We start from the raw sequence: 57,671 nt of genomic DNA, 5'->3' as shown, positions 1-57,671 counted from the left end.
GCTCGCTGGCAGCCGGCAGGCTGGCCAGTTGCGCGCTGATCTGCTGTTCGCGCTGCTGCAGGGCTTCGGCGCGCTGGTTCAGCGCCTCGATGTGCTGGCCCTGATTGAACTCGCTGCCTTGCAGTTGACGCACCTGCCAGACACCCCAGCCACCTACCGCCACCCCGGCCGCACCCAGCAGCAAGGCCAGCGCTGCCAGGCCACTGCCGGAGCGCTTGGCAGGTGGGGCGGTGACGGGTTCCGCCGGCGCCTGTGCCGACGGCTGATCGTTATTGGACAAGACAGTCTCGCTCACGTATCCATCCTTTGCATGGGGGCGCATCGCGTTCAGCTTAGCGCCTTAAGAAGCAGGTGCAGCGCTGCGCTGCACGGCTGCCAGCAAGGCCGTGGCACTGGCGCCACGGCAATCCACAACCTGTTGGGCCCCGGCGGCCCTGGCCTGTTCGGCTACCCGCGGGCTGGGCACGAACAACGGCAGGCGTGCCAGCTGCGGCCAATCGGCGCCGGCCAGCTGCTGCAAATGTTCAAAACCCTGCCCACTGCTGACCACCAGGCCATTGAGGCGTTCCGCTTCGATGCGGCGCTTCAGGGTGCCTGCGGGGTAAACCGGCAGGCAGCGACGATACAGTTCCAGATATTCGACACTAGCACCTTGCTCGGCAAGACGCTCTGCCAGCAGTTCGCGACCTCCGACGCCACGAACGACCAAGACACGCGCTGTGGGCACGGCAACTGCCTGAAGCAGGGCCGGTAGTGCCAGCAAGGCTTCGCTATCATCGCCACGCGACGGAGTGCTCACCGCCAGCCCGGCCCCTTGCAGCACCGCAGCGGTTGCCTCACCCACGGTGAACCAGCCTTGCCGAGGCGGCTGCGTGCCGGCTTTGGCCAGATGCTCAAGCAGCAACCGGGCAGCCGGCTTGCTGACCACGATGATCGCCTGAAAGCCATGCAGGCCCTCCAGAAGCAGTCGTTGCCGGGGCTCTGCGGTGACGGGCTCTATCGCCAGCAGCGGCAGGCAGCTGCTGCCCACCCCCGCTGCCGCCAGGCTTTGCGCCAGTGCCGCACAATCCTCGGCAGGCCGGGTCAGCAACAGGCGCCATTGGCTCACGGGTGGCCGGCCTCGCCGTAGACTTCCTTGAGGATGGCCTCGGCACCTTGGTCCAGCAGGTCTTCGGCCACCTGTACACCCAGGGTCTCGGCAGCAGCACGGGGGGCACGGGCATCGGCCACCAGCAGGGTACCGCCGCTAGGCTGGCCGACCAGGCCTCGCAGCCACAGCTGGTTACCTTCGAGTAACGCGTAGCAGGCGATCGGCACTTGGCAGCCGCCATTCAGGCGTTTGTTCAGGGCGCGTTCGGCCACCACCCGGTCGGCGGTGTCGGCATGGTGCAGCGGCGCCAGCAGTGCATGGATCTCGACGTCCGCGCTGCGGCACTCGATGCCTACCGCGCCCTGGCCCCCAGCTGGCAGGCTGTCGTCAACGCTGATGGTGGCGGTGATGCGGTCTTCGAAGCCCAGGCGGATCAGGCCGGCGGCGGCGAGGATGATGGCGTCGTACTCGCCGGCGTCCAGCTTGGCCAGGCGAGTGTTGACGTTGCCACGCAGAAAGCGGATTTGCAGGTCCGGGCGGCGCGCCAGCAACTGGGCCTGGCGGCGCAGGCTGGAGGTACCGACGATGCTGCCGGCAGGCAGCGCTTCAAGGCTGTCAAAGGTATTGGAAACGAACGCATCACGCGGGTCTTCGCGCTCGCAGATGCAGTACAGGCCCAGGCCTTCGGGAAAGTCCATGGGCACGTCTTTCATCGAATGCACGGCGATGTCGGCTTCGTTGTCCAGCAGGGCGGTTTCCAGTTCCTTGACGAACAGGCCCTTGCCGCCAATTTTTGCCAGCGGCGCGTCGAGCAGCTTGTCACCACGACTGACCATGGGCACCAGGGTCACCAGCAGACCGGGGTGGGCCTGCTCGAGGCGGGCTTTGACGTATTCGGCCTGCCATAGGGCCAAGGCACTTTTACGGGTGGCAATGCGGATTTCGCGAGTGGACATGGAACGCCCCGATCCAGAGAAATGCCGCCGATGATAACAGCATCTCCTTTATCGCTTGCAGATGTGGATCAGTTGAGGGCCTCTTCGCGGCTAAAGCCGCTCCCACAGGGTGAAGTGCCGCTCTCCAGGCCTACTCAACCTGTGGGAGCGGCTTTACCCGCGAACAAGGGCGCAGCCCTTGCCATACGGGCACCGTATCAGAGGGTCTGCATCATCTTGCGCACGCCGGCTACATGCCGGCGGCTGACGGTCAGGGCATCGCCGTCCAGGCCTTTCAGGTACAGTTGAAAGTGCCCCAGCGGGGTGCGCTGCAGGCGTTCGATACGCTCGCGGGCGACCAGCGCATTACGGTGGATGCGCACGAAGCGCTCGCCAAATTCGTCTTCCAGGGCTTTGAGCGGCTCGTCGAGCAGCACTTCCCCGGTTTCATGACGCAAGGTCACGTACTTGTGATCGGCAATGAAGTAGATCACTTGCGGCAAAGGGATCAACTCGATGCCTTTGCGGGTGCGGGCACTGATGTGGCTACGTGGGCCGCCGCCTTCATTGGCCGGCCGGGTAAGCGCCGCCAGCTGGGCGCGGTTGGGTTTTTCGGCCTTGCGCAAGGCATCGCGCAACGCCTGGGCCTGGAACGGCTTGTTCACATGGCTGAGGGTACTGTCCTTGAATGCCTCGGCACCGTATTCATCATCCCCGGTGCAAAACACCACCGCCGGCGGCGCCTCGCGTTCGCACAGGCGAGCAGCTACCTGCAGGCCATCCAGGCCTGGCAGACCGATGTCCAGCAGGACCACATCGGGCTTGAGGCTTTCGATCAGCGCTAGGGCCTCCTCGCCGTTGGTGGCGCTAGGCTCCAGCACGGTGTAACCCTCCAGTTCGCCGAGCAGCCGGCTGAGGCGTTCACGGCCTTGGGGTTCGTCATCAACGATCAGGACATTCATAATTGCGCTGGATTCCTGAATGAGTCTCGCACAGGTATAGCGTAGACAGGTGTGGTTCGAGCGACACTGCGGTCACGCTCTAGACCGGTGCGATGGCCAAAGATTCACTCGGACGGCAGATTCACCGCCAGTCCTTTGTCCAACTGTAGACGGTCCGTGGAACACTGCCGTTCATTCCTTAAAATCCTTCTCTGCCATTTTCCGGGCATTTCTGTCGACCGGCGCCCTGCGGCAGCCAGCCCAACCCTGCTATTATCGGCGCCACTTTTTCGTTCACGCCTGCAATGAGTGAATCCATGAGCACCGACAAGACCAATCAGTCCTGGGGCGGCCGCTTCAGTGAGCCCGTCGACGCCTTCGTCGCCCGTTTCACCGCCTCGGTCGATTTCGACAAGCGCCTGTACCGCCACGACATCATGGGTTCGATCGCCCATGCCACCATGCTGGCGCAGGTCGGCGTGCTCAGCGATGCCGAGCGCGACACCATCATTGATGGCCTGAAGACCATCCAGGGCGAAATCGAAGCCGGCAAGTTCGACTGGCGCGTAGACCTCGAAGACGTGCACATGAACATCGAAGCACGCCTGACCGACCGCATCGGCATCACCGGCAAGAAGCTGCACACCGGCCGCAGCCGCAACGACCAGGTGGCCACCGATATCCGCCTGTGGCTGCGCGACGAAATCGACCTGATCCTGGCCGAAATCACCCGCCTGCAGCAGGGCCTGCTGGAGCAGGCCGAGCGTGAAGCCGAAACCATCATGCCCGGTTTCACCCACCTGCAGACGGCCCAGCCGGTCACCTTCGGCCACCACCTGCTGGCCTGGTTCGAAATGCTCAGCCGCGACTACGAGCGCCTGGTCGACTGCCGCAAGCGCACCAACCGCATGCCCCTGGGCAGCGCCGCGCTGGCGGGCACCACCTACCCGATCGACCGCGAGCTCACCTGCAAGCTGCTGGGCTTCGAAGCCGTGGCCGGCAACTCGCTGGACGGCGTGTCGGACCGTGATTTCGCCATCGAATTCTGCGCCGCTGCCAGCGTGGCAATGATGCACCTGTCGCGCTTCTCGGAAGAGCTGGTGCTGTGGACCAGCGCGCAGTTCCAGTTCATCGACCTGCCGGACCGCTTCTGCACCGGCAGCTCGATCATGCCGCAGAAAAAGAACCCGGACGTACCAGAGCTGGTACGTGGCAAGAGCGGCCGCGTGTTCGGCGCGCTGACCGGCCTGCTAACCCTGATGAAAGGCCAGCCGCTGGCCTACAACAAGGACAACCAGGAAGACAAGGAGCCGCTGTTCGACGCTGCCGACACCCTGCGCGACTCGCTGCGTGCGTTTGCCGACATGATCCCGGCGATCAAGCCCAAGCATGCCATCATGCGTGAAGCGGCCCTGCGCGGGTTCTCCACCGCCACCGACCTGGCCGACTACCTGGTACGCCGTGGCCTGCCGTTCCGTGACTGCCACGAAATCGTTGGCCATGCGGTGAAGTACGGTGTGGACACCGGCAAGGACCTGGCCGAGATGAGCCTGGATGAACTGCGCCAGTTCAGCGACCAGATCGAGCAGGACGTGTTTGCCGTGCTGACCCTGGAAGGCTCGGTGAATGCCCGTGACCACATTGGTGGTACGGCACCGGCGCAGGTACGTGCTGCCGTTGTTCGTGGCAAGGCGCTGCTGGCTTCCCGTTAAGCCAGCCTCGCTGCCCTGCTTTTTGCAGGAGCAGCCTTGTGCTGCGAAGAGGCCGGTGCAAACACCCTGGATAGAGGGTGTCTGCACCGGCCTCTTCGCAGCACAAGGCTGCACCTACAAGTTCAGCGCTAGCTCCGGTTAGCGTTTACCGCTTCGAATCATCTCCATGAAGGCCGGCATCGACGCTTCCTTGTCCGCCACGATCCGCGCCATGTGCGGGTTCTCGCCCATCAGCTGCAGCAACGCCTTGGCCTGCGGGAAGTCCGCCAAAAAGTCGATGTTCAGCACTTTCTTGCCCACCGCATAAGCCAGGTCGACCGAGAAGCAGAACATCAGGTCTGCCAGCGTCAGCTGCTCACCCGCCACATAGGGTGCAAAGCGCCCGTTGCGTTTGAGGGTGGCAAAGCCGGCCAGCAAATCGGCACGCGCCTTCTCTTTGACCAATGGCTCAACCGACATGCCAAAGAACGACTCGGCATAGCAAGTACGCGCCGGCAGCTCGATGTACAGCTCGATTTCCTTGAGCAGTTCGCGCACCTTGGCCTGCCCGAACGGGTCGGCCGGCAGCAGTGCCTTGCCGCCCTGAGTCTGTTCGATGTAGTCGAGGATTACACTGGTTTCGCTGAGGAAGCCGTGCTCGGTCTGCAGCACCGGCACCTTGCCCCGTGGGCTCACTTCCAGCGCCTGTGGCGCCTGGCCGCCATAGAAGGTGACTTCTTCGAAGGGCAGGCCTTTTTCCAGCAGGGCCAGCTTGACCATGTTGTAGTAGTTGCTGACCGAGAATCCATGAAGCTTGAGCATGAGGTAACAGCCTCCAGGCCGTAAGGGGTTGGCTGGGCTTTTATAGACCGTACGCCTGTTCCTGACCAGCGTCATGCGCCTCGTCAATGCCCGGGCATTGCCGGTACAGGCGTGGCACACTGTGCATCCCACCACAGGAGTACCGCCAATGAGCGAGCCCACCGACATCGACAATGACGACGACGAAGCCTTCGCCGAGGCAACGCTGACCCAGGCCATCGAGAACCAGATCGAAAGCGGCGAGCCGCCGGCAGCCAAGGCCACTTTCAACAAGCTGACCCTGGTTGGCTGGGAACGTGAAGACATTCTCAACCTGATGGCCCATGTGCTGGCCTTCGAAATTGACAACATGCTGGTGGAAGACCGCGCGTTCAACGGCGAGTGGTACGAGAACGCCCTGCGGTCGCTGCCGGAGCTACCCCCTGAGATGGATCAAGGCGAGGACGAATAACCCGACTACACTCGAAGGTCAGGCACCGCAAGCGGTGCCGCCATCCTTGTCTGGAAGTCAGGAGTCGCCATGTCCTTTACCCCCGATCTGATCGCTGAACTGGAAGTACTCGCGCTGTTCAAACACGACAGCAGCCAGGAAGGCATCAAGATAAACAGCAACGCCGCCCCTGCCCTGGTCGCCGCTGCGCAACGCCTGCATGAAAAGGGGCTGACCGATCAACCCGATGGCGGCTACCTGACCAGCCTGGGTCACGACGCCGTTGACAGTGTCCAGCTGCTGCAGAACATCCTCAAGGCGCCACAACCGGCCTGAACCGAGATCACAAGGGGCTGCCATGCAGCCCATCGCCGGCAAGCCAGCTCCCACAGGTATTGCACATGGCTTGAAACGGATGCGGTCGGGGTGCGGGCCGCAGCGCGCCCCCCGGTCAGTTGGCAGTAGCCCTGCGCTTTTCCACCAGCCACGAGCGCCCATACAGGAACACGATGGCCAGCAAGGCCACCGCCTGTGCCGACAGCGAGTAGGCATCAGCGTGAATGCCCAGCCAATCGAACTCGAAGAACGCCACCGGCCGTGTGCCCAGCACCCCGGCTTCTTGCAGCGCCTTCACGCCATGCCCGGCAAACACCACTGACAGCGCGCACAGCAGCGCGGCGTTGATGCTGAAGAACAGCGTCAGCGGCAGCTTGGCAGAACCGCGCAAGATCACCCAGGCCAGGCCCACCAGCAGCACCAGCGCCGTGGCGCCACCCGCCAGCACCGCCTGGTGCCCGGCAGGGCCGGCCTGTAACCACAGGGTTTCGTAGAACAGGATCACTTCGAACAGTTCGCGGTACACCGAGAAAAACGCCAGCATGGCAAAGCCAAAGCGCCCGCCGCCGCTGACCAGGCTGCTTTTGATGTAGTCCTTCCAGGCGGCAGCGTGGCGGCGGTCATGCATCCATACACCGAGCCATAGCACCATCACCGCAGCGAACAGCGCCGTGCAGCCCTCCAGCAGCTCGCGCTGGGCGCCGCCCACATCGATCACATAGGCCGCCAGCGCCCAGGTTGCGAAACCGGCAACCAGCGCCAGCCCCCACCCGATGTTGACGCTGCGGACCGCCGACTGCTGCCCGGTGTTACGCAGGAAGGCGAGGATCGCCGCCAGCACCAGAATCGCCTCCAGGCCTTCGCGCAGCAGGATCAGCAAACCGGAGATATAACTCAGCGACCAGCTCAGGCCATCGCTGCCCAACAGCTTCGCGGCCTGGCCGAGCTTGCTCTTGGCTTCGGCCAGACGCTGCTCGGCCTGGGCAACGGGTAGCCCGTCCTGCAGCGATTGGCGGTAAGCCATCAGGGATTTTTCGGTGTCCTTACGCGCTTGGGTGTCGATGTTGTCCAGCGAGCTTTCCACCAGCTCGAAACCTTCCAGGTAGGCCGCTACCGACAGGTCATAGGCTTGGTCGTGGTCACCTGCGCGGTAGGCCGCCAGGCTTTTGTCCAGCGTGCTGGCGGTGTATTCAAGCAGTTGCGCCGGGCCACGCTTGACTTGCGGCGGCTGGGCACGCTGGGCACGGAACGCCTCCACGACCGCGCTGCCTTCGTTAGCGGCGACTTCGGCCGGAGTCTGCCGGGCCAGGTCGGCAAGGTTCCAGGTCTTGTCGCCCTTGCCCGCTTCCGGCTTGGCGGTGAAGCTGGCGATGTACGCGGCCACGTCCCAGCGCTGGCGGTCGTCCAGCTGGTCGGCAAACGACGGCATTTCGGTGCCGTCGATGCCCAGGGCCAGCGTATTGTAGAGGTCGAACAGGCTCAACTGGTCCAGACGCGCGACATCGCGCAGGTTGGCGGGAGCTGGCTCCAGGCCCACGCCAGCGGGGCCGTCGCCTGCGCCTGCGTCGCCGTGGCAGATCGAGCAGTTTTGCGCATACAGCGCAGCGCCGCGGGCCGGATCCGGGGTAATCACCGGGGCTTGGCTGACCTCGTAGGCCACTGCCAGCCGCGCGCCCAGCTGGCGGGCCTGCCTGGCGACAGCGGTGCCCTCCTGACGCTGATCAATGGCCTGGCGTAACGTCTGGACGCCCTGCTCCAGGGCGGCTTGCTCGGTATTTGCGGGCAGGGCTTTGACCAGGTCGGCCAATACCGCGCTGAATTCCTGTTGCTCGCGGTATTCGCCCTCGTCGATCACCTTGCCGCCTTGTACGGTCGGCGGGTAGTCGGCGCCGATGTAGTCCAGCAGGTGCAGGGCTTTGCCGGCCTCGGCGGGGGACTCGGCCAGCGCCAGGGTGCTGCACAGCGCCAGCACCGGGCCGAGCAATAAAGCCGGTAACCAGGCAAGCAGACGTGAAGGGGTTTTCATGGCCAGTCTCGAAGGGAATGCGAAAGAGAACATTGTTCACTCCGACTTGCCTTCGCTCAAGGGTCCTGGGCGGATTTCATGAAAAATCTTGCTACAAATCAGATCACAAGTATTCCGCCGCCCTCAGAACCTGCGCTGATCCGTGGGGCAGGCTTGCCGGCGATGGAGGCCTCAAGGCTTGGCGGTGTCCTTCCAGCCACCACCCAGCGCCAGGAACACCCCAATCTGCCCCATGGCTACCTGACTATTGGCCGCTGCCAACTGCGCACGCATGTCGGTATAGGTGCGCGTGGCCTGCAAATCCGCCAGGAACGACTCACGCCCTGCCTGGTAGTACCGGTGGGTCTGGTCTGCGGCTTCCTTGGCCGATTTTTCTGCCTCGGCCAAGGCATCACGCCGGTCCAGCAGGGCGCTGTACTGGGCCAGCCGGGTCTGGGTTTCGCGAATGGCATTCAGCACCACGCCATCGAAGTTCGCCAACGCCGCCTGGGTAGAGGCTTCGGCCATGCGAATACGCGCACGGGTGCCGTTGGTGGGGATGGTCCAACTGATCTGCGGGCCGAAGCCCCAGCGGTTGGTAGACGGCTCGCCGAGGTTCTCCAGAATGCCGATAGTGCCAACCTGGGCACCAATGCTGATGTCCGGGTACAGCGCCCCGGTGGCCACGCCGATGTAGGCAGTGGCAGCAGCCAACTGCCGTTCGGCCTGACGCACGTCCGGGCGGCGCTTGAGCAGGGCCGCGCCATCGCCCACCGGCACCAGCTGATTCAGGTGCGGCAGCTCGGCACAGTCGACGGTGCCGGCAGGCAGCTGGTCTACTGGCTTGGCCAACAACGCAGCCAGGGTGTACATACCCGTCTCGCGCTCGGCCTTGAAGCGTGGCAGTTCGGCGCGCAAGGATTTGAACTGGGTCTGCGAGCGGGTGACCTGGGTTTCATCACCGCGGCCGGCATCGCGCAGGCGCTGGTTGAGCGTCACGCTCTGTTCCTGCAGGTCCAGCGACTCGCGCGCGATGTGGAGTTCCTCGTTGGCCGAGCACACCTGGGTGTAGGCCTTGACCACATCCGCCACCAAGGTGATACGGGCAGTATCGGCAGCGGCCTGGACCGCGTCGGCATTGGCCTTTGCGGCCTCGGTGCCGCGCTTGAAGGTGCCCCACAGGTCGAACTGGTACGAGGCACTGATGATGGCCTCGCCAATGTTGGCCACCGGTACCTTCTCGGGCTGCAGGAAGGCTTCGCCCGACTCCTGCAACCGCTGGGCGCCAAGCTTGACGCCACCGTTGAAGCCCCCTTGCGACTCGGCCACCTCAACCTGGGCGCGGGCCTTGGCGATGTTGGCAGCCGCCACGCGCAGTTCGGTGTTGGCACTCAGGGCCTGACGTACCAGCTCGTTCAGGCGCTGGTCCTGATAAAGCTGCCACCAGTCCTCGGGCACCGGTGCCGATACAACGCTGTCGGCATCCTGGCGTAGCGGGCCGCTCAGGTCGCTGCGTTGCACCGCCGCGTCCTTGGGCAACTCATAGTCGGGCCCTACCATCATGCAGGCCCCCAGCGACAGGCACAGGCCGGCCAGGATCAGCGGCTTCATGGGCGCTCGCCCTCGATGATCGACACCGTGGCGGTGCGCCCGGCAATCATGCGGAAGTCTTGCGGCACTTCATCGAAGGCGATGCGCACCGGAATACGCTGGGCCAGACGCACCCAGCTGAACGCCGGGTTGACATTGGGCAGCAGGTTGGCGCCGCTGCTGCGGTCACGGTCTTCGATGCCGGCGGCAAAGCTCTGCACATGGCCGCGCAGGCGGGTGTTGTCGCCCATCACGCGAATGTCCACCGCATCGCCAATGTGAATGCCACCAAGCTTGGTTTCCTCGAAATAACCATCGACATGGTACGAGGCGCTGTCGACCACCGACAGCACCGGGCGGCCGGCGGTAACGAATTCGTGGTTACGCGGGGCGCGGTCGTTGAGGTAGCCGTCCACAGGGCTGCGCACCACCGAACGGTCGAGGTTGAGCTGGGCAGTATCGACCGCCACCTGCGCCTCGCTGACGGCTGAACGCGCGCGAGCCTCGCGCGACTGGCTTTCTTCCAGTTGCTCGGCGGCCACCAGGTTACCCAGCTTGCGGTTGCGCTGCGCTTCACGCGAAGCCTGGGCCAGGGTTTCCTGGCGCTCGCCCAGCGTCGCTTTAGCCTGGCGCAAGGCCAGGGTGAAGCGGTCCTGGTCGATGGTGAATAGCACGTCGCCGCGTTTGACGGTCTGGTTGTCGCGCACCTCGACTTTCTGGATCAACCCCGACACATCAGGGGCGATCTGGATCACGTCGGCGCGGATGTGGCCATCGCGAGTCCAGGGGGCAAACATGTAGTACACCACCATCTGCCACACGAGCACGGCGGCGAAGGTCACTACCAGCAAGGTCAGGACCACACGGCCCAAGGTCAGCAAAGGTTTTTTCATGGCAGCATCAGGTTTCGGCAAAAGTGGTCCACCGCGCCAAGCAGCACGGCATACAGAGCAACGTTGAACAACGCCCGGTGCCAGACCAGGCGGTAGAAATGCAGGCGCACCAGCACCGCATGCACCCCCAGGAACAACAGGTAGGTGCCAAACATCATCACCAGCAGCGTGGGCAGAAATACCCCGCTGATATCCAGTTCACCAATCACAGGGGCGCTCCGTCGAGCCCAGGGGGCAGTTGCGGTTGTTCGGCGGGTTCGAGCATCACCTCCACACCCGGCAACAGCGCCAGCCGCAGGCCGCTCAGGGCATGCAGCAGGTGGGTGCGGGCATCGCCGCGCTCGTACAGCTCGTCCAGGTTCAGCGCCAGGCGTGCACGCTCCATGTTGCGCAGCAGCGCGGCCGGAGCATGCAGGCGTTCACCGGCACGCAGGCAAGCGGCGTAGTGCGCGCCAACTTCCTCGACCACCGTGTTCAGGCGCTCGCGCGCCTGCTGGCCGGCGCGCGGCATATAGGCCAGCAGGTCGAGCAGGTTCAGCCCCACACGCAGGTCACGCAGTGCCACGCCGCTGTCCTGGCCGGTTTGCGACAGCCGCGGCAGGTGCTGCATCAGGCGGTCGAGCATCTGCACGCCAACCTGACGGTGTTCGGCCAGGGTCGCCGGCTCGGTCATTTCAACGATGTCGCGCCAGGCGAAGCGGGTCATGCGTTTGGCCGCCAGCTCCACGCCGAAGGGGCGCATCACCAAGGTCCAGATAAAGGCGAACAGAAGGCCTGCAGGGCCGGCAAGGTTGGAGTTGAGGAAGGTGAAGAAGTCAGCGTCGTAGGCGCCCTGGATGCTGATGAAGGTCGAGGTGTTGACGATGGTCAGCAAGGTGCCCAGGTAGAAGCGCGGCTGTACGGTCAGGGTGCCTATGCAGATGAACGGCACGGCAAAGGCCAGCACCAGCATCGGGAAATCGTGCAGGTTGGGCAGCACCAGGAACAGGTACAGGCTGGAGAAGATGACCGACATCAGCGTCCAGAAGAAGAACCGGTAAATCTGTGGCGCAGGGTCGTCCATGGCGGCGAAGAAGCTGCACGATACTGCAGCGAGGATCACAGCGCTGGCGCCGTCGTTCCAGCCCAGGCCGATCCACAGGCCGCAGGCAACCACGATCGCCAGTACGGTGGAGGCCACCGAGTACAGCATCAGGCCGCGGTCGAAGAACGCCGTCAGCCGGCCCAGCCGCCAGTGGCGGTACACCGCGCGCCAAGGCTTGGCATCGTCTGTACGCAAGGCGTGCTGCAGGGTGCAGCAGTCCTGCCATAAGTCGGCCCATTCGGTCAGGCGGTACAGGGCGTTGGACAACAGCAGCTCGGCGCGCTGATCGAGGGCGGCGGCACCGGGCTGCAGGCGGTCGATCTGCTCATGCAGCGCGGTCCAGCGCGTTACCGAAGCGCTGTCAGCAGTGCCTTTTAGCCATTCGCGCGCGGCTTCAAGCACGGGTTGAAGTTGGGCGAACTGGGCCGGGGCACGGCCCTTCAAGGCCACGAGTGCGTCGTCGAGCGCATCAATGACCGGCAGCAGGTGAATCATCCGCCCACGCAGTTCGCGGGCATTCTTCAGGGTATGTGGGCCGGCGCCTTCGTGGCCTAGCTGGCCGATCATCAGCTCCAGCGAATTGAAGGTGGCGACCATCGACCCGCGCATGCCACCCACCTTGTCGGCACTCGCTTCGCGGGCCAGGTAGATGTCGCTGTAGCGGATTGCCTCGTTGAACCAGTTCCCGGTGGCACCCACCACCACAGGGGCCAGCCGGCGCGGCCAGAAAATGGCGCCAACCACGGCCGCACAGACGATTCCCAGGCAAATTTCCTGAGCGCGGGAAGAGGCTACGTCGAATACAGCCAGCGGGTTGTCGACTACTGCCAGGGCGATCATCGGCAACGTGTAGCCGGCCAGCATCAGCACGTAGTTGTTGGCCGTGCGCAGGTTCAGCGACAGGAACAGCAAGGTGCCGGTCCACAGGGCGATGGCGATGCTCAACAGCAACGGCGATTGCACCAGCGGCGGCACCAGGAAAATCGCCCCGCCGGCACCCAGTAACGTGCCCACTGCGCGGTACAGCGCTTTAGAGCTGGTCGGGCCGACGAACGGGCTGGAGACAATGTACACCGTGGCCATGGCCCAGTAGGGGCGCGGCAGTTGCATGAGCAAGGCGATGTACAAGGCAATCATGGAAGCGGCGAAGGTGCGCGCGCCGTAGAACCAGTCGCGGGCCGGGGGTACCGAACTGAAGAAGCCGTTCATGCCACCCCGCCCGTACTGCCCAGGCCGGCAGCTTCGAAGGCGCGCAGCACGCGCAAGGTGGCGTCCAGGTCGGCCTGGTCGATACCGTTGAGCACATCGCGGCGCAGGCGCACCAGTTCAGCTTCGATGGCTTCGGCCAGGGCACGGCCTTCGGCGGTCAGGCTCAGGGCCTTGGCGCGGCGGTCGAGTGGGTCCTCGCTGCGGCACACCAGGCCGGCCTTGCACAGTTGGTCGAGCAGGCGCACCAGCGATGGGCTTTCCAGGCCGGCGGCCTGGGCCACCGCCACCTGGTGCACACCGTCGCCCAGGCGCACGATCATCAGCAGCGGCGCAGCGCAGGCCTCGGAAATACCGTAACCGGTCAGGGCGGTATGGCAGATACGCCGCCAATGACGGGCGGCTACCACCAAGCCACTGCTGACTTGCAGGCGCAGGAGATCAAGGGACATGAAGGGAACCAAGGATATTCATAGTTTGCTAACTATCAATATACGCCTTGCCCTCCCCCTGTCGTCAACAGCGGGCGATGAGGGGTAAGGATGAATTGTTGTTCATGATGGGCTTTGTGTCTGCCTGTGCTGGCCCTATCGCCGGCACAAGCAGCAGAAATTTCAGGGCTGGATCTGGTCTTCCAGCTTCATGGTCAGTGCCAATGTGCTGCCCATCTGCACCGCCCGGTCCCGCCATTCCTGGTACCGCGCCGCATCACGGCTGCTGAAGTGCACCGCCAGCTCCTCTGCTGCCTGCACCACCCCCGCCGCAGCCGCCAGCTCCAGCCAATAGAGAGCGGCCTTGAGGTCGGCCTCTACGTACAGCCCGTGCATCAACCTGTAACCCACCTCGAAGCGGCAACGCGCCTCGCCCCGCTCGGCCCCGCGCATGAACCACTGGTAGGCCTGTACCAGGTCGACCTGCCAATCAAGGTCGCCATCGCACACCTCCTCCTCATACAGGTCACCCAGTGCTGCGGCGGCATGCAGCATGCCCCGTTCGAAGGCCTGTCGGTAACACTCCGCCGCCTGCACGTAGGAAGGGTCGATACCTTTGCCAAAGTAATGCTGCTGCCCAAGGTTGAACCAGGCCGCAGCATTGCCCTGCAGGGCTGCCATGCGCAGAAGGTGGCCGGCCAGCACGGTATCAGCACGCCAGTACTTGCCGTTGAGCCAGATCCAGCCGAGGTCGTTCAGCGCCGCCACGCTGCCTAGCAACGCCTGGCGACGCAAGTCGGCATATACGGCCTGCAGGTCGCTGGCCTCATCCAGGCGGTTGACCAGCATCGAGCGCTGGCTGGGCAACCCCACACCGGCAAACAGCCGCTGTCGCCTCCCGACCGGGGCCGGTGGCGCAATGACCCGCTCGGGCAGAAGGCGGGCAAGCAGCGAATGGATATTGCTGGCAGCAGACATGTTCATCCTCATTGAACGACGCACAACCCAACCTTCGGCTGTGATGAGGCGTGATTCTGCGTGACGTCACGTCAAAACCTGTCGCGAACGATTCGGTACATGGCAACCAAATGCGAGTTCCTTGATCTGAGCAGGCTGTGGCCAATTGCCATACAACACGCGTGCCGCCATCCTATTGCGGCAAGCCTAGACAAGGACGTTACATTTTGCCGTTCGCCACCACTCGCGCCACTCTCAGCCGTCAGTGGGCACTGCTGCGCCAGCTGCCCAGCCGCTCCCCAGGTATTACCAGCGCCGAGCTTGTCTGGGGGCTGCGCGATGTGGGCTTCACGGTCAGCAAACGCACTGTAGAGCGCGACCTCAATGAGCTGTCGCTGATCTTTCCGCTGGAACGCAATGACAAGAGCATCCCGTTTGGCTGGCACTGGTCAGCGAGTGCGGTGGGTGAGTTGCGCGGTAACTTCGACTTGCTGACGCACCTGCGGGGGGATGCGTTGCAACCGGCGAAGGGTGAGGGCGTGGAGCTGGTGGCGCGAATCAGCGATGCACTGGCGCGGCAGTTGCGCGATGCGCCGTTGAGCAGCGACATGCAGCTGACGGCGCTGGAGCATGGGCATCGGTTGCGGGCCACGGTGAGTGACGGTTGGCCATTGCGCTGGTGGCTGCTGAGCCATGGGGATGGGTTGGTGGTGGAGCAGCCTTCAGTATTGAGGGAAGAAATTGGCAAGATCCTGAGCAATGCGGCAGCTCAGTACCTGACTTGATAGCTGTACTGGCCCTATCGCCGGCAAGCCAGCTCCCACAGGTACTCCACAAGCCTCACGACCCGTGGAGTACCTGGCTTGCCGGCGACAGGGCCAGTGCAGGTCAGCGCTGCATGCCCCAACGCCGCACGGTCAGCCGCTCCAGGGTGTTGAACACCAACCCTTCCACCAGCAAACCGATCAGGATCACCACCGCCAACCCGGCAAATACCTTGTCGGTATACAGCTCGTTACGGTTCTGGAAGATGTACCAGCCCAGCCCGCCTTTACCGCTGCTGGCCCCAAACACCAGCTCGGCGGCAATCAGGGTGCGCCAGGCAAAAGCCCAGCCGATCTTCAGCCCCGACAGGATTGATGGCAATGCCGCCGGCACGAGGATGTGTAGCACCAGTCGCAGCCCTTTCAGGCCATAGTTGCGACCAGCCATGCGCAGTGTTTCCGAGACACCAAGAAAGCCCGCGTAGGTATTCAGCGCCAAGGCCCACAGCACCGAATGCACCAGCACGAAGATCAGGCTGTTGTCGCCCAGCCCGAACCACAGCAAAGCCAGCGGCAGCAGGGCAATGGCTGGTAGCGGGTTGAACATCGAGGTCAACGTGCCCAGCAGGTCCCGGCCCAGCTGGGTCGAAACTGCCAGGCTGGTCAGGCCGAAGGCCAGGACGATGCCCAGCACGTAGCCCTTGAGCAGGATCACCAGCGACACGCCAACCTTGGCCGGCAGTTCACCACTGATCATGCCGTCCCACAGCGCTGCGGCAGTTTGTACAAAGCCAGGCAATAGCAGGTCGTTGTCCTGATAGCGGGCGACGGCCTCCCACAGCACAGCGATCACCAGCAGGATAACTGCCTTGCGCAGCCAGCCTTGCTGCCACAGGCGCTGGGCCAACGGCAGTTGTCGTTCCAGAGGCACACTGAGCAGGGGCTGCAGCTGCACCTCGTATTCCTGGCGTACAGGTGTAGTGGTCATGGCTGAAGCTCCTGTTAGTAGGCAATGCGAATAGCGTTGAAGCCAATGTCGTTGGGCTTTTCCGGGGTATCTGCCTCATCAAACAGCAAGCGGTGGATACGCCGGGCACTGGCCTGGAAGTCGCTGCCACCCAGGCTCGTCAGGTCGTACTGATGGCTGTGCACTTCAGCCCGCACCCGCCCCGGGTGTGGCGAAAGCAGCAGGATACGGTTGCCGACCACCAGCGCCTCCTCGATGGAGTGGGTCACGAACAGCAGGGTAAACCGCACTTCCTCCCACAGCAGCAACAGCTCTTCCTGCATCTTGCGCCGGGTCAGCGCATCAAGGGCGGCGAACGGCTCATCCATCAACAGGATCTTTGGCTGCGTGGCCAAGGCCCGGGCAATCGCCACGCGTGCCTTCATGCCGCCCGACAAGGTATGCGGATAGGCATCGGCGAAGGCGGCCAGGCCAACCTTCTCCAGGTAATGCAGCGCCCGCTCCTCGGCATCGGCGCGCTTGAGCTGGCCCGACACCAGCAGTGGGAACATCACGTTCTGCTTCACCGTTTTCCACGGCGGCAGTTGGTCAAACTCCTGGAACACCACGATGCGGTCGGGCCCGGGGCCACGGACCGCTTCGCCCTGCAGCAGAATCTGCCCTTCCTGCGGCTGGATGAAACCGGCTACGGCTTTGAGCAAGGTGGACTTGCCGCAACCGGAGGGGCCCAGCAGCACAAAGCGGTCGGCACGGTCGACTTCGAAGCTGACCTGGTGGGTGGCCCGCACCACGCGTTGTGCGGTGCGGTATTCGAGGCTGAGGTTATCCACCTTGAGCAAAGGCGGCGTTGCGACACGGCTCAGGTTGCTGGCCGTGTGGCCTGGCAATGGGGCGGTCATGGTCGATCAGCTCCCCTGCAGCGGGCGTTCATCCTGGAAGAAGTAATCCTTCCACGATTCCGGCTTGTGCTTGATGGCGCCGACCCGATAGAGAAAATCGGCCAGCTTGTAGGTGTTCTTTGGCGTGACGGTGAATTCGTACTGCGGGTTGTCGATCAGTTTGATCAGCGCGTCGCGGTCGATCTTGGCCTTGGTCACACGGATGTAGGTGTCGGCGGCAGCGGCCTTGTCTTTCTGGGCGAAGTCTGCGGCTTCGGCCAGGGCGTCGACGAAGGCCTTGTAGGTTTTGGGGTTGTCCTTGCGGAATTTCTCGGTGGCAAACAGCAAGGTCGGCGAGTTGGGGCCGAGCAGGTCATAGCTGTTGAGCACCACGTGCACGTCTTTGTTGGCCAGCACCTGGTCCTGGAACGGTGGGTTGGAGAAATGCCCGTTCAGCTCGGTGCCGCCCGCCAGCAACGCGGCGGTAGCATCCGGGTGCGGTACGGCGAGGGTGTATTTGTCGAGGCGGTTGTATTCCTTGTCGCCCCACTGCTGGGCCGCGGCGTACTGCAGGAAGCGCGACTGCACCGAAACACCCACCGCTGGCACAGCGATGCGGTCTTTGTCGGAAATGTCAGCGATAGTCTTCACGTTGGGATTGCTGCTGACCAGGTAGTACGGGAAGTTGCCCAGCGAGGCCACCGCCTTCACGTTCTGCCGACCCTTGGTGCGGTCCCACACAGTAAGCAGGGGGCCGACACCCGCACCGGCGATGTCCACCGAGCCGGACAACAGTGCGTCGTTGATGGCCGAGCCCCCCGACAGCTGAGCCCAGTCGACCTCGATATCGATGCCCTGCTCCTTGCCGTGCTTTTCGATCAGGTGCTGGTCACGCACCACGTTCAGCAGCAGGTAGACGATGCCGAACTGTTCGGCAATACGGATCTTGCCTTCGGCCTGGGCCGCTGCGGGGGCGGCCAGGGTGCCGACGACCAGGCTCGCGCCCAGGCCGATGCTTGCCGCCAGGCGGCTGATGGATTTGCGCATTAAGATGTCCTCAGTCGTCAGAACGGGGCGTCGCCCTGGATGGTGGTGCGGTACAGCTTGCGTCGCAGGTGTGCGGGGCAGCCGGTGGCCAGGTGGATCAGCGAGCGGTTGTCCCAGAACACCAGGTCGTGGGGCTGCCATTGGTGGCGGTAGGTGTTCTGCTCCAGCACGCTCAGGGCGTATAGCTGTTGCAGCACGTCGCGGCTTTCGTCGTCTGGCAGGCCAATGATGCGGGTGGTGAACCCTTCACTGACGAACAGTGCCTTGCGGCCGTTTTCCGGGTGGGTGCGCACCACGGGGTGAATGACTTCCTGTACCTGCGCCAACTGTTCGGCGGTCAGGGTCGGGCGCCAGTTGCCTTCGAATTTGGTCTCGCCGTACCGGGCGGTGTAGGAGTGAGCAGCACTGCGCCCCTCGACTATCTTGCGCAGGGCGCCGGGTACGGCGTCCCAGGCTTTGTGCATGTCGGCGAACAACGTGTCGCCGCCTTCGCTGGGCAGTTCCTGGGCATGCAGCATGGAACCGAGGCTGGGCAACGCCTTGTATGACAGGTCGGAGTGCCAGAACTTGCCGGCATCACCCAGGCCGATGTTCTGGCCGTTTTCGATGATGTTGGAAACGATCAGGATCTCGGGATGACCTGTGAGCAGGAACTGCTTGAGCACATGAATTTGCAGCTCGCCAAAGCGGCGGCTGAAGGCTATCTGCTGTTCCGGGCTGATGCGCTGGTCGCGAAACACCAGCACATGGTGGTCGAGGTGGGCGCGATGGATACGGCCGAAATCCTCGGCGTTGACCGGTTTGGCCAGGTCCAGGCCGATGATCTCGGCGCCTACGGCACCGGAGAACGGGCGGATTTCGAAAACTTGCGGCTGGGCGCTGTCGATGGTCGACAAGGCGTTCGAGGCGGCTGACATTTATCACTCCCACGCAGTGCGCGACTTCAAGAGCGCGCAACGATCAGAAACGCACGGGGATTTCCCGTGTGGGTTCAAGTCGTGCGGCGCATCGATTGGTCGACGGGTACGCAGTGGATGTGACTATAAAGTCATAAGTGCGATATTTTAAATACCTTTAAAGAATAACCATATCACGGTCGCCGGGGCTGCCCAGCTGTCAGATCAGCCCGCCCTGCTCTTCTTCGTCGATCAGGTTGTTAAGGCTGCTGAGCGCCTTGCGCGCGGTGGAGCGGTTGAGCAGCTTGGCCTGGGCGCCGGCGGGCAAGTCGGTGATCTTGAACACGCCCTTGGCGGTCAGCACGTCGATGAGGTCCTCGAGCACGCGGATCATGTCCAGGTCGCTTTGCTTGAGCTGGTTGAGGCTGTTTTCCACGACGTCATCGGCAAACCATTCCTGGATATCGGCATGGTCGGCGGGGAGCATTTCGGTGAACTGGTCAAAAGCGGCTGCTTCTACCCGCAGCAACTGGCCGGTGGCGTCGCGTTGCACGTAGAACATGGCGGTGTCCCTCGTCACGTTGGTTCCTTGTTGGTAGACAGCAGCATAGGCAAAGATCGCCAGGCGCGCAGGCCCGGCGCCAGAGTATGCGCTGTCAGCAGATTGCGGGAAAGACCCGTGTGGAAACGGCCTTGTGTCGCGAAAGGGCCGCAAAGCGGCCCTCCAGCGCATCAGCTGTCTTTGTTGTGGATGATGATGGTCGGGTCAGCACCGCTGATCAACGAGTTGATCGTGGTGTTGGACCAGTTCACCCCTTCCAGCTTGATGGTCACGTCGGCGTTGGCGATACCACCTGCGGCGTTGAGCTTGCCTTCGCTGCTGACTTGCAACGTGGTAGTGCCTTCCACCGTGGTGAGTTTCAGGTAGTTGTCGATCGTGCTGCCCTTCTCACCTTGCAGCAGATCGCTCAGGTCGATCTTGTCTTTCTCGCCTACCTTGAAGTCCTTGATCACGTCGTTGCCGTAATCACCCGCCTTCCACACGAAGGTGTCGGCACCGCTGCCACCGATCAGGATATCGTCGCCGTGGCCACCGATCAGGGTGTCATTGCCAGTACCGCCCAGCAGGATGTCATTACCCCGGCCACCATCGAGCGTGTCGTTACCACCTTGGCCGAAGAGGATGTCGTTGCCGTTGCCGCCGGACAAGAAGTCCTTGCCATCGTTGGCACCGGAGATATCGAACTCGGTGTAGTGCTCGGTGATGTACTGGTGCACGTTGCTGGTGGTAACAGCGCTGGCTTCGACACCGCTCTTCTGCGCAACGTAAGTCTGCAGGGCCTGATACCCCTCGCTGACGACACCATTGAGGGTGATCAGGTCACCGAAGATGATGTCGTTGCCGTTGCCGCCATCGATGCTGTCTGCACCTGGCAGCGTTGCCTCGGTATGCCCAAGGATTGCGCTGGCCAGATTGGAAGGATCGATATTAGTCTGCGGCTTGCCGGCACTGTCATAGGGCTTCAGGTCGGAGAGGCTGACATCATCGTTCAGTCCAATCGCCTGCACCTTGCTCAAGCCTTGCAAGGTAGTGCTGCCGCCCAGCAGCGTGAAGCTATCAGTCGTATTGGATGCTGAATCGGACCAGTTCGAGCTAGTCCCCCTACCTGTGCCACCCAGGCTGGAGAACTCATACGTGCCGTCCCCTTGGGCATGAATGGTCCCCACAGTCTCTGTGGAAGTTACACCCCAGCTGCCCCACCAGTTGTAGCCATACGTCGATACCTTGACAACGCCAGCACTGCTGATGTCGACCTTGTGAGTCGAATCGGCCCATTCACTGAACGTGCCCCCAGCTTTGTAGTTATTGACATTGACTACTTCGTCAAGCGTTTTGCCACCAGTCCACAGGCGTTTATCGGTTACTTCATTTCGCTGGTAATAGGTCGGCTTACCGTCGGTGATGAAGTACGTCAGGTTCTCTGCACCGGTATTGCTGATCGCAACTGTGCTCTTGAAGAAGTTGGCCGTGGTCTTGAAGGCATCTTCGTAGTTGGTGCCACCACCATCATCCCCGCCTTGCATCGACTTCAGGACCGCTTGCAGGTCATTCAAGGCGTTAAGATCGGCCAGGTTCACAGCAACGTTCTTGTTGACCTGCGTGTCGAAGTCGACAAGGAAGATGTTGACCGTACCCGAGGTGTCCGAGCCCAGGCTGGCTTTCAAGGTGGCAAACACAGACGCCAGCTGGGCCTTGGCTGCGGCAATAGACGCATCGGTCATGCTGCCGGAGCTGTCGACGATGAACGCAATATTGTAGTTCTTGCCCGCCACCACGTTCAGGCCCGACACGTCGGCGACGATGATGTCGTTGCCTTCGCTGCCGGTCATGGTGTCGTTGCCCGAAGTACCCACGCTGGCCTTGTAGGTTGCGCCGTACACCGTCACCGGGATGTTGCCGGTGGTGATGGCCGAACCGCCCAGGCTTTCGGTGGCAGTCGAGGTGACCGTGATGTCGAACGAGCCTTTGTAGTAGGTAGGTGGGGTGAGGGTAAGGCCGCTGAGTTTCCAGCCGGTCACATCCACCGGTGCGCTGCCTACTGTGACCGTGTGGCCTGCACCATCGCTGAGTACAGTGCCTTTCGGAATGCCGCTGAGGCTAACGTTCAGGGTTTCGGAGCCATCGGTGTCGGTCAGGGCAGTATTAATACCAACCAGTTTCACCGAGCCACCTTCCGGCCCTTCGTTCAGTTTGTAGCCGTCGTAGTAGCTCTGACCATTCACGGTGTGCAGATCGGACACGCCCAAGCCGGCGTTGGCCATCTCGGTCACGTTCTGATACATCTTGATGTTCGAGCTGCTCAGGTCAGTGACCGCACCCGAGCCTACCTGGATGTTCAGGTCATAGCTGCCTGGACCAGACTGGTTGGCATGGTAGACCTCGATCGGGTAGTAGCCGCTGGTGTTCGGGGTGAAGGTACCCGAAACCTGGCCACCGGCACCCCAGGTGGCCGTGACCACCGTCTTGCCACCAATGGTGACCACGAAGCTGTCGTCGGCGGTACCGCTGAAGGTGTAGGTCTTGCCGGCTTCCAGGTAGATCAGGCCCGACGTTTTCGAACCGGTGCCAGCAGTGACGCTGCCATCGGACTGCACGTTGGTAGTGGTGCTGCTGGAGTTGGCATTGCCAGAGTTGGCAAATACCGTCTTCAGGTCCTCGCCGGTAATGCCATTGCCGCCAGTACCGAGGCCTTTGAGGCTGGTCCAGACTTCTTTGGTCAGGCCTTTGGAGTCGATATCGGCGCTGCCGAAGCTGAGCGTCGGTTTGTCGGCTACCGGGCTGATGTCGACCTTCATGGTCACTTCTGTGCCCAGGTTGGTGCCATCGTTCGGCTTGTACTTGAACTGTGCGTAGTCAGCCTTCTGGTTACCCACGCCATTGCCACCGTAGTTATCCGAGCCCGACTGGTTGAGAAGCGGAACGAATTTCAGGTTCTTGGCAATGATGTCAGCCTGGCTCACCACCTGGCCAACGGTCACATTCACCCAGGCAGTACCGTTGAAGAACTGCAGGTTGCCGGCACCAGGGATCGAAGTAATGGTCACGGACAGACCGGTGTTGCCATCGGCATCGGTGACTTTGAAATCACTCCAGGCGAACACGTAGTCGGTGTCTTCCACGCCAAACACCGCGCCACCAGGTGAAACCGGCAGGTTGTCGTTGTCGAGGATGGTGGTAGTCACGCTCGATTTACTGCTATCAACCTGCAGGTTCTCGAAGTTGCCACCGGTGGCAGTTTCGATCTTCACCACGAAGTTCTCGGTACCTTCGACCAGCTTGTCGTCGATGGTAGCGATGTTGAACGTGGTGCCTGTGCTGTTGGCCGGGATCTTCACGGTGGTGACACCGGTGAAGTCCTCACCGTTTTTGGCGGTGCCGCTGTAGCTGAGGGTGATCGTGACTTCGGCCTTGGAGGCGTGGGTCAGGGTCAGCGTGTAAGCGCCAGTTTCGCCTTCGGTGAGCGAAGTGGTGCCGGTAATACTGACCTTGGCAATATCACCTTGGCCACTTGGCTCGTCACTTACCGTGGTGCTGACGGAGTTGGTACCTGCCACAAGGTTTTCGAAGACCTTGTCGCCAGCGACAGCAATGCCGGTGATCGACTTGGTAATGGTGTCCTGACCGCCCGTATAAACATCATCCGGGGCATTGATGCTGACAGTGCCAGTCGCCGAGCCCGGGTTGATGGTGACCTGAGTGCCACCGGTCAGGGTGACGGTCACACCACCGTGCCCAGTCACCGGCAGCTTGGTGTCTTCGCTGATCAGGGTCACGGTGTAGGTGATCTTGCCACCTTCGACTACAGCGGTGTTATCCACCGACAGGACAGCGGTGACTTTGCTGATGGTGTCGGTGACCTGAACGGTCGCCGGGGTACCGATCTGCAGGTTCTCCAGCGGCGCACCGGTGACGGTGGCCTTGTCGATGCTGACGGTGATCTGGCCCTTGTCGATGAACACGTCATCGCCCTGGGCAGGCGCCGAAATGGTTTTGGTGGTTTCACCAGCGGCGAACACCACGGTTTCACCGGTGCTCAGCAGCACGGTCAGCGGTTTATCGATGGCTTGGTTCAGGGTGAGCTTGAAGGTCGGCGCAGTCGCTTCGTTCACCGTGTCGGTGACCGGCGTGATGCTGACTTTCACCAGGTTCCCGGCGCCGTTCGGCTCGTCGCTGACAGTGGTGGTCACTGGCGTCTTATCGGTCACCAGGTTTTCGAACTTGGTGTCGCCGGTGACCGAAATGTCGGTGATCGACTTGGTGATCGCAGGCTGGCCACCGGCATACAGGTCGTTCGGTGCAGTGACGAAGGCGGTACCCGAGGCCGAGCCGGCCGGGATAGTCACGACCGTGCCGCCAGTCAGGGTCACGGTCACACCGCCGTGGCCGGTCACTGGCAGCTTGGTGTCTTCGCTGATCAGGGTCACGGTGTAGGTGATCTTGCCACCTTCGACTACAGCGGTGTTGTCCACCGACAGGACAGCGGTGACTTTGCTGATGGTGTCGGTGACCTGAACGGTCGCCGGGGTACCGATCTGCAGGTTCTCCAGCGGCGCACCGGTGACGGTGGCCTTGTCGATGCTGACGGTGATCTGGCCCTTGTCGATGAACACATCATCGCCCTGGGCTGGCGCCGAAACGGTCTTGGTGGTCTCGCCAGCGGCGAACACCACGGTTTCACCGGTGCTCAGCAGCACGGTCAGCGGTTTATCGATGGCCTGGTTCAGGGTCACCTTGAAGGTCGGCGCAGTGGCTTCGTTCACCGTGTCGGTGACCGGCGTGATGCTGACTTTCACCAAGTTCCCGGCGCCGTTTGGCTCGTCGCTGACGGTAGTGGTCACTGGGGTCTTGTCGGTCACCAGGTTTTCGAACTTGGTGTCACCCGAGACCGAAATGTCGGTGATCGACTTGGTGATCGCAGGCTGGCCACCGGCATACAGGTCGTTCGGTGCAGTGACGAAGGCGGTACCCGAAGCAGAACCCGCCGGAATAGTCACGACTGTGCCGCCAGTCAGGGTCACGGTCACACCGCCGTGGCCGGTCACTGGCAGCTTGGTGTCTTCGCTGATCAGGGTCACGGTGTAGGTGATCTTGCCACCTTCGACTACAGCGGTGTTGTCCACCGACAGGACGGCGGTGACTTTGCTGATGGTGTCGGTGACCTGAACGGTCGCCGGGGTACCGATCTGCAGGTTCTCCAGCGGCGCACCGGTAACGGTGGCCTTGTCGATGCTGACGGTGATCTGGCCCTTGTCGATGAACACATCATCGCCCTGGGCTGGCGCCGAAACGGTCTTGGTGGTCTCGCCAGCGGCGAACACCACGGTTTCACCGGTGCTCAGCAGCACGGTCAGCGGTTTATCGATGGCCTGGTTCAGGGTCACCTTGAAGGTCGGCGCAGTGGCTTCGTTCACCGTGTCGGTGACCGGCGTGATGCTGACTTTCACCAAGTTCCCGGCGCCGTTTGGCTCGTCGCTGACGGTAGTGGTCACTGGGGTCTTGTCGGTCACCAGGTTTTCGAACTTGGTGTCACCCGAGACCGAAATGTCGGTGATCGACTTGGTGATCGCAGGCTGGCCACCGGCATACAGGTCGTTCGGTGCAGTGACGAAGGCGGTACCCGAAGCAGAACCCGCCGGAATAGTCACGACTGTGCCGCCAGTCAGGGTCACGGTCACACCGCCGTGGCCGGTCACTGGCAGCTTGGTGTCTTCGCTGATCAGGGTCACGGTGTAGGTGATCTTGCCACCTTCGACTACAGCGGTGTTGTCCACCGACAGGACGGCGGTGACTTTGCTGATGGTGTCGGTGACCTGAACGGTCGCCGGGGTACCGATCTGCAGGTTCTCCAGCGGCGCACCGGTAACGGTGGCCTTGTCGATGCTGACGGTGATCTGGCCCTTGTCGATGAACACATCATCGCCCTGGGCAGGCGCCGAAACGGTCTTGGTGGTCTCGCCAGCGGCGAACACCACGGTTTCACCGGTGCTCAGCAGCACGGTCAGCGGTTTATCGATGGCCTGGTTCAGGGTCACCTTGAAGGTCGGCGCAGTCGCTTCGTTCACCGTGTCGGTGACCGGCGTGATGCTGACTTTCACCAGATTCCCGGCGCCGTTCGGCTCATCGCTGACAGTGGTGGTCACTGGCGTCTTATCGGTCACCAGGTTTTCGAACTTGGTGTCACCCGAGACCGAAATGTCAGTGATCGACTTGGTGATCGCAGGCTGGCCACCGGCATACAGGTCGTTCGGTGCAGTGACGAAGGCGGTACCCGAGGCCGAGCCGGCCGGGATAGTCACGACCGTGCCGCCAGTCAGGGTCACGGTCACACCGCCGTGGCCGGTCACTGGCAGCTTGGTGTCTTCGCTGATCAGGGTCACGGTGTAGGTGATCTTGCCACCTTCGACTACAGCGGTGTTGTCCACCGACAGGACAGCGGTGACTTTGCTGATGGTGTCGGTGACCTGAACGGTCGCCGGGGTACCGATCTGCAGGTTCTCCAGCGGCGCACCGGTGACGGTGGCCTTGTCGATGCTGACGGTGATGGTGCCTTTATCAACAAAGACGTCATCGCCTTGGGCCGGCGCCGAGATGGTCTTGGTGGTCTCGCCAGCAGCGAACACCACGGTTTCACCGGTGCTCAGCAGCACGGTCAGCGGTTTATCGATGGCCTGGTTCAGGGTCACCTTGAAGGTCGGCGCAGTGGCTTCGTTCACCGTGTCGGTGACCGGCGTGATGCTGACTTTCACCAAGTTCCCGGCGCCGTTTGGCTCGTCGCTGACGGTAGTGGTCACTGGGGTCTTGTCGGTCACCAGGTTTTCGAACTTGGTGTCACCCGAGACCGAAATGTCGGTGATCGACTTGGTGATCGCAGGCTGGCCACCGGCATACAGGTCGTTCGGTGCAGTGACGAAGGCGGTACCCGAAGCAGAACCCGCCGGAATAGTCACGACTGTGCCGCCAGTCAGGGTCACGGTCACACCGCCGTGGCCGGTCACTGGCAGCTTGGTGTCTTCGCTGATCAGGGTCACGGTGTAGGTGATCTTGCCACCTTCGACTACAGCGGTGTTGTCCACCGACAGGACGGCGGTGACTTTGCTGATGGTGTCGGTGACCTGAACGGTCGCCGGGGTACCGATCTGCAGGTTCTCCAGCGGCGCACCGGTAACGGTGGCCTTGTCGATGCTGACGGTGATCTGGCCCTTGTCGATGAACACATCATCGCCCTGGGCAGGCGCCGAAACGGTCTTGGTGGTCTCGCCAGCGGCGAACACCACGGTTTCACCGGTGCTCAGCAGCACGGTCAGCGGTTTATCGATGGCCTGGTTCAGGGTCACCTTGAAGGTCGGCGCAGTCGCTTCGTTCACCGTGTCGGTGACCGGCGTGATGCTGACTTTCACCAGATTCCCGGCGCCGTTCGGCTCATCGCTGACAGTGGTGGTCACTGGCGTCTTATCGGTCACCAGGTTCTCGAACTTGGTGTCGCCGGTGACTTCGATACCGGTGATCGACTTGGTAATTGCGTCCTGGCCGCCCGCGTACAGGTCGTTCGGCGCGGTGATTTCCACAGTGCCGGTGGCCGAGCCTGGGTTGATGGTGACCTGAGTGCCACCGGTCAAGGTAACGGTCACACCACCGTGGCCAGTCACTGGCAGCTTGGTGTCTTCGCTGATCAGGGTGACGGTGTAGGTGATCTTGCCACCTTCGACCACAGCGGTGTTGTCCACCGACAGGACGGCGGTGACTTTGCTGATGGTGTCGGTGACCTGAACGGTCGCCGGGGTACCGATCTGCAGGTTTTCCAGCGGCGCACCGGTAACGGTGGCCTTGTCGATGCTGACGGTGATCTGGCCCTTGTCGATGAACACGTCATCGCCCTGGGCTGGCGCCGAAACGGTCTTGGTGGTCTCGCCAGCGGCGAACACCACGGTTTCACCGGTGCTCAGCAGCACGGTCAGCGGCTTATCGATGGCCTGGTTCAGGGTCACCTTGAAGGTCGGGGCAGTCGCTTCGTTCACCGTGTCGGTGACTGGCGTGATGCTGACTTTCACCAGGTTCCCGGCGCCGTTTGGCTCGTCGCTGACGGTAGTGGTCACTGGGGTCTTGTCGGTCACCAGGTTCTCGAACTTGGTGTCGCCGGTGACTTCGATACCGGTGATCGACTTGGTAATTGCGTCCTGGCCGCCCGCGTACAGGTCGTTCGGCGCGGTGATTTCCACAGTGCCGGTGGCCGAGCCTGGGTTGATGGTGACCTGAGTGCCACCGGTCAAGGTAACGGTCACACCACCGTGGCCAGTCACTGGCAGCTTGGTGTCTTCGCTGATCAGGGTGACGGTGTAGGTGATCTTGCCACCTTCGACCACAGCGGTGTTGTCCACCGACAGGACGGCGGTGACTTTGCTGATGGTGTCGGTGACCTGAACGGTCGCCGGGGTACCGATCTGCAGGTTTTCCAGCGGCGCACCGGTAACGGTGGCCTTGTCGATGCTGACGGTGATCTGGCCCTTGTCGATGAACACGTCATCGCCCTGGGCTGGCGCCGAAACGGTCTTGGTGGTCTCGCCAGCGGCGAACACCACGGTTTCACCGGTGCTCAGCAGCACGGTCAGCGGCTTATCGATGGCCTGGTTCAGGGTCACCTTGAAGGTCGGGGCAGTCGCTTCGTTCACCGTGTCGGTGACTGGCGTGATGCTGACTTTCACCAGGTTCCCGGCGCCGTTTGGCTCGTCGCTGACGGTAGTGGTCACTGGGGTCTTGTCGGTCACCAGGTTCTCGAACTTGGTGTCGCCGGTGACTTCGATACCGGTGATCGACTTGGTAATTGCGTCCTGGCCGCCCGCGTACAGGTCGTTCGGTGCAGTGACGAAGGCGGTACCCGAGGCCGAGCCGGCCGGAATAGTCACGACTGTGCCGCCAGTCAGGATCACGGTCACACCGCCGTGGCCGGTCACTGGCAGCTTGGTGTCTTCACTGATCAGGGTCACGGTGTAGGTGATCTTGCCACCTTCCACCACAGCGGTGTTGTCCACCGACAGGACAGCGGTGACTTTGCTGATGGTGTCGGTCACGTTGACAGTGGCCGGGGTACCGATCTGCAGGTTCTCCAGCGGAGCACCGGTAACGGTGGCCTTGTCGATGCTGACGGTGATGGTGCCTTTATCAACAAAGACGTCATCGCCCTGGGCAGGCGCCGAAATGGTCTTGGTGGTCTCGCCAGCTGCGAACACCACGGTTTCGCCAGTACTCAGGACAACGGTGAGCGCCTTGTCCAGCGCTTGGTTCAGGGTGACGTTAAAGGTTGGTGCAGTGGCTTCGTTCACCGACTCGGTGACCGGCGTGATGCTGACCTTGACCAGGTTGTCGTTGCCGTTTGGCTCATCGCTGACGGTAGTGGTGACCGGGGTCTTGTCGGTCACCAGGTTCTCGAACTTGGTGTCGCCGGTGACCGAAATGTCGGTGATCGACTTGGTGATCGCAGGCTGGCCACCGGTGAACAGGTCGTTCGGTGCAGTGACGAAGGCGGTACCCGAGGCCGAGCCGGCCGGAATAGTCACGACTGTGCCGCCAGTCAGGGTCACGGTCACACCGCCGTGGCCGGTCACTGGCAGCTTGGTGTCTTCACTGATCAGGGTCACGGTGTAGGTGATCTTGCCACCTTCCACCACAGCGGTGTTGTCCACCGACAGGACAGCGGTGACTTTGCTGATGGTGTCGGTCACGTTGACAGTGGCCGGGGTACCGATCTGCAGGTTCTCCAGCGGAGCACCGGTAACGGTGGCCTTGTCGATGCTGACGGTGATGGTGCCTTTATCAACAAAGACGTCATCGCCCTGGGCAGGCGCCGAAATGGTCTTGGTGGTCTCGCCAGCTGCGAACACCACGGTTTCGCCAGTACTCAGGACAACGGTGAGCGCCTTGTCCAGCGCTTGGTTCAGGGTGACGTTAAAGGTTGGTGCAGTGGCTTCGTTCACCGACTCGGTGACCGGCGTGATGCTGACCTTGACCAGGTTGTCGTTGCCGTTTGGCTCATCGCTGACGGTAGTGGTGACCGGGGTCTTGTCGGTCACCAGGTTCTCGAACTTGGTGTCGCCGGTGACCGAAATGTCGGTGATCGACTTGGTGATCGCAGGCTGGCCACCGGTGAACAGGTCGTTCGGTGCAGTGACGAAGGCGGTACCCGAGGCCGAGCCGGCCGGAATAGTCACGACTGTGCCGCCAGTCAGGGTCACGGTCACACCGCCGTGGCCGGTCACTGGCAGCTTGGTGTCTTCACTGATCAGGGTCACGGTGTAGGTGATCTTGCCACCTTCCACCACAGCGGTGTTGTCCACCGACAGGACAGCGGTGACTTTGCTGATGGTGTCGGTCACGTTGACAGTGGCCGGGGTACCGATCTGCAGGTTCTCCAGCGGAGCACCGGTAACGGTGGCCTTGTCGATGCTGACGGTGATGGTGCCTTTATCAACAAAGACGTCATCGCCCTGGGCAGGCGCCGAAATGGTCTTGGTGGTCTCGCCAGCTGCGAACACCACGGTTTCGCCAGTACTCAGGACAACGGTGAGCGCCTTGTCCAGCGCTTGGTTCAGGGTGACGTTAAAGGTTGGTGCAGTGGCTTCGTTCACCGACTCGGTGACCGGCGTGATGCTGACCTTGACCAGGTTGTCGTTGCCGTTTGGCTCATCGCTGACGGTAGTGGTGACCGGGGTCTTGTCGGTCACCAGGTTCTCGAACTTGGTGTCGCCGGTGACTTCGATACCGGTGATCGACTTGGTAATTGCGTCCTGGCCGCCCGCGTACAGGTCGTTCGGCGCGGTGATTTCCACAGTGCCGGTGGCCGAGCCTGGGTTGATGGTGACCTGAGTGCCACCGGTCAAGGTAACGGTCACACCACCGTGGCCAGTCACTGGCAGCTTGGTGTCTTCACTGATCAGGGTGACGGTGTAGGTGATCTTGCCACCTTCGACCACAGCAGTGTTGTCCACCGACAGGACAGCGGTGACTTTGCTGATGGTGTCGGTCACGTTGACAGTGGCCGGGGTACCGATCTGCAGGTTCTCCAGCGGAGCACCGGTAACGGTGGCCTTGTCGATGCTGACGGTGATGGTGCCTTTATCAACAAAGACGTCATCGCCCTGGGCAGGCGCCGAGATGGTCTTGGTAGTCTCGCCAGCAGCGAACACCACGGTTTCGCCAGTACTCAGGACAACGGTGAGCGCCTTGTCCAGCGCTTGGTTCAGGGTGACGTTAAAGGTTGGTGCAGTGGCTTCGTTCACCGACTCGGTGACCGGAGTGATGCTGACCTTGACCAGGTTGTCGTTGCCGTTCGGCTCATCGCTGACGGTCGTGGTGACCGGGGTCTTGTCGGTCACCAGGTTCTCGAACTTGGTGTCGCCGGTGACTTCGATACCGGTGATCGACTTGGTAATTGCGTCCTGGCCGCCCGCGTACAGGTCGTTCGGCGCGGTGATTTCCACGGTGCCGGTGGCCGAGCCTGGGTTGATGGTCACCTGAGTGCCACCGGTCAAGGTAACGGTCACACCACCGTGGCCGGTCACTGGCAGCTTGGTGTCTTCACTGATCAGGGTCACGGTGTAGGTGATCTTGCCGCCTTCGACCACAGCAGTGTTGTCCACCGACAGGACAGCGGTGACTTTGCTGATGGTGTCGGTCACGTTGACAGTGGCCGGGTCGCCGATCTGCAGGTTTTCCAGCGGCGCACCGGTGACGGTGGCCTTGTCGATGCTAACGGTGATGGTGCCTTTATCAACAAAGACGTCATCGCCTTGGGCCGGCGCCGAGATGGTCTTGGTGGTCTCGCCAGCAGCGAACACCACGGTTTCGCCAGTACTCAGGACAACGGTGAGCGCCTTGTCCAGCGCTTGGTTCAGGGTGACGTTAAAGGTTGGTGCAGTGGCTTCGTTCACCGACTCGGTGACCGGAGTGATGCTGACCTTGACCAGGTTGTCGTTGCCGTTTGGCTCATCGCTGACGGTAGTAGTCACTGGGGTCTTGTCGGTCACCAGGTTCTCGAACTTGGTGTCGCCGGTGACCGAAATGTCGGTGATCGACTTGGTGATCGCAGGCTGGCCACCGGTGAACAGGTCGTTCGGTGCAGTGACGAAGGCGGTACCAGAGGCCGAGCCGGCCGGAATAGTCACGACTGTGCCGCCAGTCAGGGTCACGGTCACACCGCCGTGGCCAGTCACTGGCAGCTTGGTGTCTTCACTGATCAGGGTCACGGTGTAGGTGATCTTGCCACCTTCCACCACAGCGGTGTTGTCCACCGACAGGACAGCGGTGACTTTGCTGATGGTGTCGGTGACCTGAACGGTCGCCGGGTCGCCGATCTGCAGGTTTTCCAGCGGCGCACCGGTGACGGTGGCCTTGTCGATGCTAACGGTGATGGTGCCTTTATCAACAAAGACGTCATCGCCTTGGGCCGGCGCCGAGATGGTCTTGGTGGTCTCGCCAGCAGCGAACACCACGGTTTCACCGGTGCTCAGCAGCACGGTCAGCGGTTTATCGATGGCCTGGTTCAGGGTGAGCTTGAAGGTCGGCGCAGTCGCTTCGTTCACCGTGTCGGTGACCGGCGTGATGCTGACTTTCACCAGGTTACCCGCACCGTTTGGCTCGTCGCTGACGGTAGTGGTGACCGGGGTCTTGTCGGTCACCAGGTTTTCGAACTTGGTGTCGCCGGTGACTTCGATACCGGTGATCGACTTGGTAATTGCGTCCTGGCCGCCCGCGTACAGGTCGTTCGGCGCGGTGATTTCCACGGTGCCGGTGGCCGAGCCTGGGTTGATGGTCACCTGAGTGCCACCGGTCAAGGTCACGGTCACACCACCGTGGCCAGTCACTGGCAGCTTGGTGTCTTCACTGATCAGGGTCACGGTGTAGGTGATCTTGCCGCCTTCCACCACAGCAGTGTTGTCCACCGACAGGACGGCGGTGACTTTGCTGATGGTGTCGGTCACGTTGACAGTGGCTGGGTCGCCGATCTGCAGGTTTTCCAGCGGCGCACCGGTGACGGTGGCCTTGTCGATGCTGACGGTGATCTGGCCCTTGTCGATGAACACGTCGTCGCCCTGGGCAGGCGCCGAGATGGTCTTGGTGGTCTCGCCAGCAGCGAACACCACGGTTTCACCGGTGCTCAGCAGCACGGTCAGCGGTTTATCGATGGCCTGGTTCAGGGTGAGCTTGAAGGTCGGCGCAGTCGCTTCGTTCACCGTGTCGGTGACCGGCGTGATGCTGACTTTCACCAGGTTACCCGCACCGTTTGGCTCGTCGCTGACGGTAGTGGTGACCGGGGTCTTGTCGGTCACCAGGTTTTCGAACTTGGTGTCGCCGGTGACTTCGATACCGGTGATCGACTTGGTAATTGCGTCCTGGCCGCCCGCGTACAGGTCGTTCGGCGCGGTGATTTCCACGGTGCCGGTGGCCGAGCCTGGGTTGATGGTCACCTGAGTGCCACCGGTCAAGGTCACGGTCACACCACCGTGGCCAGTCACTGGCAGCTTGGTGTCTTCACTGATCAGGGTCACGGTGTAGGTGATCTTGCCGCCTTCCACCACAGCAGTGTTGTCCACCGACAGGACGGCGGTGACTTTGCTGATGGTGTCGGTCACGTTGACAGTGGCTGGGTCGCCGATCTGCAGGTTTTCCAGCGGCGCACCGGTGACGGTGGCCTTGTCGATGCTGACGGTGATCTGGCCCTTGTCGATGAACACGTCGTCGCCCTGGGCAGGCGCCGAGATGGTCTTGGTGGTCTCGCCAGCAGCGAACACCACGGTTTCACCGGTGCTCAGCAGCACGGTCAGCGGTTTATCGATGGCCTGGTTCAGGGTGAGCTTGAAGGTCGGCGCAGTCGCTTCGTTCACCGTGTCGGTGACCGGCGTGATGCTGACTTTCACCAGGTTACCCGCACCGTTTGGCTCGTCGCTGACGGTAGTGGTGACCGGGGTCTTGTCGGTCACCAGGTTCTCGAACTTGGTGTCGCCGGTGACTTCGATACCGGTGATCGACTTGGTAATTGCGTCCTGGCCGCCCGCGTACAGGTCGTTCGGCGCGGTGATTTCCACGGTGCCGGTGGCCGAGCCTGGGTTGATGGTCACCTGAGTGCCACCGGTCAAGGTAACGGTCACACCACCGTGGCCAGTCACTGGCAGCTTGGTGTCTTCACTGATCAGGGTGACGGTGTAGGTGATCTTGCCACCTTCCACCACAGCGGTGTTGTCCACGGACAGGACAGCGGTGACTTTGCTGATGGTGTCGGTGACCTGAACGGTCGCCGGGGTACCGATCTGCAGGTTTTCCAGCGGCGCACCGGTAACGGTGGCCTTGTCGATGCTGACGGTGATCTGGCCCTTGTCGATGAACACGTCATCGCCCTGGGCTGGCGCCGAAACGGTCTTGGTGGTCTCGCCAGCGGCGAACACCACGGTTTCGCCAGTACTCAGGACAACGGTGAGCGCCTTGTCCAGCGCTTGGTTCAGGGTGACGTTAAAGGTTGGTGCAGTGGCTTCGTTCACCGACTCGGTGACCGGAGTGATGCTGACCTTAACCAGGTTGTCGCTGCCGTTCGGCTCGTCGCTGACGGTAGTGGTGACCGGGGTCTTGTCGGTCACCAGGTTCTCGAACTTGGTGTCGCCGGTGACCGAAATGTCAGTGATCGACTTGGTGATCGCAGGCTGGCCACCGGCATACAGGTCGTTCGGTGCAGTGACGAAGGCGGTACCCGAGGCCGAGCCGGCCGGGATAGTCACGACCGTGCCGCCAGTCAGGGTCACGGTCACACCACCGTGGCCGGTCACTGGCAGCTTGGTGTCTTCGCTGATCAGGCTCACGGTGTAGGTGATCTTGCCACCTTCGACTACAGCGGTGTTGTCCACCGACAGGACAGCGGTGACTTTGCTGATGGTGTCGGTGACCTGAACAGTCGCCGGGGTACCGATCTGCAGGTTCTCCAGCGGCGCACCGGTGACGGTGGCCTTGTCGATGCTGACGGTGATCTGGCCCTTGTCGATGAACACGTCATCGCCCTGGGCTGGCGCCGAAACGGTCTTGGTGGTCTCGCCAGCGGCGAACACCACGGTTTCACCAGTGCTCAGCAGCACGGTCAGCGGTTTATCGATGGCCTGGTTCAGGGTGAGCTTGAAGGTCGGCGCAGTCGCTTCGTTCACCGTGTCGGTGACCGGCGTGATGCTGACTTTCACCAGGTTGTCGCTGCCGTTCGGCTCGTCGCTGATGGTAGTGGTGACCGGGGTCTTGTCGGTCACCAGGTTTTCGAACTTGGTGTCGCCGGTGACTTCGATACCGGTGATCGACTTGGTAATTGCGTCCTGGCCGCCCGCGTACAGGTCGTTCGGCGCGGTGATTTCCACGGTGCCGGTGGCCGAGCCTGGGTTGATGGTCACCTGAGTGCCACCGGTCAAGGTAACGGTCACACCACCGTGGCCAGTCACTGGCAGCTTGGTGTCTTCACTGATCAGGGTGACGGTGTAGGTGATCTTGCCACCTTCCACCACAGCGGTGTTGTCCACCGACAGGACAGCGGTGACTTTGCTGATGGTGTCGGTCACGTTGACAGTGGCCGGGTCGCCGATCTGCAGGTTTTCCAGCGGCGCACCGGTGACGGTGGCCTTGTCGATGCTGACGGTGATCTGGCCCTTGTCGATGAACACATCGTCGCCCTGGGCAGGCGCCGAGATGGTCTTGGTGGTCTCGCCAGCAGCGAACACCACGGTTTCACCGGTGCTCAGCAGCACGGTCAGCGGTTTATCGATGGCCTGGTTCAGGGTGAGCTTGAAGGTCGGCGCAGTCGCCTCGTTCACCGTGTCGGTGACCGGCGTAATGCTGACCTTCACCAGGTCACCCTGCCCGGAAGGCTCATCCGTAACGCTGGTGCTGACCTCGGTCTTATCCAGGGTCAGGTTCTCGAACTTCCACGCGTCCGCGCCGCTGACCGCGTCGATGGCGTTGACCACCGGCTCGTTAGCACCGACATAGACGTTATCCGTCGCGGTCGCAGTGGCCGAACCGGTGGTGCTGTTGGCGGGCACGATGACAGTGGTGCCATCGGTCAGCTTGAAATACAGCTCCGAGTGGTTATTGATCGGCAGACCGTCTTTGTTGGTCAGCGTGATGGTGTAGGTGATCTCGCCGCCTTCGGTCACCGAAGGGGTCGCAGTCAACTTGGCCACAACCTCGTCAATGGTGTCGGTCACCTTGACCGAAGCATCACCACCCAACTGCAGGTTCTCGAAGGCAGCACCGGTAGCGTCTACCGCCGACTTGATGCCCAGGGTGATTTCGCCAGCATCCTGGTAAACGTCGTCACCCTGCGCGTCGTGAGCATACGGCTCGCTCGAGGTCTGACCGGCCTTGATGGTTACAACCGCGTTGTTGCTCAGGGTCACGACCAGGTCGTGGGCCAGGGCGGTGTTGATGTGCACGGTGAAGGTCGGTTTGACGTTCTCGGCCACAGAAGTCTGGTCGGCCGTGATGGTGACCTTGACGATATCGCCTTCGTTGCCTGGGGTGCCTGGCTCGTCGGTAACCTGGGTGCTGACCGGGGTCTTGTCCAGGTTCAGGTTTTCAAACTTCCACGCGTCCGCGCCGCTGACCGCGTCGATGGCGTTGACCACCGGCTCGTTAGCACCGACATAGACGTTATCCGGCGCGGTCGCAGTGGCCGAACCGGTGGTGCTGTTGGCGGGCACGATGACAGTGGTGCCATCGGTCAGCTTGAAATACAGCTCCGAGTGGTTATTGATCGGCAGACCGTCTTTGTTGGTCAGCGTGATGGTGTAGGTGATCTCGCCGCCTTCGGTGACCGACTGGCTTGCGGTCAACTTGGCCACAACCTCGTCGATGGTGTCGGTCACTTTGACCGAAGCATCACCACCCAACTGCAGGTTCTCGAAGGCAGCACCGGTAGCGTCTACCGCCGACTTGATGCCCAGGGTGATTTCGCCAGCATCCTGGTAAACGTCGTCACCCTGCGCGTCGTGAGCATACGGCTCGCTCGAGGTCTGACCGGCCTTGATGGTTACAACCGCGTTGTTGCTCAGGGTCACGACCAGGTCGTGGGCCAGGGCGGTGTTGATGTGCACGGTGAAGGTCGGTTTGACGTTCTCGGCCACCGAAGTTTGGTCGGCCGTGATGGTGACCTTGACGATATCGCCTTCGTTGCCTGGGGTGCCTGGCTCGTCGGTAACCTGGGTGCTGACCGGGGTCTTGTCCAGGTTCAGATTTTCAAACTTCCACGCGTCCGCGCCGCTGACCGCGTCGATGGCGTTGACCACCGGCTCGTTAGCACCGACATAGACGTTATCCGGCGCGGTCGCAGTGGCCGAACCGGTGGTGCTGTTGGCGGGCACGATGACAGTGGTGCCATCGGTCAGCTTGAAATACAGCTCCGAGTGGTTATTGATCGGCAGACCGTCTTTGTTGGTCAGCGTGATGGTGTAGGTGATCTCGCCGCCTTCGGTGACCGACTGGCTTGCGGTCAACTTGGCCACAACCTCGTCGATGGTGTCGGTCACTTTGACCGAAGCATCACCACCCAACTGCAGGTTCTCGAAAGCAGCACCGGTAGCGTCTACCGCCGACTTGATGCCCAGGGTGATTTCGCCAGCATCCTGGTAAACGTCGTCACCCTGCGCGTCGTGAGCATACGGCTCGCTCGAGGTCTGACCGGCCTTGATGGTTACAACTGCGTTGTTGCTCAGGGTCACGACCAAGTCGTGGGCCAGGGCGGTGTTGATGTGCACGGTGAAGGTCGGTTTGACGTTCTCGGCCACCGAAGTTTGGTCGGCCGTGATGGTGACCTTGACGATATCGCCTTCGTTGCCTGGGGTGCCTGGCTCGTCGGTAACCTGGGTGCTGACCGGGGTCTTGTCCAGGTTCAGATTTTCAAACTTCCACGCGTCCGCGCCGCTGACCGCGTCGATGGCGTTGACCACCGGCTCATTAGCACCGACATAGACGTTATCCGGCGCGGTCGCAGTGGCCGAACCGGTGGTGCTGTTGGCGGGCACGATGACAGTGGTGCCATCGGTCAGCTTGAAGTACAGCTCCGAGTGGTTATTGATCGGCAGACCGTCTTTGTTGGTCAGCGTGATGGTGTAGGTGATCTCGCCGCCTTCGGTGACCGACTGGCTTGCGGTCAACTTGGCCACAACCTCGTCGATGGTGTCGGTCACTTTGACCGAAGCATCGCCGCCCAACTGCAGGTTCTCGAAGGCAGCACCGGTAGCGTCTACCGCCGACTTGATGCCCAGGGTGATTTCGCCAGCATCCTGGTAAACGTCATCGCCCTGCGCCGCGTGCTCGTACGGTGCACTGGTTTCGCCTGCCTTGATGGTCACCGTGGCATTGTTGCTCAGGGTCACGACCAGGTCGTGGGCCAGGGCGGTGTTGATGTGCACGGTGAAGGTCGGTTTAACGTTCTCGGCCACCGATGCCTGGTCAGCGGTGATGGTGACTTTGACGATGTCACCTTCGTTGCCAGGGGTGCCTGGCTCGTCAGTAACCTGGGTGCTGACCGGAGTCTTGTCCAGATTCAGGTTTTCAAACTTCCACGCGTCCGCGCCGCTGACCGCGTCGATGGCGTTGACCACCGGCTCGTTAGCGCCGACATAGACGTTATCCGGCGCGGTTGCAGTGGCCGAACCGGTGGTGCTGTTGGCGGGCACGATGACAGTGGTGCCATCGGTCAGCTTGAAGTACAGCTCCGAGTGGTTATTGATCGGCAGGCCATCTTTGTTGGTCAGCGTGATGGTGTAGGTGATCTCGCCGCCTTCGGTGACCGACTGGCTTGCGGTCAACTTGGCCACAACCTCGTCGATGGTGTCGGTCACTTTGACCGAAGCATCGCCGCCCAACTCCAGGTTTTCGAAGGTACGACCATCAACGTCCACAGCCGACTTGATGCCCAAGCTGATTTCGCCGCCGTCCAGATAGACGTCGTCGCCCTGCGCCGCGTGCTCGTAAAGCGCGCTGGTTTCGCCGGCCTTGATGGTGACTGTGGCGTTGTTGCTCAAGGTGACGACCAGGTCGTGTGCCAGAGCGGTATTGATGTGCACGGTGAAGGTCGGTTTGACGTTCTCGGCCACCGAAGTCTGGTCGGCAGTGATGGTGACCTTGACCAGATCGCCTTCGTTATTGCCGCCTGGGTTACCGGGGGTACCTGGCTCGTCAGTGACGGTGGTGCTGACCGGGGTCTTGTCCAGTGTCAACTGTTCGAATTTTCCGACGTCAGCGCCAGCAACGGTAGCGATCGACTGCACCACCGGGGTATTGCTGCCGACATAGACGTTGTCCGGAGCAGTGACGGTAATCGAGCCGCTGGTGCCATTGGCCGGCACGGTAATGACGGTTTTGCCGTCGCTCAGCGTGAAGTTCAGGGCGCCGTGGTTGTTGATCGGCAGGCCGTCTTTGTTGGTCAGCGTGATGGTGTAGGTGATCTCGCCGCCTTCGGTGACCGAAGGCGTCGCGGTCAGCTTGGCCACGACTTCGTCGGTGGTGTCTGTCACTTGGACGGTAGCCGCACCGCCCAGCTCCAGGTTCTCGAAGGTAGCACCGGTGGCGTCTACCGCCGACTTGATACCCAGGCTGATTTCGCCCGAATCATTGTAGACGTCATCCCCCTGCGCATCGTGGGTGTATGGCGCGCTGATTTCGCCCGCCTTGATGGTCACGGTCGCGTTGTTGCTCAGGGTCACAACCAGGTCGTGATCCAGCGGCTGGTTGATGTGCACAGTGAACGTCGGTTTGACGTTTTCCGCCACCGAAGTCTGGTCGGCGGTGATGGTGACCTTGACCAGGTCGCCTTCGTTGCCTGGGGTGCCTGGTTCGTCGGTAACCTGGGTGCTGACCGGGGTCTTGTCCAGATTCAGGTTTTCGAACTTCCACGCATCCGCGCCGCTGACAGCATCGATGGCATTGACCACCGGCTGGTTAGTACCGACATACACGTTATCCGGGGCGGTTGCAGTGGCCGAGCCCGTGGTGCTGTTGGCCGCGACGACAACGGTGGTGCCATCGGTCAGCTTGAAATATAGCGCCGAATGGTTGTTGATCGGCAGACCGTCTTTGTTGGTCAGCGTGATGGTGTAGGTGATCTCGCCACCTTCGGTAACCGAAGGCGTCGCAGTCAGCTTGGCTACCACTTCGTCGATGGTGTCGGTCACTTTGACCGAAGCATCACCACCCAACTGCAGGTTCTCAAAGGCAGCACCGGTAGCGTCTACCGCCGACTTGATGCCCAGGGTGATTTCGCCAGCATCCTGGTAAACGTCATCGCCCTGCGCCGCGTGCTCGTACGGTGCACTGGTTTCGCCGGCCTTGATGGTCACCGTGGCATTGTTGCTCAGGGTCACGACCAGGTCGTGCTCCAGAGGCTGGTTGATGTGCACGGTGAACGTCGGTTTGACGTTCTCGGCCACCGATACCTGGTCAGCGGTGATGGTGACTTTGACGATGTCACCTTCGTTGCCAGGGGTGCCTGGCTCGTCGGTAACCTGGGTGCTGACCGGGGTCTTGTCCAAGTTCAGGTTTTCAAACTTCCACGCGTCCGCGCCGCTGACCGCGTCGATGGCGTTGACCACCGGCTCGTTAGCACCGACATAGACGTTATCCGGGGCGGTTACAGTGGCCGAGCCGGTGGTGCTGTTGGCCGCGACGACAACGGTGGTGCCATCGGTCAGCTTGAAATATAGCGCCGAATGGTTGTTGATCGGCAGACCGTCTTTGTTGGTCAGCGTGATGGTGTAGGTGATCTCGCCGCCTTCGGTAACCGAAGGCGTCGCAGTCAGCTTGGCTACCACTTCGTCGATGGTGTCGGTCACTTTGACCGAAGCATCACCACCCAACTGCAGGTTCTCGAAGGCAGCACCGGTAGCGTCTACCGCCGACTTGATGCCCAGGGTGATTTCGCCAGCATCCTGGTAAACGTCATCGCCCTGCGCCGCGTGCTCGTACGGTGCACTGGTTTCGCCGGCCTTGATGGTCACCGTGGCATTGTTGCTCAGGGTCACGACCAGGTCGTGCTCCAGCGGCTGGTTGATGTGCACGGTGAACGTCGGTTTGACGTTCTCGGCCACCGAAGTCTGGTCGGCAGTGATGGTTACTTTGACCAAGTCACCTTCGTTGTTGCCGCCTGGGTTGCCCGGAGTACCTGGCTCATCGGTAACGGTTGTGCTGACCGGCGTCTTGTCCAGGGTCAGCTGTTCGAACTTGCCGACATCAGCGCCAGCAACAGTTGCGATCGACTGTACCACCGGGGTATTGCTGCCAACGTAAACGTTGTCCGGAGCAGTCACGGTGATCGAACCGCTGGTGCCGTTGGCCGGCACGGTGATGACGGTCTTGCCGTCGCTCAGCGTGAAGGTCAGGGCGCCGTGGTTGTTGATCGGCAGGCCGTCTTTGTTGGTCAGCGTGATCGTGTAGGTGATCTCGCCGCCTTCGGTCACCGAAGGGGTGGCGGTCAGCTTAGCCACAACTTCACTGATAGTGTCCGAGATCTCAACGGTAGCTGGACCACCCAAGGCCAGGTTCTCGAAAGTGGCACCTGGAACGGTAGCGTCGGTAACGCTGAGGGTGATGGAGCCAGCGTCGTGATAGACGTCATCACCCTGAGCCGGAGTCTTGTACTCGACTTCGGTCTTACCGGCTTCGATCGTCACGGTGTCTCCGTTCGACAGAGTGACGGTCAACGGACGATCCAGCGCCTGGCTTACTTTCACAGTAAAGGAAGGTTGCTGGTCTTCGGTCACATTGCCATTGCTGACGATGCTTACGGTGACAGTATCAACGCTGTCATTGATGACAGTCGAGGCTGGAGTCGGATTCGGGGTCAGCTGCTCGAAGTTGCCGCCGGTGGCGTTCTCGATGGTGACGCTAACAGTCGAACCGTTGTTATAGACGTCGTTCGCCGGGGTCTGGAAATCAACGCTGCCTTGGGTCTTGCCCGCTTCAACAGTGATGGTCTGGCCGTTGGACAGGGTCACGGTTACCGGCGTCTGGGCAGGGTTGCTCAGGGTCACGGTGTAGGTGATGACACCGCCTTCGGTCACCGACGGGTTCGCCGTCAGCGTTGCGGTGGTGGTGTCGACCGAATCGTTGATCGTGGTCTGAGCCGGGGTCGGATTCGGGGTCAACTGCTCGAAGTTACCGCCCGTGGCGTTCTCGATGGTGACGCTGACAGTCGAACCGTTGTTGTAGACGTCGTTCGCCGGGGTCTGGAAATCAACGCTGCCTTGGGTCTTGCCCGCTTCAACAGTGATGGTCTGGCCGTTGGACAGGGTCACGGTTACCGGCGTCTGGGCAGGGTTGCTCAGGGTCACGGTGTAGGTGATGACGCCGCCTTCGGTCACCGACGGGTTCGCCGTCAGCGTTGCGGTGGTGGTGTCTACTGAATCGTTGATCGTGGTCTGAGCCGGGGTCGGGTTCGGCGTCAGCTGCTCGAAGTTGCCACCGGAAGCGCCGGTTATGGTTGTGCTTACAGTCGAACCGTTGTTGTAGACGTCGTTCGCCGGGGTCTGGAAGTCAACGCTGCCTTGGGTCTTGCCGGCTTCAACAGTGATGGTCTGGCCATTGGACAGGGTCACGGTTACCGGCGTCTGGGCAGGGTTGCTCAGGGTCACGGTGTAGGTGATCACGCCACCTTCAGTGACGCTTGGCGAAGCGGTCAGGGTCGCAGTGGTGGTGTCGACCGAATCGTTGATCGTGGTCTGCGCCGGGGTCGGATTCGGGGTCAACTGCTCGAAGTTACCGCCCGTGGCGTTCTCGATGGTGACGCTGACAGTCGAACCGTTGTTGTAGACGTCGTTCGCCGGGGTCTGGAAATCAACGCTGCCTTGGGTCTTGCCGGCTTCAACAGTGATGGTCTGGCCATTGGACAGGGTCACGGTTACCGGCGTCTGGGCAGGGTTGCTCAGAGTCACGGTGTAGGTGATGACACCACCTTCGGTCACCGACGGGTTCGCGGTCAGCGTTGCGGTGGTGGTGTCTACTGAATCGTTGATCGTGGTCTGAGCCGGGGTCGGGTTCGGCGTCAGCTGCTCGAAGTTGCCACCGGAAGCGCCGGTTATGGTTGTGCTTACAGTCGAACCGTTGTTGTAGACGTCGTTCGCCGGGGTCTGGAAATCAACGCTGCCCTGGGTTTTGCCGGCTTCAACGGTGATGGTCTGGCCATTGGACAGGGTCACGGTTACCGGCGTCTGGGCAGGGTTGCTCAGGGTCACGGTGTAGGTGATGACACCGCCTTCGGTCACCGACGGGTTCGCCGTCAGCGTTGCGGTGGTGGTGTCTACTGAATCGTTGATCGTGGTCTGAGCCGGGGTCGGATTCGGCGTCAGCTGCTCGAAGTTGCCACCGGAAGCGCCGGTTATGGTTGTGCTTACAGTCGAACCGTTGTTGTAGACGTCGTTCGCCGGGGTCTGGAAATCAACGCTGCCCTGGGTTTTGCCGGCTTCAACGGTGATGGTCTGGCCATTGGACAGGGTCACGGTTACCGGCGTCTGGGCAGGGTTGCTCAGGGTCACGGTGTAGGTGATCACGCCACCTTCAGTGACGCTTGGCGAAGCGGTCAGGGTCGCAGTGGTGGTGTCGACCGAATCGTTGATCGTGGTCTGCGCCGGGGTCGGATTCGGGGTCAGCTGTTCGAAGTTACCACCGGTAGCGCCAGTAATAGTTGTGCTGACGGTCGAGCCGTTGTTGTAGACGTCGTTCGCCGGGGTCTGGAAGTCAACGCTGCCTTGGGTCTTGCCCGCTTCAACAGTGATGATCTGGCCGTTGGACAGGGTCACGGTTACCGGTGTCTGGGCAGGGTTGCTCAGGGTCACGGTGTAGGTGATTACGCCACCTTCAGTGACGCTTGGCGAAGCGGTCAGGGTCGCAGTGGTGGTGTCGACCGAATCGTTGATCGTGGTCTGCGCCGGGGTCGGATTCGGCGTCAGCTGCTCGAAGTTGCCACCGGAAGCGCCGGTTATGGTTGTGCTTACAGTCGAACCGTTGTTGTAAACGTCGTTCGCCGGCGTCTGGAAGTCGACGCTGCCCTGGGTCTTGCCCGCCTCAACGGTGATGGTCTGGCCGTTGGACAGGGTCACAGTCACTGGCGTCTGGGCAGGGTTGCTCAGGGTCACGGTGTAGGTGATGACGCCACCTTCAGTGACGCTTGGCGAAGCGGTCAGGGTCGCAGTGGTAGTGTCGACCGAATCGTTGATCGTGGTCTGCGCCGGGGTCGGATTCGGGGTCAGCTGTTCGAAGTTACCACCGGTAGCGCCAGTAATAGTTGTGCTGACGGTCGAGCCGTTGTTGTAGACGTCGTTCGCCGGGGTCTGGAAGTCAACGCTGCCTTGGGTCTTGCCCGCTTCAACAGTGATGGTCTGGCCGTTGGACAGGGTCACAGTCACTGGCGTCTGGGCAGGGTTGCTCAGGGTCACGGTGTAGGTGATCACGCCACCTTCAGTGACGCTTGGCGAAGCGGTCAGGGTCGCAGTGGTGGTATCTACCGAATCGTTGATCGTGGTCTGCGCCGGGGTCGGATTCGGCGTCAGCTGCTCGAAGTTGCCACCGGAAGCGCCGGTTATGGTTGTGCTTACAGTCGAACCGTTGTTGTAGACGTCGTTCGCCGGCGTCTGGAAGTCGACGCTGCCCTGGGTCTTGCCCGCCTCAACGGTGATGGTCTGGCCATTGGACAGAGTAACGGTTACCGGCGTCTGGGCAGGGTTGCTCAGGGTCACGGTGTAGGTAATCACACCGCCCTCGGTCACCGACGGATTCGCCGTCAGTGTCGCAGTGGTGGTGTCGATGGTATCGGTAACCTGGGTAACCGCCGGCGCTTGCGGCACAGTCACCGTCAGGCCGTTGCCACCGGTGGTACCCGTTACAGTTGCCGAGATCTGGCCACCGTCGATATACGGCGTGTCATTTGCCGGAACCACGACATTGACGCTGCCGCTGGTCTGCCCGGCCGGGATGACGATAACGGCACCGTTAGACAGGGTGACGATCAGGTTGGTGGTCGGCGCTTGGCCAACCGTAGCGGTATAGACGATTACGCCACCCGCTTCGCTGATGGAAGGAGTGGCGCCAAGAATAAGGTCGGTAGCAACGTTGGTGCCTGTCGTCGGCGTAGTCACCTGGTTGTTGCTGGTGGTATCCAGCAAGCCAACCTCTTCACTATCGAGCGCGCCAGCAAAGCCCAGCCCTTGCGTCGGGAACCCGACGGTAGCGTCTACCCGGCCCGCGGTTTCCTCCAGCATCACAAAGCTGTGACCACCGCCCAGCGCGCCGCCGCCCGCTGCGGACGGGCCGGCTGCGGTGGCCTCAAGCTCGGTAGTCGGGTCGACACCTGCAGCGATCGCCTGTTGCAGTTCTTCCACCGACGGTGCGGCCTGTGCGGTCGCCTGGCTCAGGTCGGTGCTGCTGTCGGGCGCATCGGCACTCCACTGGCTGTCACGGCCAAGGTCAAGCAGACGGCCATCGGCCAGCTCAAGAGTAACTGCGCCACCCGGGCCAGTGAGTACTTCCTCACCTGCCAACAGGCGGTCCCCTTCGATGAGCACACGGCGAATACCCTCTGGGGATACCGCAATAACCTGGCCGACAATGCTTTTGACGATGGCTACAACGCTGCTCATTGGACTCTCCGTGTGACCCTATGGGTACTTCCCTGCCAGAGCGGCACTCGCAGCCACTTCAGGCGGAACTATGTCGATGATCTCTTGACGCTTTTTTTCGTCAATTTTTCGTCTATAACTATTTGGAATTACTTAAATGCCAAACTATTGACCTTATACAGGCCATCCTAAACAATCGGCAATGTAATGTCACATTGATATTTGTACCTTAGCCAACGGTTCATTCAGAACAAATGTCGTACATCATCGAAAGCGCGCTCAACGCTATTTTCGGCAACAGTTATTACACCCTGAGTCGGTATTTCATGCTGCTGACAATCCCCCCCTTCAGCAACCGTCAAGCCTGCAGACGTCAATTTAAAAGCGCCCGGGCTGCCGCGTTTAGACAAGCACAAACCTTGCCTTAAACCCGACGGGCAGGGGCATCAAAACCCGCAAAACCAGGGGATTGTATAGCCGCACGAGCCAACACCAGCCGCTGAGCGCGTGACGTGCAACAACACTTCATCGCAGATCAAAGGGATAGAGAACGATTGCGCAGATAACCACACGGCGATGATGGCAAACCATTGACGATTTCTGAACCAGAACCGAGCGTGCAAACAGACTTACGCCGATGAATTTTAACGATCGATACCTATAAGACCGTCAACAAATCAGCGCCCATTTACTGACGACGAAAAAGATCGATCACCGACGGCAATTCTCACTCGCCCCGCGGGCAGTCTATGCTGCTGAAAATGCTTCAGCCTGCATGCACACTGGATCAAAAATGAAACACCCTTGCTCAGGAGCAGCCTGGTAGCAATGAACGACGTACAATTGTTTACTCAGTATCGATTCGAGGCGACCATTGGCCGTCTGCTCAGCCAAAGGGCCTTGTAGGCCTCACCTACACCGCTTGGCAGTACCATTGAACGCCAGGGCGAGCCGGCCCGACCTTAATGCCGGCACAGCCACCCCACCCACCACAAGGATGAAGAGAGCGCCGCGTGGAATCTGAAGTCAGTCGAGTCCAACTCAACCATGATCCACGCAGTCAGCATGACGATCCCTTGCTGGATAGCCTGCTGAGCCTGTGTGTCCTGCACCAGAAACCCGCCAGTCGGGTCATGCTGACCACCGGGCTGCCGCTACCCGCCCAGCGCCTGAGCCCCGAGCTGCTGCCCCGCGCCGCCGCCCGGGCCGGTCTGCAAGGGCGCCTGTTGCAGCGCAAGCTGGAACAGATCCCGAGCATCGCCATGCCTGCGATGCTGCTGCTAAAGGAAGGCCGCAGTGCCGTCCTGCTGGGCTGGGAGAACGAAGACACCGCGCGCCTGTTGCTCAGCGAGAGCGATGGCGGCGAGGTGCATGTAAGCCGCGAAGCCCTGCAAAGCGACTATAGCGGCCGGGTGTTCTTTGCCCAGCCGCAGCACAAGTTCGACGTCAACCACGGCAACCTCATCCCGCGGGCAAAGTCGTGGTTCCGCGATACCCTGCTGCGCAGCAAGTGGCTGTATATCGACGCCATCGCCGCCAGCCTGGTGATCAACCTGATCGCCCTGGCCGCGCCGCTGTTCGTGATGAACGTGTACGACCGTGTAGTGCCAAACCAGGCAACGTCAACGCTCTGGGTGCTGGCCATCGGTATCGCCGGCGCCTACATCTTCGACCTGATCCTCAAGGGCCTGCGCGGCTTGTGCCTGGACCTGGCCGGCAAGAAGACCGACCTGATCATCTCGGCGACGCTGTTCGAGCGCATCGTCGGCATGTCGATGAAATACCGCCCGGCCAGGGTCGGCAGCTTTGCCCAGAACATTCACGAGTTCCAGGGCCTACGCGACTTCCTCGCCTCACTGACCCTGACCAGCCTTATCGACCTGCCGTTCACCGTCCTTATCCTGATCGTCATCGCCATCATTGGCGGGCACTTGGTGTGGATCCCGATCATTGCCTTCCCGCTGGCCCTGGGCATCGGCTACGCCTTGCAACGGCCGCTGATGGCGACCATGGAACGGACCATGGCCCTGGCCTCCGAGCGCCAGTCCAGCCTGATCGAGACCCTCGCCGGCCTGGATGCGGTAAAGGTCAACAACGCCGAAAGCGAACGCCAGTACATGTGGGAGCAGACCCTCGGCACCCTCAGCCGCCTGGAACTGCGCGTGAAGGTGCTGTCGAGCCTGGCGATGAACATCACCCTGCTGATCCAGCAGCTGGCTGGCGTGGCGATGATCTGCGTCGGCGTGTACCTGATCATCGACGGCAACCTGAGCATGGGCGGCCTGGTGGCGTGCTACATGCTCAGCGGCCGTGCCCTCGGCCCGCTGGGCCAGCTCAACGGTTTGCTCGCCCGCTACCAGCAGGCCAAGGTAACCATGGTTGCCACCGACCACATGATGGAACTGCCGCAAGAGCGCAACTTCGAGGAGCGCCCACTGAGCCGTAAGGTACTGCAGGGCAGTGTCGAGTTCCGCGGGGTCGATTTCACCTACCCGAACCAGCAGAACATGGCGCTGAAAAACATCAACCTGACCATCCGCCCCGGCGAGAAGGTCGGCATCATCGGGCGCAGTGGTTCGGGCAAGAGCTCGCTGGCCAAGCTCATCGTCGGTCTGTATGAGGCCGATGGCGGCTCGCTGCTGGTCGATGGCGTGGACATTCGCCAAATCGACGTCAGCGAACTGCGCCACAACATCGGCTATGTACCGCAGGACATCCAGCTGCTGGCCGGCACCCTGCGCGACAACCTGGTCAGCGGTGCCCGCTACATCGAGGACGAGCTGATCCTGCAGGCCGCCGAGCTGGCAGGTGTGCATGAATTCGCCCGCTTGCACCCGGACGGTTACGAACTGCAAGTGGGTGAGCGCGGGCAGAACCTGTCCGGCGGCCAGCGGCAGAACGTCGCCCTGGGCCGTGCGCTGCTGCTCAACCCGCAGATCCTGTTGCTGGACGAGCCCACCAGTGCCATGGACAACACCGGCGAAGAGCGCCTCAAGCAGCGCCTGCAAGCGGTGGTGGAAGGCAAGACGGTGCTGTTGGTCACGCACCGCGCCTCCCTGCTGTCGCTGGTGGACCGGCTGATCGTGATCGATCGCGGGCAGATTGTCGCCGACGGCCCGAAAGCCGCGGTCATGGATGCGCTGAAGAAGGGGCAGATCAGTGTTGCATAAGCTGGATATTGGGCAATTCAAGGATGGCCTGCGGCGCTACTTCAAAGGTTCCGATTCACTGGGCGGGCAGCCGCTGCCAGAGGTCAACAAGGCCCTGATCGAAGATGCGCCGCGGGTTGTGCGGCTGACCATCTGGGGCGTGATCCTGTTCTTCGTGTTCTTGATCGTGTGGGCCAGCGTCGCCCCCATCGACGAGGTCACGCGGGGCGAAGGCAAGGCCATTCCGTCTTCCAAAGTGCAGAAGATTCAGAACCTGGAGGGCGGTATCGTCGCCGAAATCTTCGCCAAGGAAGGGCAAATCGTCGAAGTCGGCCAGCCATTGCTGCGTTTGGATGAAACCCGCTTCGCCTCCAACGTTGGTGAAACCGAAGCTGACCGACAGTCCATGGCTCTGCGGGTCGAACGCCTGAGTGCCGAGGTAGAGGACCGCCCGCTGAAGATCGACGAAGAACTGCGCAAAGCGGCACCAAGCCAGGCAGCCAGTGAAGAGTCGCTGTACCAGAGCCGGCGCCAGCAACTGCAGGACGAAATTGGCGGCCTGCAGCAGCAGCTGGTCCAGCGCCAGCAAGAGCTGCGTGAGTACAGCTCCAAACGCGCCCAGTACGCCAACAGCCTTGAGTTGCTGCGCAAAGAAATCGGCATGTCCGAACCGCTGGTGGCAACCGGCGCAATCTCCCAGGTCGAAGTGCTGCGCCTGCGCCGCGCCGAAGTGGAGAACCGTGGGCAGCTGGACTCCACCGCGCTGGCCATCCCCCGTGCCGAGGCGGCCATCCGCGAGGTGCAAAGCAAGATCGAGGAAACCCGAGGCAAATTCCGCAGTGAAGCGCTGACCCAGCTGAACGAAGCACGCACCGAGCTGAACAAGGCCACGGCCACCAGCAAGGCACTGGACGATCGGGTGCACCGCACCATGGTCACTTCGCCTGTACGCGGTATCGTCAAGCAGATGCTGGTCAACACCATTGGTGGGGTGATCCAGCCTGGCAGCGATATCATCGAGGTGGTACCACTGGACGACACGCTGGTCATCGAAGCGAAGATCCTGCCCAAGGACATCGCCTTCCTGCACCCTGGCCAGGAGGCAACCGTCAAGTTCACGGCCTACGACTACACCATCTACGGTGGGCTCAAGGCCAAGCTGGAGCAGATCGGCGCCGACACCATCACCGACGAAGACAAAAAGACCACCTACTACCTGATCAAGCTGCGCACCGACCGCAGCCACCTGGGAACCGACGAGAAGCCGCTGCTGATCATTCCGGGGATGGTGGCGACGGTGGATATCATGACCGGCAAGAAGACCATCATGAGCTACTTGCTCAAGCCGATCATGAAGGCGCGTTCGGAGGCGCTGCGCGAGCGCTGACAGACGAGATATGAATGCCCCACGGTCAACGCAACACCTGTAGGAGCGGGTTTACCCGCGAAGCAGGCAACGCGATGGATGGCACGGGCTTCGCCCGTGTTCGCGGGTAAACCCGCTCCCACAGGTACGGCGCTGGTGCCACGGGCAGCGTCGTATCTGCTGGGTTGTCGGTGGCCAAGTGTGATCAGCGCCAGGGCGCAGGTTCACCTACCAGTTGCCCCTGAATGCCGCCTACCCCCATCTCCTGTAACACCCGCCGCTCACCGTCTGTCTCGACCCGCTCAGCAATCAGCGGTAGGTCGATGCTGTGCGCCGCACGCTGGATCGCCTCGATGAACAGCCGCTTGTGCTGCTCATGGTCGATGTTGCGAATGTAGCTACCGTCAATCTTCAGGTACGCCAGGCCCAGGTGGGCCAGGTTGCCGATCATGCTGAAGCGCCCGCCAAAGCGCTGCAACGCTAGCCCGAAGCCCAACCCGTGCAGGCGCCGGGTGAGTTGTTCCAAGGCTGCCTGCTCAGGCAACTGTTCCTCGCCAATTTCAAAAACCAGCCGCGGGCCGAGCGCCGCATTCTGGCCCAGCAGTTCAAAGATGCGGTGCAGGGCCTTGGGATCGGCCAATGTAGCGGCGGACAGGTTCAGCGCCAGCACCTGGTCATGCCCACGCAGGTGCGTCAACACTTTCTCCAGCACCAGCACGTCCAGTCGCGGCATCCAGCCAAAGCGCTCCAGCCAGGGCAGGAAGCGGCCCGCCGGCAATGCCTCGCCCTGGCCATCCTGCAAGCGTGAAATCACCTTGTGGTGCAGTACCCGTTGCACCGAAGTGCAATCCACCACCGGCTGGAAGAACAGCTCGAAATGCCCATTGTTGAACGCCTGATCGAGACGCTCGTGCCAGGCGTGCTGGCTATCGGCAGCAACTGCAGCCACGCCTTGTTCAAGGCATACCCACCCTGGCGTTGGCTGGTTTTCGGCACGGGCCAAAGCCTCATCGGCGAGCTTCAGCAAAGCCTGTGGAGAATCGCCTGGGCTGAACGGCGCGAGGCCAATACAAGCCACCGGGTCGATATCACTGGCGCCCGTTTCGTGCAGGCTCTGCAGCGTTGCCTCCAAGGCCTGGGCAAGGTTTACCGCTTCTTCATGCACCATGCCCGGCGCCAGCACGGCAAACTCGCCACCGCGGCTGCGGGAAATCAGGTCGTTGGTTTCCGGGAAGCTGGCACAGGTGCGGCGCAACTGCTCACCCACGGCCTGCAACAACTGGTCGGTACGCTGGCCGCCAAGGCGTGCGTTCAGCCCCGCCAGCCCTTGGACACGCAGTAACAGCAGGTAGCCGGCGCGCGCGTCCTCCAGGTTGCTTACCCGGGTGTTCAACTGCATTTCGAAATAGCGGCGGTTCGATAGCCCGGTCAGGCTGTCCTGGTAGGACTCCGCACGCAGCCGTTCGCTGCGCTCGGCCTGCTCGGTGAACAGCGCCTTGAGCTTCTCGACCATCTGGTTCATCGCCTGCACCACACGGCGCAGCTCCGGTGTGCGCGGCAACTCAGGCAGGCTGAGGAATTCACGACGCGCAATGGCGTGGGATTGCTCGACCATATAGTCCAGCGGCCGCAACTGGCGGCGCAGCAGCAAGGCGCCGAGCACGGCGCTGGCCGCTCCGCACAGCAGCAACCAGCCCAAGCTGCCCAAGGCGCTTTGCCAGAGTTTGGCAATGGCAAACATGGGGTGGCTGATCACCTCTACCCGCGCGGCCTGTTGCCAGCCACGGCTGACGATGGCGTCGCCACCAGCGGCCTCAAGGCCAATCAGGTGCACGAACCAGGCAGGTACGCCGCCAGGGTCCGGCTCCGCGTGGCGCTCCACCAGCACGGCATTGGAGCCCAGATCGACGACCTTGATGCTCGCATAGTAACCACTGTCGAAGATCGAGCTGACCATCAGCTCGACCATCGCCGGGTCGTCGATATTCGGCGTCAGCGATAACGCCAGCGCGGTCGCTGCATCTTGGGCGTGCGACCGCAGCTGGTTGACGTACTGGCTGCGTGAGCTTTCCAGGCTGACCATGAAACTGCCACTGAAGGCGACTACCAGGAACAGGCAAATGGCCAACAGCAATTGTTTGAACAGTGACATCTGTGCTCCTTCAGTAAACCGGCTCGGCCGGGAACCCTTCGGCCTGCATTTTCTTCAGCAAATCCTGCCAGCGTGACAGCCGCTTGGTATCGCCGACCTTCTTGTTGCCTGTTGCGCCCGTCAGCCACAAGCCTTCGCCATTGAAAGCGTAAACCGGCAGCAGGTCGGTACGTTGGCTTGCCGGCTTGATGGCATCCATCAGGCTATCGAGCACCAAGGGCTGGGCCTGTGGGTTCGAATAATAAGTCAGGACCATGTGTGCCCGGTTCTGCCGCAACGCCTTGACGTAGGTGATGCGTAGTTTTTCGCTGGGTATACCCATGCGCCGCAGGCTGAAATATTTGGCGATGGCGTAGTCCTCGCAGTCCCCGGCACCTTTGATCAGTGCCTGCACCGGTGTCGCCCAGTAGTCGACCTCGTGCCACAGGTCGATGTCCTCTACATAGCGCAATTGCTGGTTGAAGAAACGGTTGACCACTTGCAGCCGCTCAAGCTCAGTACCCTGCTTCTGCGTGGCCATCAGGTTCTGCCACGCATCGATACGGCCCTGCCCGGCACCCAGAGGGCCATACAGGGCCTGCGACTTGCGGCTGATCTGGGAGAAATCCCAATCCGCGTGCAAGCCGCCCAGCAGCAGACTGCCCAGCAGCGCGGCAAAGCCGACACATCGCACAACGGTTTTGAACATCCAGGATATCGCCACTGCCAAGCCCTGTTCAGGCCAGTCGAAAGCAGCGATGGTGCGGCTTGCTACCGCAAAAAACAATGGCACCCTGCAATCATGCATCCGCCCGTCAGCCCGCCTACACTTTCTGTTTATATCCTTCTATAGCCTGCTTCCTTTGGCACGTGACTTCATCCACCATAGCCGCGCTTTTGGGGCGCCCGTTCCAATCCGGGCCTTGGTTTGACAACTCCCCCAAGCTGTTACTAGTGTCATTGGATCCAACTTTAGTCATCGTTGAGGCAGACGTCGCGTGGCCGAAAAAATCAAATTGAGCAATGTGCTGGTCAGCGAGCAGCTGTCGCCGCACCAGGCCCGTGCCGTGATCGAAGAACGCCTGCGTAGCGCCATCCTCGATGGCCGCCTGCCCCCTGGCACCGCCGTGCGACAACAAGAGCTCGCCACCTTGTTTGGTGTCAGCCGCATGCCTGTGCGCGAAGCCCTGCGCCAGCTTGAAGCGCAATCGCTGCTGAAAGTGGAGATGCACAAAGGTGCGGTGGTTGCGCCGCTGATCGGCGAGGATGCGGTGGATACCTATGCCCTGCGTGTTCTGCTGGAGAGCGAAGCGCTGCGCCAGTCTATCCCGCTGCTGGATGCCAGCGACATCGCCAGCGCACGTGGCTATATCCAGCAACTGGAGAACGAAACCCGCCACGCCGAAATCGGCCGACTGAATCGCTTGCTCCATATGACGTTGTACAGCAAGGCGTCGAACAGGAAGCTGTTGCGCCTGATCGAGGACGAACTGAACGAAGAAGAACGCTTCCTGCGTTTTCATCTTTCTTCCATGGGCTTGGGCAAGCTGACCCAGGACGATCACAACGCACTGGTAGATGCCGCCAGCGACAAGCTGGTGGACGAGGCGGTAGCGGTGCTGGAACGGCACCTCAATAGCGGGGCTTTGGTGATCCGCAACTATCTTGATACCCAGCGAGGGCGTTAGCCCGTAACTGGCCTTATGTGCGGGGCGAGCAGATGGGTTGCAAATTCAGCTCGCCGCGCCAACAATGAGACTAATTATCATTCATGTCCATTGATGCCAGCACCCTCCCCCTATGCCCAGCAATGACTCCGTGCAAACGCTCTACAGTGACCACCACGGTTGGTTACACGCCTGGCTACGCAGCAAGCTGGGCAATGCCGCCGATGCCGCAGACCTGGCCCATGACACCTTCGTCCGCTTGCTGCAACGCCGCGAACACCTGCAGCTAAACACCCCTAGGGCCTTCTTGCGCACGGTAGCCCGTGGGCTGATCATCGATCACTGGCGCCGCGAGGAGCTGCACCGGGCCTACCTGGAGGCATTGGCCCATGTGCCGGAAGCACAGTCTCCATCAGCCGAAACCCGCGAGCTGCTGCTGGAGTTGCTTGAACGTATTGCGCGCATGCTCGACGGCCTCAAACCCAAGGTACGTCGCGCCTTCCTCCTGGCCCAATGCGAGGGGCTGAAGCATCAGGCCATTGCCGAGCAGATGGGGATCTCAGTGCGTACGGTGGAGCGTTACATCGCTGATGCGCTCTACCATTGCTATGTGCTGCGCTACGAAGACGAGTGTTGAGCCAATGAGTGCCGCACGCCCTGATGCAAAAGCGGTCAAGCAGGCCATCCAGTGGATGCTGCGTCTGCGTGAGAGCGGGCATGAGCCGACCTTGCAGCAACAGTGCGCGCAATGGCGCAGTGCCCACCACGAACATGAGCAAGCCTGGCAACGGGTAGTGCACCTGCATCAGGACCTTGACCTGCGCTCGATCCCAGGTGCAGGGCTGGCGTTGCAGACCCTGGAAACCAGCCAGCAGCGCCTGCACCGCCGGCAAGCGCTGAAGCTGCTTGGCGGCGTTGTCATGGCTGGGTCGGCGGCATGGCTGGCCAAGGACCTCGATGCCATCAGTGCGTGGGCGTCGGACTATGCCACCGGCACCGGTGAGCGACGCGTCTTTACCTTGCCTGGTGGCTCACTGCTGCAACTCAATACCCGCAGTGCTGTGGACCTGGCCTTCAATGAGCAGCAGCGTATGGTCCGCCTGAAGCAGGGGGAGCTGATGATTACCTGCAACGCCCGGCATCCCGTACTGGTACAAACTCGCGATGCGCTGCTGGAAGGGTTCGAAGGACGCTTTGTAGCCTATCAGGACAACGACTGCACACGTGTCAGCGTCAGCCACGGCAAAGTGGCGATCCACCGACCTGGCAATGGTCAATTGCTGTGGATTGAAAGCGGCCAGAACTGGCGGCTGGATGCTGAGGGGGCGCACCCGCTCGCGCACCTGAACATGGATGCGATGGCCTGGACTGAAGGGCTGATCGTTACCCAGGACATGCGCCTGTCCGACTTCCTCGCGCAGGTCAGCCGTTATCGCCATGGTTACCTGGGCTGCAGCGACGAGATCGCCGATCTGCGCCTGTCGGGGGTGTTCCGCCTCGAAGATCCGGAACGTTTGCTCCAGCTGCTGCCACAGACACTGCCCGTTAGGCTTCGTCACCGTACACGCTGGTGGGTACGTGTAGAGAGCATGACCTGACAACGCCTTGTTGATTTATGGCGGGTTTTCAATCGCGGTCCGGCTAGGACAGTAAGCGACACCTTCTGCCCTCAACTCTTCAACGGACCCTGCATGCCTATCAACCCGGTGGTAACCGACACTTCCAACTTGAATGATTATCGACCTGTCCTGCAATCAGCACGCTTGCGCCACGCTGTCCGGGCGGCTCTGTTTGGTACTGCATTGGGCTTGGCATTTGCTCCGCAACTTTGCGCAGCGGCTGCAACAGCTCAAGTGAGTCATCACTATGCAATCCCGGCCGGTCAACTGGCCGACGTTCTCAATCAGTTTGCCCGCCAGGCCGGCATAACCCTGTCGAGTACACCTCAGCTCACAGATGGCCTGCGGTCTGACGGCCTTCAGGGGCAGTACGCTACCGATCAAGCACTGCGCCAAATGCTCAATGGCAGCGGCCTGGAAGCCGTCAGCCAGGATGGACGTAGCTATGTGCTGCAGGTACAGCCCCAGGACACCGCCCTGTCATTGCCGGACACCGATATCCGTGGCTTCTCCCTCGGTAATGCGCTCGGCAGCATGGAGGGTTACAACGCTACGCACAGCCAAGTGGCGACCAAGACGAGCACACCGTTGGTGGAGACGTCCCAATCCGTCTCGGTCGTTACTCGCCAGCAGATGGACGACCAGGGCTCACAGACCGTTGCCCAGGCCATGCGCTACACGCCTGGGGTGATGACCAATCCTTACGGTGCCACCCATCGCTATGACTATGTCGCGATGCGCGGCTTCAACGACGGCTCTGTGGATAACATCTACGTCGATGGCCTCAAGTCGATGGGCGACAACGGCACCTACAGCACCATGCAGGTAGACCCGTACTTCCTGGAGCGCATCGACATTCTCAAGGGCCCATCTTCGGTACTGTATGGGCGAAGCTCGCCGGGGGGCCTGGTCGCCCTGACCACCAAGAAGCCGCTGTTTACTCCCTACCATCAGGTTCAGGCCACGGTTGGCACCCAAGGCCAGCGTGGCATGGGTTTCGATTTCAGTGGCCCTGTAGATGATGACAAGCGCATTGCTTACCGCCTGACAGGCCTGGCGGATGCATCCGATACCCAGTTCGACCACAACAAGGAAGAACGCTACACCATCGCCCCGGCCATCAGCGTCGACTTTACCGAAGACACCTCGCTCACATTGCAGGCTTACCTCCAGCACGACCCTAACGGCGGGTACCATGGCGGTAACCCTGCAGACGGCATGCTGCACAAACGCAACGGCTTGCGCTTGTCAGACCACTTCTTCGAGGGCGAGCCGGGCATCGACAATTACGAACGTACCCAGCAGTCGTTCAGCTACCAGTTCGAGCACCGCTTCAATGATGTGTTCACCGCGCGGCAGAACTTCCGTTACCAGGATTCCGACGTCTCCATGGACCAGGTGTACTCAGCCGGCTGGACGGATGCCGACAGCAACATCCTCAACCGCGCCTATACCGGCGGCGACGAGCGCCTGCATTCGTACCTCATCGACAATATGCTGCAGGCGGAATTCTTCACTGGAGCTGCCAAACATACCCTGCTGCTGGGCGCCGACTACCAGCGGCGCAAAGCCGACGTCGCATGGCGTTATGGCACGGTCGACCCGCTGGACGCAGCTAACCCGCAGTATGGCAATGGCAACCTTGAGGTCCTGGGCGAAAACCGCTACCAGCGGCGCTTGCAGCAAACAGGTGCGTATCTGCAGGATCTGGTGGAGCTGGACCAGTGGCGCTTCTCCTTGGGGCTTCGTCAGGACTGGGTGAAGGTGTCCGAGGAGAATCGCGACAGCGACACCAAGGTCAACGATCAACGCACCAAATTTACTACTCGGGCCGGGGTGCTCTACCTGTTCGAGAACGGCATTGCGCCCTATGTCAGCTACTCGGAGTCGTTCAATCCCAATACCGTGTCCGACCAGGAAGGCCGCCCCCTGGCACCGACCGAAGGCACTCAATGGGAAGCCGGCATCAAGTATCAGCCTCCGGGCAGCGACAACCTGTTCACCGCATCGGTGTTCCGCATCGAGCAGGAAAACCTGGCTTCGAAGCAGCCTGACGAGAATTTCTATCGCCCGGTAGGTGAAGTACGTTCCCAAGGGCTGGAGCTGGAGGCACATGTGCAGGTGACCGACAGCCTCAAACTGCTAGGCGGCTACACCTTCACCGATATCGAATATTCCCGGTCGATGCCGAGCCTGACGTCGGCCAGCCTGGACAACAAGGGCAATTCGCCAACCCAGGCACCGAAACAGATGTTCTCGCTTTGGGCTGACTACAACTTCCACCAAGGGCCTCTGGATGGCCTGAGGCTGGGCGGTGGCGTGCGGTATGTGGGCTACAGCTGGGTAGATGCGGAAAACAGCATGAAGGTGCCTTCCTACACTGTGTTAGACGCTTCGCTCGGCTATGACCTGAGCAAGGTTGGGCTCAGGGGCGTGGATGTGCGCCTTAACGCCAACAACCTTACCAATGAAAGCTACATCACCTCATGTGCCAGCCTGAACTACTGCTACATGGGTGAGGAACGCAATTTGAGCGCCACGGTCAGCTATCAGTTCTGACCGATACAACTACCCAGAAAAGACAAAGCCCCT

30 protein-coding genes (1 of these 30 cut by a window edge) are annotated in these 57,671 nt (G+C 61.5%); 10 read left to right on the top strand and 20 right to left on the bottom strand.

Features of this window, described 5'->3' with window-relative positions; translation table 11 throughout:
• The 4 genes from OZ911_RS00990 to OZ911_RS00975 form a co-directional block, all read right to left on the bottom strand.
• A protein-coding gene (locus tag OZ911_RS00990) for a uroporphyrinogen-III C-methyltransferase (protein WP_023047974.1) crosses the window boundary here: on the bottom strand, positions 1–295 show its 5' end (the start). Its footprint begins 806 nt before the window's first position; the window shows 295 of its 1,101 coding nt (coding positions 1–295); its start codon is at positions 293–295; its stop codon lies beyond the left edge, outside the window.
• 45 nt (positions 296–340) lie between these two features.
• A complete protein-coding gene (locus OZ911_RS00985) occupies positions 341–1,108 on the bottom strand; it encodes a uroporphyrinogen-III synthase (RefSeq protein ID WP_023047975.1) in 768 nt (255 codons plus the stop codon).
• Positions 1,105–2,046, bottom strand: coding sequence for a hydroxymethylbilane synthase (gene hemC / locus OZ911_RS00980; RefSeq protein ID WP_023047976.1), 942 nt, complete (start codon positions 2,044–2,046; stop codon positions 1,105–1,107). Before hemC ends, OZ911_RS00985 begins: the two co-directional genes overlap by 4 nt.
• Before the next feature lie 197 nt (positions 2,047–2,243).
• Positions 2,244–2,987, bottom strand: a complete 744-nt coding sequence (locus tag OZ911_RS00975) for a LytR/AlgR family response regulator transcription factor (protein ID WP_016484341.1) — start codon at positions 2,985–2,987, stop codon at positions 2,244–2,246.
• Positions 2,988–3,283: 296 nt separating this feature from the next.
• On the opposite strand from OZ911_RS00975, the gene argH reads away from it, so the two are divergent.
• Positions 3,284–4,678 (top strand): argininosuccinate lyase, encoded by a 1,395-nt coding sequence (gene argH, locus OZ911_RS00970; protein ID WP_016484340.1) that lies wholly within the window; start codon positions 3,284–3,286, stop codon positions 4,676–4,678.
• Between the two features lie 138 nt (positions 4,679–4,816).
• Here the strand turns inward: argH and OZ911_RS00965 are convergent, their stop codons facing one another.
• Positions 4,817–5,479 carry a glutathione S-transferase gene (locus OZ911_RS00965; protein WP_016484339.1) on the bottom strand — a complete coding sequence of 221 codons (663 nt, stop codon included), beginning with the start codon at positions 5,477–5,479 and terminating at the stop codon, positions 4,817–4,819.
• A gap of 148 nt (positions 5,480–5,627) precedes the next feature.
• Between OZ911_RS00965 and OZ911_RS00960 the strand changes: the two genes are divergently transcribed.
• Both OZ911_RS00960 and OZ911_RS00955 read left to right on the top strand, forming a co-directional pair.
• Complete coding sequence (locus OZ911_RS00960; RefSeq protein WP_023047977.1) at positions 5,628–5,930, top strand: hypothetical protein; 303 nt, start codon at positions 5,628–5,630, stop codon at positions 5,928–5,930.
• 69 nt (positions 5,931–5,999) lie between these two features.
• Positions 6,000–6,245, top strand: coding sequence for a TIGR02647 family protein (locus OZ911_RS00955; RefSeq protein ID WP_016484337.1), 246 nt, complete (start codon positions 6,000–6,002; stop codon positions 6,243–6,245).
• Positions 6,246–6,360: 115 nt separating this feature from the next.
• On the opposite strand, the gene OZ911_RS00950 is transcribed toward OZ911_RS00955, so the two are convergent.
• The 7 genes from OZ911_RS00950 to OZ911_RS00920 form a co-directional block, all read right to left on the bottom strand.
• A complete protein-coding gene (locus tag OZ911_RS00950; protein ID WP_016484336.1) occupies positions 6,361–8,304 on the bottom strand; it encodes an FTR1 family protein in 1,944 nt (647 codons plus the stop codon).
• Between the two features lie 138 nt (positions 8,305–8,442).
• Positions 8,443–9,861, bottom strand: a complete 1,419-nt coding sequence (locus tag OZ911_RS00945) for an efflux transporter outer membrane subunit (protein ID WP_023047978.1) — start codon at positions 9,859–9,861, stop codon at positions 8,443–8,445.
• Positions 9,858–10,733: an efflux RND transporter periplasmic adaptor subunit gene (locus OZ911_RS00940; protein WP_016484331.1), complete on the bottom strand. Its 876-nt coding sequence runs from the start codon at positions 10,731–10,733 to the stop codon at positions 9,858–9,860. The genes OZ911_RS00945 and OZ911_RS00940 overlap by 4 nt, the downstream gene beginning before the upstream one ends.
• Positions 10,730–10,942 carry a DUF1656 domain-containing protein gene (locus tag OZ911_RS00935; protein ID WP_003255905.1) on the bottom strand — a complete coding sequence of 71 codons (213 nt, stop codon included), beginning with the start codon at positions 10,940–10,942 and terminating at the stop codon, positions 10,730–10,732. Before OZ911_RS00935 ends, OZ911_RS00940 begins: the two co-directional genes overlap by 4 nt.
• A complete protein-coding gene (locus OZ911_RS00930; protein WP_023047979.1) occupies positions 10,939–13,026 on the bottom strand; it encodes an FUSC family protein in 2,088 nt (695 codons plus the stop codon). Before OZ911_RS00930 ends, OZ911_RS00935 begins: the two co-directional genes overlap by 4 nt.
• Positions 13,023–13,475 (bottom strand): MarR family winged helix-turn-helix transcriptional regulator, encoded by a 453-nt coding sequence (locus tag OZ911_RS00925; RefSeq protein ID WP_060518123.1) that lies wholly within the window; start codon positions 13,473–13,475, stop codon positions 13,023–13,025. Before OZ911_RS00925 ends, OZ911_RS00930 begins: the two co-directional genes overlap by 4 nt.
• 162 nt (positions 13,476–13,637) lie before the next feature.
• On the bottom strand, positions 13,638–14,432 hold the full coding sequence (locus OZ911_RS00920; RefSeq protein WP_023047948.1) for a tetratricopeptide repeat protein: 795 nt from the start codon (positions 14,430–14,432) through the stop codon (positions 13,638–13,640).
• Between the two features lie 206 nt (positions 14,433–14,638).
• Here OZ911_RS00920 and OZ911_RS00915 point away from each other — a divergent pair, with 206 nt between their 5' ends.
• Entirely contained in the window at positions 14,639–15,196 is a 558-nt protein-coding gene (locus tag OZ911_RS00915) for a WCX domain-containing protein (RefSeq protein WP_016484326.1), read from the top strand.
• 103 nt (positions 15,197–15,299) lie between these two features.
• Here the strand turns inward: OZ911_RS00915 and OZ911_RS00910 are convergent, their stop codons facing one another.
• The 6 genes from OZ911_RS00910 to OZ911_RS00885 form a co-directional block, all read right to left on the bottom strand.
• On the bottom strand, positions 15,300–16,163 hold the full coding sequence (locus tag OZ911_RS00910; RefSeq protein ID WP_016484325.1) for an ABC transporter permease: 864 nt from the start codon (positions 16,161–16,163) through the stop codon (positions 15,300–15,302).
• Positions 16,164–16,177: 14 nt separating this feature from the next.
• Positions 16,178–17,041, bottom strand: coding sequence for an ABC transporter ATP-binding protein (locus OZ911_RS00905; RefSeq protein WP_023047949.1), 864 nt, complete (start codon positions 17,039–17,041; stop codon positions 16,178–16,180).
• 6 nt (positions 17,042–17,047) lie between these two features.
• A complete protein-coding gene (locus OZ911_RS00900) occupies positions 17,048–18,067 on the bottom strand; it encodes an ABC transporter substrate-binding protein (protein WP_016484323.1) in 1,020 nt (339 codons plus the stop codon).
• 17 nt (positions 18,068–18,084) lie between these two features.
• Positions 18,085–18,984 carry a TauD/TfdA dioxygenase family protein gene (locus OZ911_RS00895; protein WP_016484322.1) on the bottom strand — a complete coding sequence of 300 codons (900 nt, stop codon included), beginning with the start codon at positions 18,982–18,984 and terminating at the stop codon, positions 18,085–18,087.
• Positions 18,985–19,183: 199 nt separating this feature from the next.
• Positions 19,184–19,525, bottom strand: a complete 342-nt coding sequence (locus tag OZ911_RS00890) for a hypothetical protein (RefSeq protein ID WP_016484321.1) — start codon at positions 19,523–19,525, stop codon at positions 19,184–19,186.
• Between the two features lie 170 nt (positions 19,526–19,695).
• Positions 19,696–45,168: an immunoglobulin-like domain-containing protein gene (locus OZ911_RS00885; protein ID WP_268968549.1), complete on the bottom strand. Its 25,473-nt coding sequence runs from the start codon at positions 45,166–45,168 to the stop codon at positions 19,696–19,698.
• A gap of 992 nt (positions 45,169–46,160) precedes the next feature.
• On the opposite strand from OZ911_RS00885, the gene OZ911_RS00880 reads away from it, so the two are divergent.
• Positions 46,161–48,317, top strand: a complete 2,157-nt coding sequence (locus OZ911_RS00880; RefSeq protein ID WP_016484320.1) for a type I secretion system permease/ATPase — start codon at positions 46,161–46,163, stop codon at positions 48,315–48,317.
• On the top strand, positions 48,307–49,683 hold the full coding sequence (locus tag OZ911_RS00875; RefSeq protein ID WP_016484319.1) for an HlyD family type I secretion periplasmic adaptor subunit: 1,377 nt from the start codon (positions 48,307–48,309) through the stop codon (positions 49,681–49,683). The genes OZ911_RS00880 and OZ911_RS00875 overlap by 11 nt, the downstream gene beginning before the upstream one ends.
• 184 nt (positions 49,684–49,867) lie before the next feature.
• Here OZ911_RS00875 and lapD read toward each other — a convergent pair whose 3' ends face one another.
• Together lapD and lapG are read right to left on the bottom strand one after the other, a co-directional pair.
• A complete protein-coding gene (lapD, locus tag OZ911_RS00870) occupies positions 49,868–51,814 on the bottom strand; it encodes a cyclic di-GMP receptor LapD (protein WP_023047374.1) in 1,947 nt (648 codons plus the stop codon).
• A gap of 10 nt (positions 51,815–51,824) precedes the next feature.
• A complete protein-coding gene (gene lapG, locus OZ911_RS00865; protein ID WP_172901719.1) occupies positions 51,825–52,586 on the bottom strand; it encodes a cysteine protease LapG in 762 nt (253 codons plus the stop codon).
• A gap of 205 nt (positions 52,587–52,791) precedes the next feature.
• Here lapG and OZ911_RS00860 point away from each other — a divergent pair, with 205 nt between their 5' ends.
• From OZ911_RS00860 to OZ911_RS00845, 4 genes are all read left to right on the top strand, one after another.
• Entirely contained in the window at positions 52,792–53,481 is a 690-nt protein-coding gene (locus OZ911_RS00860) for a GntR family transcriptional regulator (RefSeq protein ID WP_016484316.1), read from the top strand.
• A gap of 112 nt (positions 53,482–53,593) precedes the next feature.
• On the top strand, positions 53,594–54,097 hold the full coding sequence (locus OZ911_RS00855) for a sigma-70 family RNA polymerase sigma factor (protein ID WP_016484315.1): 504 nt from the start codon (positions 53,594–53,596) through the stop codon (positions 54,095–54,097).
• 4 nt (positions 54,098–54,101) lie between these two features.
• Positions 54,102–55,058 carry a FecR domain-containing protein gene (locus OZ911_RS00850; protein ID WP_016484314.1) on the top strand — a complete coding sequence of 319 codons (957 nt, stop codon included), beginning with the start codon at positions 54,102–54,104 and terminating at the stop codon, positions 55,056–55,058.
• 165 nt (positions 55,059–55,223) lie between these two features.
• Complete coding sequence (locus OZ911_RS00845; RefSeq protein WP_311124162.1) at positions 55,224–57,638, top strand: TonB-dependent siderophore receptor; 2,415 nt, start codon at positions 55,224–55,226, stop codon at positions 57,636–57,638.
• The last annotated feature ends 33 nt before the right edge of the window (positions 57,639–57,671 follow it).

Origin of the sequence: Pseudomonas fortuita (assembly GCF_026898135.2) — a bacterium.
GTDB classification, from domain to species: Bacteria; Pseudomonadota; Gammaproteobacteria; order Pseudomonadales; family Pseudomonadaceae; genus Aquipseudomonas; species Aquipseudomonas fortuita.
The sequence above is the reverse complement of the archived record's forward strand: the minus strand, read 5'-3'. Positions and strand labels throughout refer to the sequence as shown.

Coding starts and splice junctions, on each gene's coding strand:
- hemC (WP_023047976.1), bottom strand. CDS start 2,046: ATGTCCACTCGCGAAATCCGCATTGCCACCCGTAAAAGTGCCTTGGCC.
- OZ911_RS00975 (WP_016484341.1), bottom strand. CDS start 2,987: ATGAATGTCCTGATCGTTGATGACGAACCCCAAGGCCGTGAACGCCTC.
- argH (WP_016484340.1), top strand. CDS start 3,284: ATGAGCACCGACAAGACCAATCAGTCCTGGGGCGGCCGCTTCAGTGAG.
- OZ911_RS00965 (WP_016484339.1), bottom strand. CDS start 5,479: ATGCTCAAGCTTCATGGATTCTCGGTCAGCAACTACTACAACATGGTC.
- OZ911_RS00960 (WP_023047977.1), top strand. CDS start 5,628: ATGAGCGAGCCCACCGACATCGACAATGACGACGACGAAGCCTTCGCC.
- OZ911_RS00955 (WP_016484337.1), top strand. CDS start 6,000: ATGTCCTTTACCCCCGATCTGATCGCTGAACTGGAAGTACTCGCGCTG.
- OZ911_RS00950 (WP_016484336.1), bottom strand. CDS start 8,304: ATGTTCTCTTTCGCATTCCCTTCGAGACTGGCCATGAAAACCCCTTCA.
- OZ911_RS00945 (WP_023047978.1), bottom strand. CDS start 9,861: ATGAAGCCGCTGATCCTGGCCGGCCTGTGCCTGTCGCTGGGGGCCTGC.
- OZ911_RS00940 (WP_016484331.1), bottom strand. CDS start 10,733: ATGAAAAAACCTTTGCTGACCTTGGGCCGTGTGGTCCTGACCTTGCTG.
- OZ911_RS00930 (WP_023047979.1), bottom strand. CDS start 13,026: ATGAACGGCTTCTTCAGTTCGGTACCCCCGGCCCGCGACTGGTTCTAC.
- OZ911_RS00925 (WP_060518123.1), bottom strand. CDS start 13,475: ATGTCCCTTGATCTCCTGCGCCTGCAAGTCAGCAGTGGCTTGGTGGTA.
- OZ911_RS00920 (WP_023047948.1), bottom strand. CDS start 14,432: ATGTCTGCTGCCAGCAATATCCATTCGCTGCTTGCCCGCCTTCTGCCC.
- OZ911_RS00910 (WP_016484325.1), bottom strand. CDS start 16,163: ATGACCACTACACCTGTACGCCAGGAATACGAGGTGCAGCTGCAGCCC.
- OZ911_RS00905 (WP_023047949.1), bottom strand. CDS start 17,041: ATGACCGCCCCATTGCCAGGCCACACGGCCAGCAACCTGAGCCGTGTC.
- OZ911_RS00900 (WP_016484323.1), bottom strand. CDS start 18,067: ATGCGCAAATCCATCAGCCGCCTGGCGGCAAGCATCGGCCTGGGCGCG.
- OZ911_RS00895 (WP_016484322.1), bottom strand. CDS start 18,984: ATGTCAGCCGCCTCGAACGCCTTGTCGACCATCGACAGCGCCCAGCCG.
- OZ911_RS00890 (WP_016484321.1), bottom strand. CDS start 19,525: ATGTTCTACGTGCAACGCGACGCCACCGGCCAGTTGCTGCGGGTAGAA.
- OZ911_RS00885 (WP_268968549.1), bottom strand. CDS start 45,168: ATGAGCAGCGTTGTAGCCATCGTCAAAAGCATTGTCGGCCAGGTTATT.
- lapD (WP_023047374.1), bottom strand. CDS start 51,814: ATGTCACTGTTCAAACAATTGCTGTTGGCCATTTGCCTGTTCCTGGTA.
- OZ911_RS00855 (WP_016484315.1), top strand. CDS start 53,594: ATGCCCAGCAATGACTCCGTGCAAACGCTCTACAGTGACCACCACGGT.
- OZ911_RS00850 (WP_016484314.1), top strand. CDS start 54,102: ATGAGTGCCGCACGCCCTGATGCAAAAGCGGTCAAGCAGGCCATCCAG.